Source organism: Bacillus sp. FJAT-27986 (genome assembly GCF_001685035.1).
Classification (GTDB): Bacteria; Bacillota; Bacilli; order Bacillales; family Pradoshiaceae; genus Pradoshia.
Window position 1 is genome coordinate 1 of the sequence record NZ_MAYV01000004.1, and the last position, 56,636, is coordinate 56,636.

A 56,636-nucleotide genomic window follows, 5' to 3' on the forward strand; every position below is an offset into this window, starting at 1 on the left:
TCCTCATGTGAAAAGAGAAACTATTCGGTATTAGCACCGGTTTCCCGGAGTTATCCCAATCTTAGGGGCAGGTTGCCCACGTGTTACTCACCCGTCCGCCGCTAATCGTTGGGAGCAAGCTCCCTCAGATTCGCTCGACTTGCATGTATTAGGCACGCCGCCAGCGTTCGTCCTGAGCCAGGATCAAACTCTCCGAAAGATGTTTGATCTAGCTAAATTTTAAAGCAAATTGACGAGATTTTAAAAATCTCTTGTTTTTAGACTTGCTTGGCGTTTCGTTTTGTTTAGTTTTCAAAGAACAATCTGTGTTGCTTGTTTCAGCGACTTTTATATATTATCAAATTCGCTTTTTGTTGTCAACAACTTTTTTTAAAAGTTTTTTTAGTCGATTTCTTTCGTTTCGACTTCGTTCGTGACAACGTATATAAATATATCAGCATTTAAATTCCAAGTCAACACTTTTTATCAAAATTATTTTCTGTTTTTATAGGTGTATTCAAATACCTTAAATACTCGCTTTTCGGAGCAATTCTAATTAGGAGTTTTAACAAAAGCTTATATCTTTCTTCAATTGCTCTTTGAACAATTGGATGATGGATTTTTATTCTTTCATCCGTACGAATTTCATCCATTTCTCTCTTAATTAAAAACTCTAATTCCATACCTTCTTTTTCCGTCAGTAAAACCCCCAGCACGATATCCCTCCTACCTAATGATCAACAGGGATATGTTACATCATTCCTTTAAATTTTATACAAGCTATTTTTTTAACTGTAATATTTGTCCCACCCAGCAAATACATTACATTAAAAGCTGATTAATTAGATGAGGTGAATAACATGCCCTTTTTTTATGTAACAAATGCACGCAGAGGAAAGCAGCTAATATTATTACTAATTATTACATTCTTCACAGCCCTATTTTTTTATGTGGAATTCCTCGCAGTCTCACCCTCTTTCTCAATCAATGGGAAACCCAAGATTATATACAAAGGAGAAAAAGGAGTAGCTTTGACCTTTAATATCGGCTGGGGCGATGAAAAGGCTGAAGATATTCTAAAAGCTTTAAAACAGGAAAAAATTCATGCTGCCACGTTTTTCTTAGCAGGCTCTTGGGTTGAACGGCATCCCCATATTGTTAAGATGATTAAAGAACAGGGCTACGAGATTGGCCTTCTAGGATATTCCTATATCGATTACACGGAGCTTGAAGAGCCTGGCATCCAAAATGATATATCTAAAGGGCTTGAAGCCTTCCGAAAAGCTGGAATCGAAAAGCCGCTCCTATTACGGACTCCTACTGGGGATGTAGATAGACGAGTATTAAAAATTGCCGAGAAGTCGAACCTTACAATGGTTCATTGGAGTGTCAATTCTATGGATTGGAAAAACCCAGGGACAAAGATTATTGCCCAGAATGTCGCTCAGGCCAAAAAAGGGGATATCATCTTACTTCACGCTTCTGATGCCGCCATACAAACCGCTAAAGCGATCCCCCTCATTAAAGAGGAATTGACTAATAAAAATCTGAAACTACTCTCTGTCTCTGAAATGATATCCAACTCTAAATCAACCAGCCACGAAATTAGCAGGATACCCTATATGGTAAACAGTAGTCATTTAATGATTAAGGAGACTCTTCAATTAAACTAAAAAAGCCGCACTCCTTTACGAGTGTGCGGCTTTTTGCTGCGTGCGTTTCATACGTTCCTTCGCAGCTTCTTTTGATTTCTCATGGTATTTTGGCAAAATCAACAGCTGATAAGTGTTACAGATAAGCAAAGGGATTAACATGAAATACATATAACTTTCATCATTTACCCTAAGCACCGGGAACCATTCTATTACTGTTACTACAACCATAAAAAACAAGGTAGGTATAAAGGCACTTTTATTTGTTTGTTTAACTTTCAGCACACCTACTATTAACGCTACTACTAAAATTAAGATAGGGTACCATATATATGAAAAGGCACCTTCTGTTTTATTTCCAAAAAACACAAACCGTAAATAAGCTAGGTCAACTAATACAAATACAGTAAGCACCAATTGAATGGCATGCCAGACAAAAACAGATCTAAACATTTCCATTCCCAGTCTATGAACGGTTAAATACGCAAAAAAACACATCTGGCTAATAACACTGAATATTAACCCAACTCCAGCCATCCACAAGAAGCCAACTAGTAATTCAACTGGTGTCTTAAGTGAAAACTCATTCCATTTTGCAAATAAACCAACGACCCCCGCTGTAACACCACCTATCAGCAAGGTATTCATAAATAGCTTCACCCAATATCGACTGCTCATTTTTCCCCACCCTCTATGTATGTTCTACTAAATTGTACCAACCGTTGTCATGAAAATCTATTAATTCATTTAAACACGTATATTTTTTTATTCTCGATTCATATTATCAATGTAGATTTATTAGAGGAGGATTCAATAGATGACTACTATATTCAAGTGTGCTCTTGGTCTTATCTTATGCCTGTTCACTTTAACCAGCTGCAGTGAAACGAATACAGAATCAAGCGAAGAAAACTATAGTGAAACTAAAAAAATCATTGTAGATGTCTTAAAATCAGATGAAGGAAAGAAAGCAATAGAGGATATCCTTCAAGATGAATCAGTTAAAACCGAATTAATTATGAATCAGGAGGATATTTCAAATACCATTGAGACAGTATTAACTTCTGACAAAGAAAAAAAGTTCTGGGAGAATGCATTCAAGGATCCGAAGTTTGTAAAATCTCTTGCAAATGGACTGGAATCCTCTCATAAACAGATTCTTAAAGATTTAATGACTGATCCGGAATATATGGCATTATTAACAAATGTCCTAAAGGATTCGGATATGAGAAAAGAATTCACAGAAATTATGCAAGGTAAGGACTATCGCAAAGAGCTTCAATCCGTCTTAACAGAGGTCATTGATAGCCCGCTCTATAAGGCAAAGATAGAAGATATCCTACTAAAAGCGGCTGATGAAAAATCTAAAGAGAATAGTTCAAACAATAAGAAAGAAAATCAAACATAAATAAAACGCCTCCATTCAACGGAGGCGTTTACTTATCATTTATTAACCATTTCAGTTACTTTCTCAGCTATATCTGTAAACATCCTTCCGGTCGGGTGATCTTCTGCGTAGATTGATGGCGCAAACTCCTCATCATTCCAATCAGGCTGTCCAAGAGGAAGTTTGCCTAATAATTCTGTATTAAGCTCTTCCGCTAGCTTTTCTCCGCCACCTTTACCGAAGACGTATTCTCTTTCGCCGGTTGTTTTACTCTCAAAGTAAGACATGTTTTCAACAACACCAATTACCTCATGCTCTGTGCGAATTGCCATAGCACCCGCTCTAGCAGCAACAAACGCAGCTGTAGGGTGCGGAGTGGTAACGATGATTTCTTTACAGGTTGGCAGCATGGAATGAACATCCAAGGCTACATCTCCAGTTCCAGGAGGAAGGTCAAGCAACAAATAATCCAAATCTCCCCACTCTACTTCCTGGAAAAAGTTATTCAGCATCTTTCCAAGCATCGGACCTCTCCATATAATTGGTGCATTATCCTCAACGAACATCCCCATAGAGATCACTTTTACACCGAAACGATCAACTGGGTATATACGTTCCTCTTTAACAGTTGGACGCTTATCAATCCCCATCATATCCGGAACACTAAAACCATAAATATCAGCATCCACCAGGCCAACCTTTTTACCAAGGCGCGCCAAAGCCACTGCCAGATTTACAGAGACTGTAGATTTGCCGACTCCCCCTTTTCCACTCGCAATTGCAATAAAGGTAGTGTCACTATCGAGTAATCCTTTTTCTTCTTTCGGCAAAGACTCACGGAATTTAGCCAAGGCATCCTCTGGCAAGTCAGCAAAACGAATGCCAACTGTATCCGCCCCAGCCTCCTTTAATGTATTTACAACCATTTGTTGGATTTGCAGCTGTTCAGCCGTACCTGTTTTAGCAATGGCAATTTTCACGCTCACATGCCGCTTTTCCTCTTTAATCTTTATCTCTATAATACCGTTTGTTTCTTTAAGGGTTTTATTTAAAAATGGATCTTTTAATTCTTCAAGTAATTCCCGTACCTTTGCTTCTGTAAGCACGAACGACACCTACCTTGTATGTATTTGTAACCGCTATTAGTATAACATATTCAATAGGTATCATTTGCTAAATTGATTCTGTATTTTCAATCTTCTTCATGTTCCTTTAAAAAATATCTAATCACTCCCGTATAGATTGAGAGTGCGATATCATCCTGATACACTTTGTTTTGTAAATTGCGTCTTTCTTCATCATTTGAAAGAAAGCCTACTTCTACCAGAACTCCCGGTTTATTCGCATGCTTGACTAAATATACACTTTCCATTGGTTTGGCATGCCTTTTCGTATTTTTTAAATTACGAATAAACTCCGCTTGGACCAATTTAGCTGCTTGCTTATTTTCAGAAAACTTAGGTGAATAAAATGTTTGGGCTCCCTTCGAATTTACCTGTGGAAAGGCATTGGCATGCACGCTAATATACAAATCCGCCTCAGAATTGTTTATAAATTTAGTTCGTGTAATTAAATCCGTCCGCTTCCTTTCCCGTATACTCCTGGAGTCAGAACCAGCAAGATCTACATCTTTTTCTCTTGTCATTAAAACAAGGGCACCTTGTTCCTGCAGGTAATCCCTTAGTCTTAACGAAATTGGCAATGTTACATTTTTCTCGATTACACCATTAAAGGTCGCCCCGCCATCTATCCCTCCATGTCCCGGGTCAATGACAATAACTTTTCCAGCCAAGGGCAGATTCCACTGCTGAAATGATACACGCTGGTTCATCCTGTATGACATCATTAAAAACAGAAGAACTACCCCAACCACAAAACAGGTCGTGAGAACCTTCTTATGAACATTCATATCTTATCCCCTTTACCCCATAATCCACTATTACTATATCTTATGGGACAAGGAGTTTAGATAGAACAAGCTAGATCTATTTCATCCTCATTTTATAGCGATTAATTCCTTTTGCGTATCCTTCCATCCACCATGCCGTTACATATTCATCCGTCAAACCGCGCAATGTTTCTTGTATAAAGGGAGAGCCATTTTCCTCCGATTGATAAAGGTAGTAAAACAATTGCTGTGAGAGCATATCAATTTCTTTTTTTGCTCTCTCTTTTATCCGCTCTGGCGACTCTCCATACCGATTAAACTTACTATAATATCCACCTAGAAGGAATCCCTCCACTGCAATATCATAGCAATGCTCTTCAGCAGGCTCAATCGAGTATCCCGGAAAGCATTTTAACCCTTTAGCAAGATGGCGATATTGCCTCCCTAAAAGTTCAAGCGAAAAATCCTTCAGTATCTCACGCTCATATTTCAACCGCTTTTCTTTACGAAAAGCAGCAAGATTTACAACTGTATTCATTAAACCACCTCTAAATCAAAATATAATCATCAATAGAACTTAGTTAAGATATACTCTATTGTTTGATGGATGGCATAGACTCATGCCATGGGATAAATGGGAAATGTAAGGAGAAGTTATAAAATATCGTATATAAGGAGGTGTTAATCGGATCGATATGTGATATCAGGGTCTCTTTTCGAGCCACTTTGTTTAGAATATACTCGTCTTCTTATTTAATTCTGCCAAATATCTAATGAATCCAGCCACTTTCTATTTGATCCGGCCAAACGGATTATTAATCCAGCCGAATTAGCTCATAATCCAGCCAATCCATCCCGAATATTAATCATACGTAACCGAGCTAATCTGGATCACTCCAGCCAAACCAAACTTCGCTTACACAACTAAGCCGTCTGTTGGTCAATATGTCCAAACATAACAAAAAAAGACCCCCAGACAAATGTCTGAGAGTCTTTTGAACGCAATTGTAAAATTAACGTTTTGAGAACTGAGGTGCACGACGCGCGCCTTTAAGACCGTATTTTTTACGCTCTTTCATACGTGGGTCACGAGTTAACAATCCTGCACGTTTTAGTCCTGGACGGTATTCTGGATCTACTTCAAGTAATGCACGAGCGATACCGTGACGGATAGCGCCTGCTTGACCTGTGTAGCCTCCACCTTTAACGTTTACTAAAATGTCATAGCTGTTTGTTGTTTCAGTAACAACTAGAGGTTGTCTTACTACTTCACGAAGTGCTGCGAATGGAATGTAGTCATCGATTTGACGATCATTGATAATGATGCGGCCTTCACCTGGAATCAAACGCACACGAGCAACGGAGCTCTTACGTCGACCAGTACCGTAATATTGTACTTGTGCCAATGTTATATCCTCCTTTAATATTAACCGCGAAGCTCAAGAACTTCAGGTTTTTGTGCTTGATGTGGATGCTCAGCTCCAGCATATACGTTTAATTTTTTACCCATTTGACGACCAAGAGATCCTTTTGGAAGCATACCTTTGATAGCTTGCTCCAACATTTTCTCTGGGTAGTTAGTTCTCATTTCAAGAGCAGTTCTTGTTTTCAAACCACCTGGGTGCATGGAGTGACGGTAGTAAATTTTATCAGTTAATTTCTTACCAGTCAGTTCGATTTTAGATGCATTGATAATAATCACATGGTCACCAGTGTCAACATGTGGAGTATAAGTTGGTTTGTGTTTACCTCTAAGAATTGAGGCTACTTGTGATGCTAGACGACCTAAAGTTTGACCTTCGGCATCTACAACGTACCATTTACGTTCTACATCACTAGCTTTCGCCATATACGTCGTACGCATTGATTTACCCTCCTAAAAATAGTTCATTGTTTCATTTTTTTGATAAAATTTGTGGCTCTATCTAAACACGAAATAGTTTCCGGGGCTATTCTCGTGGTTTTAACATACCAAAGGATATGATATACCGTTTTTCGGCCATTGTCAAGAAAATGTTACACCTGGATTAGTTGTCATGGAATTTAGATTTTATTTATAATCTACTTTCCATAAATATAGCCCGTGTCCTGGTGCGGTTCTCCCCGCTTTCGTGCGATCTTGGGCAGCTATGATATCCTTCATATCCTCCGGACGACGTTTACCAATTCCAACGTCCAATAAAGTACCTACCATAATCCGTACCATATTATACAGAAAGCCATCTCCAACAAAACGTATGACCAATTGTTGATCATCTTTAAGAAAATTAATTGACTTGACCGTTCTTACTTTATCCACCACTTCTGTTTTAGCGGAGCAAAAACTGGTAAAATCGTGGGTCCCGGTTAAATACTCTGTCGCTCTCTCCATCATAGCTAAATCGAGTTTATAAGGATAGTGATAGGCATAATTTCGTATAAAGGGATCTTTTACTTCAGCCAACGAAATACTATAACGGTATTCTTTACCAACCGCATTAAACCTGGCATGAAATTCAGGATCTGCCTTCTCGATATCTACGATGGCTATATCTGCAGGCAGCATAGTTCCCAGTGCTTTTTTCCATCTTTCCGCAGGCAGCTCAAGTGGAGAGTCAAAGTGAATGACTTGCCCTTTGGCATGAACACCGGCATCTGTACGGCCTGAAGCAGCCACCTTGACCTCTCTTCCCTTATGCATGGTCATTAGGACCTTTTCCAATTCCAATTGAACCGTACGCTTGTCAGGCTGAATTTGGTAGCCGGCAAAATTTGTCCCATCATAAGCTATTGTACATTTGTAACGTATCATTCCAGTACTCTCCCTATTAGTTTCTAGTGAGGATAAGAGCGATTGATAAGAGGATGAGAGAGATGATTAAGATCATGTCAGAAAATTCCCACTTAAGAGCACGATATTTGGTCCTGCCTTCTCCGCCCCTGTATCCCCTTGCTTCCATCGCTGTAGCCAGCTCCTCAGCACGTTTAAAAGAACCTACAAATAATGGAACAAGGAGCGGGACGACTGCACTCAATCTTTCCTTCAGCGGGCCCGATGAAAAATCGACGCCTCTTGAGGTTTGTGCCTTCATAATTTTATCCGTCTCTTCAATCAACGTTGGAATAAAGCGTAATGAGATAGAAATCATTAATGCAAGCTCATGAACCGGGAATTTAATTTTCCTTAAAGGGTTCAATAGATATTCCATTCCATCCGTTATCTCAATCGGCGTTGTCGTAAGCGTCAGGATAGAAGTAACTAAGATTAATAATGTAAAACGCAAGGATATAAAGATCCCCATCTTAATTCCTTCATCATAAATATCAATACCGGCGAGCGAGAAGACAACCTCTCCTCTTTTTGTGAAAAACAGTTGTATAAGCAATGTTAGAATGATTAAAAAGATTACCGGCTTTAATCCCTGTAATAGGAATAGCGGTTTAATTTTTGTTAATCCTAGCAATACTAAGGTAAAAGTAATTAAAATGGCGTACGATATCCAGTTATTAGCCAGGAATACGATGCATACATAGAAAAAGACTAATAATAATTTTGCCCTTGGGTCCATTCTGTGGACAACTGAATCAGTTGGAACATAGCGCCCCATTATAAATTTATCCATCATTGTTGTCCACCTCCCAGGAGATTTGATATCTCGCTAATCAAATCATCCAATGACAGATGCTTCTTGGAGAGGACTAAACCGCTCTTTTGTTCAAATTCCATCTGGAATCGAATGGTATCAGGCACTGCCAGTCCTAAATCCATTAACGCCTCTGGATCAGAGAATACTTCATTTGGAGAGGCTTTTTTGACAATCGTTCCTCTATGCATGATAATCAGTTCGTCTGCGTATCTTGCTGCATCTTCCATGCTATGTGTAACCAATATGGTTGTAAGAGCCTTTTCCTTATGAAGGGCATGAAACATATCCATAATTTCTTTTCGCCCTCTTGGATCCAACCCGGCTGTAGGTTCATCCAGAACAATAACTTCCGGTTCCATGGCCAGTACTCCTGCTATAGCTACTCTTCGCATTTGACCGCCGGATAAATCGAATGGAGAAGACTCCATAATCGAATCGTCCAGACCCACTAATTTGATCGCTGCATACGCACGTTTTTTGGCATCTTCCTCACTCACACCAAAATTCATGGGTCCAAAGCAGATATCTTTTAATACGGTTTCCTCAAAAAGCTGGTGTTCAGGGAACTGAAAGACAATTCCTACTTTTTGACGGATGGCTTTCAAATTCTTTTCTTTCTTATCTGCGGAGATAACTCTTTCTCCAATGGTGACTTTCCCTTTTGTTGGCTTTAACAAGGCATTTAAATGCTGTAAGAGAGTAGATTTGCCTGAGCCAGTATGACCAATTACACCTATAAAAGAATTAGTTGGAAAACGAACATTAATATCATATAAAGCGCGATGCTCAAATGGCGTCCCCAGTTGATAGGTATGCTCTACTTCTTCAAGTGATATTTGCATAGTTCATTCACCAGCCCTTCTTCGGTGATTTGATCAGAAACCTGGATACCATTTTCTCTTAATGATTTAGAAAGTTTTATAGAAAACGGGATATCAAGTCCTAATTTCACAAGTTCTTCCTCTAACTTAAATATCTCAGCCGGACTGCCTTCCGCAAATATTTTCCCCTGATTCAATACAATCATCCGGTCAGCTCGGGCAGCTTCCTCCAAGTCATGAGTGATCGATATTACTGTCAATTGTTTGTCTTCCTTCAATTCTCTAATAATGCCAAGTACTTCTGATCTACCCAAAGGATCAAGCATGGAGGTGGCTTCATCCAGAATAATAATAGATGGGCGCAAGGCCAGTACACCTGCTATTGCAACACGTTGCTTTTGTCCACCTGATAAATGGTGCGGCTCTTGATCGAGAAACTCATCCATGCGAACTTTCCTTAATGCATCCTGGACACGGTTTATCATATCCTCTCTCTCAATGCCGGCGTTTTCTAAACCAAAAGCCACATCATCCTGCACAGTTGTACCTACAAACTGATTATCAGGATTTTGAAAGACCATTCCAATATGCTGTCGGATATCCCAAACAGTGCCTTCGCTCATGACCATATCATTGACCATGATCGTTCCTTCATTAGCAAAATAGAGCCCTATTAATAGCTTGGCCAATGTTGATTTGCCGGAACCATTATGCCCAACAATAGCGAGCCATTCACCTTCCTGGACTTTAAACGATACATTATCCAGAGCTTTATTCGTCTTCGCTTCATATTGAAAGGATATATTACTAACTTCAGCCAACGGTTTACTCATAGCTTCCTCCCTGTGCTGCTCTATTCTCTGCTTAGCTCAACTATTTTTGGATATAAAAAAACGCTGCACCCCTTCCGGATTATCCCAATGGATTTCCTGAATTAAGAGCAGCATTCACTTATCTTAATGTCAGACAACGTACGTTTTGTCTGTACAAGGGGTGCGAGAGCTAGACAAACATCAATTGGATCGTCACCCAATTCATGCCTATCGTAACGCTCTATCGTTTTTTGGATTATTCAGTAAAATAAGAGTAAAGCACATGCGTAAACGCATGATGCTTTAGTTAGCTTATACCAGAATCATTGGATTAAGGTATTTAATATAGGATATGGGTGTCAGATACTCTGTCCACCCCTACCCTTACATCATTAAACTAACTCGATAATTACCATTGGTGCTGCGTCTCCACGACGTGGACCAATTTTCATGATTCTAGTGTATCCACCTTGACGCTCTTCGTAACGAGGCGCGATATCAGCAAATAATTTTTGAACTGCATCTTGCCCAGTTTCAGCGTTTGCTACTTCGTGACGGATGTATGCAGCAGCTTGACGGCGTGCATGTAAATCTCCGCGTTTACCTAAAGTAATCATTTTTTCGACTACGGAACGTAATTCTTTCGCACGAGTTTCAGTCGTTTCGATACGCTCGTTGATAATTAAATCAGTAGCCAAATCGCGAAGCATTGCTTTACGCTGTGCGCTTGTACGTCCTAACTTTCTGTATGCCATGAAAGTTTCCCTCCTTTGTTGAAATAACTGATTCTATCTATTCATTCATTAATCGTCTTTACGTAGGGAAAGACCTAGTTCTTCTAGCTTAGCTTTCACTTCTTCAAGTGATTTACGGCCAAGATTACGAACTTTCATCATATCTTCTTCAGTCTTATTAGCAAGCTCTTGTACTGTATTAATACCAGCACGCTTTAAACAGTTGTAAGAACGAACAGAAAGATCAAGCTCTTCAATTGTCATTTCCAAAACTTTTTCTTTTTGGTCTTCTTCTTTTTCAACCATAATTTCAGCATTTTGAGCTTCGTCTGTTAAACCAACAAAGATATTCAGATGTTCTGTTACAATCTTCGCACCTAAAGCTATAGCTTCTTTTGGACCAGTGCTTCCATCAGTCCATACATCGATTGTAAGTTTATCATAGTTTGTCAGTTGACCTACACGAGTGTTTTCAACTTGATATGTCATCCGAGATACTGGTGTGTAAATGGAATCAATAGGGATTACACCGATTGGTTGATCATCACGTTTGTTTTGATCAGCTGGCGTGTAGCCTCTTCCTCTTCTAGCTACCAAGCGCATACGCAAGTGAGCTTTTTTAGAAAGGTGAGCTATCAGTAAATCCGGGTTTAGGATTTCCACATCGCTATCATGTGTAATATCTGCAGCCGTTACTGCCCCTTCCCCCTGAACATCAATTTCAAGAGTCTTTTCTTCATCAGAATAAATCTTTAATGCGAGTTTCTTAATATTTAGGATAATAGCAGTTACATCTTCTTCTACACCCTCAATAGTAGAGAACTCATGGAGCACACCATCTATTTGAATAGATGTAACGGCAGCACCAGGCAATGAGGATAGTAGGATACGACGTAAGGAGTTACCCAAAGTTGTTCCATATCCACGCTCAAGTGGTTCAACGATGAACTTACCATATTTTCCGTCTTCGCTGATTTGAACCGTTTCAATTTTTGGTTTTTCTATCTCGATCATTCAACAATACCCTCCTTCGTAACGTCGAAACCCCGGCTAGAAGAAGGTAGTGGTTTGCATCTAACCGAAATTCCCCAATATATACTCCCAATGTGCGCAACATATTTGTGATTTCCTTGAGAAAAGAAAAATCACTATATTACCCCATTATAGACAGGGAAATAAATTCTATTCAAACAATATTATACACGACGGCGTTTAGGCGGGCGGCAACCATTATGAGGTACTGGAGTTACGTCTTTAATTGCAGTAACTTCAAGACCAGCTGCTTGTAATGCACGAATAGCTGCTTCACGACCAGATCCTGGGCCTTTAACAGTAACTTCTAAAGTTTTCATACCATGTTCCATAGAAGTTTTAGCTGCAGTTTCTGCTGCCATTTGCGCTGCAAATGGTGTAGATTTACGGGAACCTCTGAAACCAAGTGCACCAGCACTTGACCAAGAAATAGCATTTCCGTGTGCATCAGTAATTGTAACAATTGTGTTGTTGAAAGTAGAACGAATGTGAGCAATACCTGACTCTACATTCTTTTTCACGCGGCGTTTGCGTGTGTTCGTTTTGCGTGCCATATCGACAAAACCTCCTTACTTATTATTTTTTCTTGTTAGCAACAGTTTTACGTGGGCCTTTACGAGTACGTGCGTTGTTTTTAGTGTTTTGTCCACGAACAGGAAGTCCTCTTCTGTGGCGTAATCCACGGTAGCAACCGATTTCCATTAAACGTTTGATGTTTAAGGAAACTTCACGTCGAAGGTCACCTTCTACTTTGTATCCATCGATAATATCACGGATTTTGTTCAATTCATCTTCAGTAAGATCGCGTACGCGAGTATCTTGAGAAACTCCAGCTTCTGCAAGTACTTTTTCAGCAGTTGGTCTACCAATACCGAAAATATAAGTTAAAGAAATAACAACTCGTTTTTCACGAGGAATATCTACACCTGCAATACGTGCCATTTATGTGCACCTCCTTCAAATATTACCCTTGTTTTTGCTTATGTTTTGGGTTTTCACAAATAACCATTACTTTACCGTTTCTACGGATAACTTTACATTTTTCGCAGATTGGTTTTACTGATGGTCTGACTTTCATTGTTTTCCCTCCTTATAAAATGCGGAGTGCAACCGAGATTATTTAAAACGATACGTAATTCTTCCGCGGGTCAAGTCATAAGGAGATAGCTCTACCGTCACTTTATCACCTGGCAGAATACGAATGAAATGCATTCTGATTTTGCCTGATACATGGGCAAGGACAGTATGGCCATTCTCTAATTCAACTTTAAACATAGCGTTTGGTAAAGTCTCAGTAACTGTACCCTCAACTTCAATAACATCATCTTTTGCCATTACAGTTCTTCTCCCTTCTTCTCTTGGCTTTTCATAAAATAAGTCAAAGCGAAACGGAGCTTTCCGTTCGTTACGCGACCTGTTTCCCCTAAACTGCTCTCCACTTCCTGAGACCAGTCTTCGTACAAATGAAGATGAAGTATGTTTTTACGCTTGGCAGAATCAAACTTACGCTTGTCTCCGTCAGCAATACAAACAAACTTTTCATCTAAAATTTTTACAATTATGGCATATTGATCGGTATCCCTGCCTTGAGTGACCCGAACAAATTGTCCCAACCGGGGAGATCTATCCTTTTGGACCAATCAAGATCACCTACATTTAAACTAATGTTAAGATTTCATAGCCTTCTTCGGTAATCGCAATGGTATGCTCAAAATGAGCACAGTTCTTCCCATCAACTGTAACAACTGTCCAGTTGTCGGCTAATGTTTGAACATAGCGGCTTCCTGCATTCACCATTGGCTCAACACACAGCACCATTCCCGGCTTCAATCTTGGGCCTTTATTCGGCGGACCAAAGTGAGGCAATTGCGGTGCTTCATGTAAGTCTTGACCGATACCGTGTCCGACATACTCTCTTACTATAGAAAAGCCGTTTTCCTCGACATATGTTTGAATAGCATGTGAGATATTAGAGAGACGTTGGCCTGGCTTTATTTCCGAAATCCCCTTATAGAGGGATGTTTCTGTTACTTGAAGCAGTCTCCTGGTTTCATCATCAATGTCTCCAACTGGATAGGTCCATGCTGAATCGCCGTGATAGCCATTAAGTTGTGCACCAATATCAATGCTGATAATGTCGCCGTTTTTTAATGTCTTATCCCCAGGAATGCCATGTACAAGTTCGTTGTTAACGGATGTACAAACACTGCCACGAAAACCATTATACCCTTTAAAGGACGGAATTGCATTATGTTTGCGTATAAACTTTTCCGCAATAGCATCCAGTTCCTTTGTTGAAACACCGGGTTTAATGTATTTTTGCAGTTCCTGATGTGTCAGAGCAACAATACGCCCAGCTTCACGCATGATTTCAATCTCGCGTTGGGTTTTACAAATGATCATCGAGACAAGCTCCCGAGAAGCTCTTCTATATCCGCGAAGACTTTATCAATCGGTTGTTGTCCGTCAAGATTTCGTAAATATCCTTTTCCTTCATAGAAGGTAATCAGTGGCTGCGACTGTTGAATGTTTACTTCGAGACGGGTTTGCACCGTATCGATGTTATCATCAGCTCTTTGGTACAACTCTCCACCACAGCGGTCGCACACGCCTTCTTTGGCAGGAGGATTAAATACTAGGTGGTAGGTAGCTCCGCAATCTTTACAGATGCGGCGGCCTGTCAATCGTTCTAACAAGCTATCTTTATTGACTTGTATATTAATGACATAGTCTAATTGACGATCCATTTCAGCTAAAAGCTGTTCAAGTGCTTCAGCCTGAGCAACTGTGCGTGGAAATCCATCTAGCAAAAAGCCTTTTTGGCAATCATCTTTAGCTAAACGTTCACGTACGATACCGATTGTAACTGCATCCGGTACCAGTTCACCTTTATCCATATATGATTTAGCTTCTAAACCAAGTGGTGTTTCCTCTTTCATAGCTGCCCGAAACATATCTCCAGTAGAGATATGAGGGATGTTGTATTCTTCTACTATTCTTTCTGCCTGAGTACCTTTACCGGCTCCTGGCAGTCCCATTAATACAAGATTCACACTTTTTCCCCCTAAACAATAATAGGCTTGGGGAGCATAATAGTCCCCGAAACCTTTTATTTAATAAAACCTTTGTAATGTCTTTTTACAAGTTGCGATTCTAATTGCTTCATTGTATCCAAGGCTACCCCAACTATAATCAAGAGACTCGTTCCACCTATTTGGGCAGATGATGGAAGATTGCCTAGCTTGATAAATATTACAGGAAGCACTGCGATGAATGAAAGGAATAGAGCCCCAACAAAAGTCAATCGGTATAATACTCTCGTGAAGTATTCCTGAGTGGCTTTGCCTGGACGTATTCCTGGTACATATCCACCTTGCTTCTTCAGATTTTCGGACAATTGCTCCGGATTAACCTGAATAAAAGCATAGAAATAGGAGAATGCAATAATCAAAGCAACGTAAAGGATCATTCCAACGGGTTGTGTGTAATCAAATGTTTTAGTAATCCATGTTGTTACACTATTCTCACCGAAAAATGATGCAATTGTTGGCGGAGTAATAATAAAGGAAACTGCAAAGATAACCGGAATAACACCAGCAGAGTTTACTTTTAAAGGTAAATGTGTGTTGTGTCCACCGACTGGACTTTTACCTGAAACCTGCTTAGCGTATTGAATAGGTACTTTTCTGTTTGCCTGTTGAATAAATATTACACCAACAACTACAGCGATGATTGCAAGTACAATCAATACAGCAATTGCTATATTAAGGAATAATGCATCTCCAGCATCTTCGAACATGGATGCATAAACCTGGTTGAGCGTAGAAGGAATTGCCGATACGATACCCGCGAAGATAAGGATCGAAATTCCGTTTCCTACTCCCTTAGAAGTGATTTGTTCACCGAGCCACAATAGAAATGCGGTACCGGCTGTTAATACAGTAGCTATTAACAGATATGTCGTAATTCCTGGATTATCAATCAAAGCTCCATTAGCCATGTTATTAAAACCATATGACATTCCAAGTGCTTGAATAAATCCAAGAACTATGGTTCCATAGCGGGTAAACTGAGCTAATTTACGCCTTCCAACTTCACCTTGCTTTGCCCATTCTGCAAATTTAGGAACTACATCCATTTGCAATAGCTGGATGATGATCGAAGCCGTAATATATGGCATGATCCCCATTGCAAGGATAGAGAAGTTACTTAAAGCTCCACCACCGAAGAAGTTCAAAACTCCAAATACACTTAACTCATCGTTCATTGCAAGAATGTCTGCATTCACACCGGGAACAGGTATAAAGCACCCGATGCGATAGATAACCAGCATTGCAAGAGTAAAGAGAATTTTATTCCTGATATCTTTCACTCGCATGAAATTACGCAATGTACGGAACATTAAATCACCTCAGTTTTACCGCCTGCGGCTTCAATCGCTTCTTTAGCAGCTGCAGAGAATTTGTGTGCTTTAACTGTTAATTTTTTCTCTACATTACCCTTTGCAAGAATTTTGATTCCTGCTTTTTCGCTTTTCACAACACCTGTTTCGATTAACAATTCAGGTGTTACTTCAGTACCATCTTCAAAGCGATTTAATTTTTCAAGGTTAACTGCTGCGTATTCTTTACGATGAATGTTTGTAAATCCGCGTTTAGGTAAACGTCTGAATAAAGGAGTTTGACCCCCTTCAAATCCTGGTCTTACTCCACCGCCGGAACGGGCGTTTTGACCTTTGTGTCCTTTAGTGGCAGTTTTACCATGACCTGAACCAATACCGCGGCCTACGCGTTTGCGTTCTTTACGAGAACCTTCTGCAGGTTTTAATTCATGAAGTTTCATGCTGGCACCTCCTTATATAAACGTTAGTAAGCTTAGATTTCTTTAACAGTAACAAGGTGAGATACCTTGTTAATCATACCGCGAATAGCGTCATTGTCGTTATGCACTACAGTTTGGTGCATTTTTTTAAGACCAAGAGTATTTACTGTTACGCGTTGATCTTCAGGACGACCGATTAAGCTACGCGTGAGGGTAATTTCTAATTTGTTAGCCATTTGATTTCCCTCCTTATCCTAACAGTTCCTCTACAGATTTACCGCGCAATTTTGCAACTTCTTCCGCACTTTTCATTTGTTTAATGCCATCAATAGTAGCACGTACCATATTGATAGGTGTGTTAGAGCCTAGAGATTTGGAAAGGATATCAGCGATACCTGCTAATTCAAGCACGGCACGAACTGGTCCACCAGCGATAACTCCAGTACCTTCAGAAGCTGGCTTCATTAAGATTTCACCAGATCCGAAACGTCCGATTACTTCATGAGGAATTGTAACTCCAACCATTGGTACAGTAACCAGGTTCTTCTTCGCATCCTCAACAGCTTTACGGATTGCATCTGGCACCTCTTGTGCTTTACCAGTACCGAATCCTACATGCCCATTTTTATCTCCGACAACCACTAGCGCTGTGAAACGGAAACGACGTCCGCCTTTAACAACTTTCGCTACGCGGTTGACTGTAACTACGCGTTCTTCAAGTTCTAATTTATTTGGATCAATGCGACGCATCTAATATGTCCCTCCTTTGTCTATTAGAATTGTAATCCGTTTTCACGTGCAGCATCTGCAAGTGCTTGTATACGTCCGTGATATAAGTATCCTCCACGGTCAAAAACAACTTCGGAAACACCTTTTTCTACAGCACGTTTAGCGATTACTTCGCCAACTTTTTTAGCTGCATCCACGTTACTAGTGGACTCAAGGCTAATTTCTTTATCAAGTGTTGATGCACTAGCTAAAGTAACACCATTAGCATCATCAATAAGCTGTGCATAAATGTGCTTATTGGATCGGAAAACATTTAAACGCGGACGAGACGGTGTACCCGCTAATTTAGCGCGGACACGTGCATGTCTTTTCTTACGAGTAGCGTTTTTGTTAGCCTTCGTGATCATTTACGACACTCCTTTCCTAAGCTTTAGGGCCTTTACTTACCAGTTTTACCTTCTTTACGACGAACTTGTTCGCCAGCATAACGGATACCTTTACCTTTGTAAGGTTCAGGAGGACGTACATCGCGGATGTTAGCAGCTAAAGCTCCAACGCGCTCCTTGTCAGTACCCTTGATTGTGATTTTTGTGTTAGCAGGAACTTCAATTTCAATTCCTTCTTCTGGTTCGATCTCAACTGGGTGAGAGTATCCTACATTCAATACAAGTTTCTTACCTTGTTTTTGAGCACGATAACCAACCCCGATTAACTCAAGATTTCTTTCGAAGCCTTGGGAGACACCTTCAACCATGTTAGCGATGATAGCGCGTGTAGTACCGTGCAATGAACGATGAAGTTTTTCATCAGTTGGACGGGATACATTTACGATATTATCTTCAACTTTGATTTCGATATCAGAGTGAAAAGTACGAGTCAATTCACCTTTTGGTCCTTTAACAGTTACTGTATTTCCGTTCAAAGTAACTGTAACTCCAGCTGGAATTTCTACAGGTTTTTTACCTACGCGGGACATTTCGTGCACCTCCATTCATCAGTGAAATGTTTATTACCATACGTACGCGATTACTTCTCCGCCAATTTTCTTAGCGCGTGCTTCTTTATCAGAGATAACACCTTGAGAAGTAGATACGATTGCGATTCCAAGACCGTTTAATACGCGAGGAACATCTCCTGCTTTTGCGTATACACGAAGACCTGGTTTACTGATACGTTTGATACCAGTAATTACGCGCTCGTTGTTAGCACCATATTTTAAGAAGATACGCAAGATACCTTGTTTATTATCTTCAATAAATTCTACGTCACGGATGAAACCTTCACGTTTCAAGATATCAGCTACATCCTTTTTCATTTTGGAAGCTGGAACTTCCAATTTATCGTGACGAACCATGTTCGCATTACGAATGCGAGTTAGCAAATCTGCAATTGGATCTGTCATTACCACAATGATAACCTCCTTCCCGTTTTCGGGTTTTACCAGCTAGCTTTTTTAACGCCTGGAATTTGTCCTTTATATGCTAGTTCACGGAAACAAATACGGCAAAGTTTAAATTTGCGGTATACAGAATGCGGACGGCCGCAGCGTTCGCAACGTGTGTACTCTTGTACTTTAAACTTTGGTGTACGTTGTTGTTTCACGATCATTGATTTCTTAGCCACTTTTTCGCCTCCCTTATTTAGCGATTACTTTTGGAATGGCATTCCGAATTGAGTTAGAAGCTCACGAGCTTCTTCATCAGTATTAGCTGTCGTTACGATAACAATGTCCATGCCGCGGACTTTGTTTACTTTATCGTAGTCGATTTCAGGGAAAATCAACTGTTCCTTAACACCTAATGTGTAGTTACCACGACCGTCGAATGCTTTTTTGGAGATTCCACGGAAGTCACGTACACGTGGTAGGGAAACTGCAATCAATTTATCAAGGAACTCATACATACGCTCTCCGCGTAGAGTTACTTTACAACCGATTGCCATGCCTTCACGAAGACGGAAACCAGCGATAGATTTCTTAGCTTTAGTTACAACTGGTTTTTGACCAGTGATAGTTGCTAATTCTTCTACAGCAGTGTCCAATGCTTTCGCGTTTGAAACGGCATCGCCGACACCCATGTTCACAACGATTTTTTCAAGTTTAGGAACTTGCATTACTGAATTGTATTCAAACTTGCTCATTAGAGCAGGAGTAATTTCTTTTTGATATTTTTCCTTAAGGCGGTTCACTTGTTGTACCTCCCTTCGTTTATGACTTATTTATCTAAAGATTCACCTGATTTTTTTGCTACACGTACTTTTTTGCCGTCGACTGTTTGATAGCCTACACGAGTAGGGTTACCAGTCTTAGGATCAATAATCATAACGTTAGAAACATGAATCGCTGCTTCTTGTTCGAAAATACCACCTTGTGGGTTCGCTTGAGAAGGCTTAGCGTGTTTCTTTACAATATTTACACCTTCAACAAGAACACGATCTTTCTTAGGGAATGCTTCAAGAACTACGCCTTGTTTCCCTTTATCCTTGCCGGAGATGACTACTACTTTATCACCTTTTTTTACATGCACGAGATTCGCACCTCCTTGAAAAGTCTATATCACTGTTTATTAAAGAACTTCAGGAGCTAGTGAAACGATTTTCATGAAGTTGCTGTCGCGAAGTTCACGAGCAACAGGTCCAAAAATACGTGTTCCACGAGGGCTCTTGTCATCACGAATAATCACGCATGCATTTTCGTCGAATCGAATGTATGAACCATCTGTACGACGAACGCCGCGTTTAGTACGAACAACAACTGCCTTCACAACGTCACCTTTTTTAACAACGCCTCCTGGTGTTGCTTGTTTGACCGTACATACGATTACATCACCAATATTAGCTGTTTTTCTACCGGAACCGCCAAGAACTTTGATTGTAAGTACTTCACGAGCACCAGAGTTGTCAGCTACTTTCAAACGAGATTCCTGTTGAATCATCTGCGTAACCTCCCTTCGGAATTACTAAATCCGAAACATTTATATTAAATGATAACCGCTTTTTCTACAACTTCTACTAAACGGAAGCGTTTAGTTGCGGATAATGGGCGAGTTTCCATAATCTTAACGATATCGCCAACTTTTGCTTCATTCATTTCATCATGAGCTTTATATTTTTTGGAGTATTTCACGCGTTTGCCATACAAAGGATGTGTTTTCTTTGTTTCAACGACAACAGAGATTGTTTTATCCATTTTGTCAGAAACAACACGGCCAGTGTATACTTTGCGCTGGTTGCGTTCACTCATTGTGTGAACCTCCTCTCATTATCAATTGTTTACGTTGAGCTCTCTTTCACGTACAACTGTTTTCATACGTGCAATCGCTTTGCGAACTTCACGAATACGTGCAGGATTTTCTAATTGTCCTGTAGCAAGCTGGAAGCGAAGGTTAAAAAGCTCTTCTTTAAGTGCTTTAAGTTTTTGTTCTATTTCGGCAGTGGTTAAATCACGGATCTCATTAGATTTCATTTGCTTCACCACCAATTTCTTCACGTTTTACAAACTTGCATTTTACTGGAAGTTTGTGAGCTGCAAGACGAAGGGCTTCACGTGCTACCTCTTCAGATACTCCAGCGATTTCGAACATAATTTTACCAGGTTTTACTACTGCTACCCAACCTTCAGGTGCCCCTTTACCGGAACCCATACGTACTTCTAAAGGTTTTGCAGTGTATGGTTTGTGAGGGAAAATTTTAATCCAAACTTTACCGCCACGTTTCATATAACGAGTCATTGCGATACGAGCTGCTTCGATTTGACGGTTTGTGATCCAAGAAGCCTCAAGAGCTTGTAGACCGTATTCACCGAATGCTACTTCTGTACCGCCTTTTGCACGGCCTCTCATCTTTCCGCGGTGTTCACGGCGATGTTTTACGCGTTTAGGCAATAACATATTATTTTCCTCCTTCCACAGACTTCTTCTTGGTAGGAAGGACTTCTCCACGATAGATCCATACTTTTACTCCAAGCTTTCCGTAAGTAGTGTCCGCTTCTGCTGTAGCATAGTCGATGTCAGCGCGAAGAGTATGAAGTGGAACAGTTCCTTCACTGTAGTGTTCAGCACGAGCGATATCAGCTCCACCTAAACGTCCAGATACTTGAGTTTTGATACCTTTTGCACCAGCGCGCATTGCACGTTGGATAGTTTGTTTTTGTGCACGACGGAAAGATACACGGTTTTCTAATTGACGCGCGATATTTTCCGCTACTAATTTAGCGTCCAAATCAGCTCTCTTGATTTCAATGATGTTGATGTGAACACGTTTTTCAGTTAATTGATTAAGTGCTTTACGAAGCGCTTCAACTTCTGTACCACCTTTACCGATAACCATACCAGGTTTTGCAGTGTGGATAGAAATGTTCACGCGGTTTGCAGCACGTTCGATTTCGATTTTAGAAACAGATGCATCGTGAAGACGTTTCATAATGTACTCACGTACTTTAATGTCTTCGTGCAAAAGTTTAGCGTAGTCCTTTTCTGCGAACCATTTGGATTCCCAATCACGGATGATCCCGATACGCATACCGACCGGATTTACCTTTTGACCCACGGATTATCCCTCCTTCTTTTCTGATACAACGATTGTGATGTGGCTTGTGCGTTTGTTAATCGCGCTTGCACGACCCATTGCACGTGGACGGAAACGTTTAAGTGTTGGTCCTTCGTTAGCATAGGCTTCAGAAATGACAAGCGAGTTAACGTCCATATCGTAGTTGTGTTCTGCGTTTGCAACAGCAGATTTTAATACTTTTTCGATAACAGGGGAAGCTGCTTTCGGAGTTAAGTTAAGAATAGCAACTGCTTCGCCTACTTGCTTACCTCGGATTAGATCTAATACTAAACGAGCTTTACGAGGAGCAATACGAACTGTTCTAGCAACAGCTTTTGCTTGCATATTTATGCCCTCCTCTCTGATTAACGTCTTGTTTTCTTATCGTCTCCGGCATGACCTTTGTAAGCGCGAGTTGGTGCGAATTCACCGAACTTGTGGCCTACCATGTCTTCCGTTACATAAACTGGTACGTGTTTGCGTCCATCGTATACAGCAACTGTGTGTCCGATGAATTGTGGGAAGATTGTAGAACGTCTTGACCAAGTTTTGATAACTTGTTTCTTGTCAGCTTCATTCAATGCTTCAACCTTCTTGATGAGATGATCGTCAACAAATGGTCCTTTTTTTAGGCTGCGACCCATGTTTGTGCCTCCCTTCGTGATTGCTCTACGGTTCTACACGCGAACCGTAGTACAACCGCGTTATTTTTTACGACGACGAACAATAAATTTGTCTGATTTGTTTTTCTTTTTACGAGTCTTGAATCCAAGAGCTGGTTTGCCCCATGGAGTCATTGGAGATTTACGTCCGATAGGTGCTCTACCTTCACCACCACCGTGTGGGTGATCTACTGGGTTCATTACAGAACCACGTACAGTAGGGCGTTTACCTAACCAACGAGAACGTCCCGCTTTACCGATGTTGATAAGTTCGTGTTGCTCGTTACCAACTTGACCGATTGTTGCACGGCAAGTAGCAAGAATCATACGAACCTCTCCGGAATTAAGACGTACTAGTACGTAGCGTCCTTCTTTACCTAGAACTTGAGCAGAAGTACCTGCGGAACGAACTAATTGTCCTCCCTTGCCAGGTTTCAACTCGATATTGTGGATAACAGTACCCACTGGGATATTAATTAATGGAAGAGCATTACCTACTTTGATATCCGCTTCTGGTCCAGACATGATTTCCATGCCTACCACCAAGTTTTTCGGAGCAAGAATGTAACGTTTTTCCCCATCAACATAATTGATTAGTGCAATGTTAGCAGAACGGTTTGGATCGTACTCGATAGTAGCAACGCGTCCTGGAATGCCATCTTTATCACGTTTGAAATCAATGATACGGTATTGGCGCTTGTGACCGCCACCTTGATGACGAACAGTTAACTTACCTTGGTTGTTACGGCCACCTTTTCTGTGTAAAGGTGCTAATAATGATTTTTCCGGTTGATCCGTTGTAATTTCAGCGAAATCGGAAACAGTCATTCCGCGACGACCATTACTGGTAGGTTTATACTTTTTAATCGCCATGTTGTGTCCCTCCTTTTCTTTAGAAATTATGCTTCAAAGAATTCGATTTCTTTGCTATCAGCAGTTAGTTTAACAATCGCTTTACGGCGTTTGTTTGTATATCCAGCATGTTTACCCATGCGTTTGAATTTACCTTTGTAGTTCATAACGTTAACTTTTTCAACTTTAACTTCAAAGATTTCTTCAACAGCATCTTTGATTTGAGTTTTATTAGCTCTTACGTCAACTTCAAAAGTGTATTTTTTATCGGCCATGATGTCAGCTGAGCTTTCAGTAATGACGGGGCGCTTAATAATATCACGTGCTTCCATTATCCAAGCACCTCCTCTATTTTTTCAACAGCTGTTTTAGTCATGATTAACTTCTCATGCCCTACAACATCCAATACGTTAATAGCGTTAGCTTCAACGATTGTTACTCCCGGAATGTTACGACCGGAAAGTGCAACGTTTTCGTCTACATCCGCAGTTACGATCAACGCTTTTTTGTTTTCAGTATTCAAGCCTTTTAATACAGCTGTGAATTCTTTAGTTTTTGGTGCTTCAAAAGTTAAAGCATCAAGAACGATTACGTTTTCTTCGTTCACTTTAGCGGAAAGTACAGATTTAATAGCTAAACGACGTACTTTCTTAGGAAGTTTGTAAGAGTAGCTTCTTGGTGTTGGTCCGAATACCACACCACCACCACGCCATTGTGGGGAACGGATAGAACCTTGACGAGCACGTCCAGTTCCTTTTTGACGCCATGGTTTACGGCCACCGCCACTTACTTCAGAACGATTTTTAACTTTATGAGTTCCTTGGCGCAAAGACGCTCTTTGCATAAGGATTGCTTCAGTTACAACACTCTCATTTGGTTCAATACCAAATACTGATTCGTTAAGCTCGATATCGCCTACTTGAGAACCAGCTTGGTTTAAAAGAGCAATTTTCGGCATTGCGATTTTCCTCCTTTCTCGATAGATTAGTTCGCTTTAACCGCGCTTTTGATTTTAAGTAAAGCTTTTTTAGGTCCAGGAACGTTACCTTTGATAAGGATTACGTTACGTTCTGCATCAACCTTAACGATTTCAAGGTTTTGTACAGTGATTTGAGTTCCACCCATACGTCCAGCAAGTTTTTTGCCTTTGAATACGCGGTTTGGAGCAACTGGTCCCATTGAACCAGGACGACGATGGTAACGTGATCCGTGAGACATTGGGCCACGAGATTGGTTGTGACGCTTAATTGGTCCTTGGAAACCTTTACCTTTTGAGATTCCTGTTACATCAACGATTTCGCCTTCAGCGAAAAGATCTACCTTGACTTCTTGACCTACCTCATAGTTATTGAGATCTGCATCGCGAATTTCGCGAGCGAAGCGCTTAGGAGCAGTGTTCGCTTTAGCAGCGTGTCCTTGTTGTGGTTTGTTGTAAAGCATTTCGCGAAGATCTTCGTAACCTAGTTGGATAGCTTCGTAGCCATCATTTTCAACAGATTTCTTTTGAAGAACAACGTTTGGTACTGCTTCAACAACTGTTACCGGGATAAGTTCACCGTTCTCAGCGAATACTTGAGTCATACCGATTTTTCTACCTAAGATTCCTTTGGTCATGAGTCACACCTCCTAGTGTTTTCTTTTTTATTTTTATAGAACGATTATAATTTGATTTCGATATCTACGCCAGACGGCAAATCTAAACGCATTAGTGAATCTACAGTTTGTGGTGTAGGATTTACAATGTCGATTAGACGTTTGTGTGTGCGCATTTCGAATTGCTCACGAGAATCTTTGTATTTATGAACCGCACGTAGGATCGTGTACACGTTTTTCTCAGTCGGAAGTGGAATCGGACCGGAAACAGCTGCACCAGAACGTTTTGCAGTTTCTACAATTTTCTCAGCAGATTGATCAAGAATTCTGTGATCATATGCTTTTAAACGAATGCGAATCTTTTGTTTTGCCATTATTTTCCCTCCTTTATCGCCTATTTTGTAATAGACATTCTCCGTGGAAATCTCCTTACACACGCGCCATGGCAAAGCGGCCGGGTGTGTCAGCAACCTTCCACATCATCGCAATGAAAAGACCAACATTGTCTATTATACATTATACTTTCTGGGTATGCAACAGTTAAAAATAATTTCTTCTATCACACGAATATTAGTATACAATCTCACTTCTACTTTTTCAAGTTATCGTTCTTCTTTCCATAAATATACTAGCTTTCTCTTACATGTAAATAACAAAAGAGAGGGAAGCTTGTTCCTCTCTCACCACTCACCAACTGATTATTGTATGAGACCTCGTGCCAGTAACCACAATCTCTCTTCATTATTAAATTGTTTATAAGCCTTCTTATTTATGTGATCAAAGTCCACGAATTTTATGTACCTTGTATCACCCTTAATGCTCGCATCAGCTGCAGGAAGTATACATTGTTTTTCTTTAAGCCCTTTGGTTACGGCTACCTTTTCATCGAATTCTAATCCTGCCGTAATCTTTTTTTGTTTCAGCTTTCCCTTTTCAAGAAGCACCACATGATTTCCTGCCAAAGTTTTCTTTGGAAGAACTACTACATTGTTAAGTTCCTTCAATGTGATATCAGCAGCCACATGTGATCCGATTAAAATCTGACTCTCTGTACTTTCTTCTGATGATTCACTTAGATTTTCTGGTTGAATCGATATATTATAGAAGCTTTTATCTTTCTTATGATCCTCACTAAACGGAACATCACTTATTTTTATTACCTTGCCAGTAATCAATTTTGAATCCAAATGCTTTGGTTTAATGATGACCTCCTGATCCAGTTTTATTCGCTGGATGTCATCTTCCCCAACCAAAACGTCCACTACTAAAGAGGCTTGATTCATAATAGTCAATAACGGATTATCTGCTGTTCTGCTAAAATCATTCCTATGCACAATAGTTCCATCAATTTTACTTTCTATTGTAATTTGATCTTCAGCACTGTTGGCCATATCTATCTGTGTTTGATTTTCCTCTATTTGCAGCTCGATCATCTTAATTTCATATTCTATGTTTTTTATCTCATACTCCAATATTCGTGTGTTATCTAAATCCGGTTCTTTCTCCTCTTCTTCAACAGTCTGCAAGCTTTCATACTCTTGGACTTCTGACTGGAGCACGGATATATCTTCATTTAATTTATCTATTTTCATAGAGAGACGTTTGTTAGCATTTTCTAATTGTTTTATAACATCGCTGCTATCGTTATCTATAATGTAGGTTAGCAATGGCGTTCCTACTTGGACATCCTCTCCCTCTTCCACCAGGATCTCATCGAGCATCCCTCTAGGTTCTTCATAATAAATCTTATATATCTCAGAAGGCTCAGCCTTCCCTTCCGTTTGAAGCGTTTCCTTTAATGTACCTTTTTTCGTGATATAAGGGTCTGTAATAAGGACTGTACGATCAATTTTATCTATTTTGTAAATAATAATGGTATTTGTAAGTATAAATAAAAATACAGCTAAGGATACAAGAGACCATTTTTTCTCCCTAATGCTAAAATTCATATAATCACCTTCATGATTCTAAATAATGTATCCGTTGCACCATCCAGCAATATATATATTATCCAGGATAATGATACAGTTATAATCACTCTCTTTTTACTATAATCAAGTGACTTGTGGAAAATTCGATATTGAAGATAGCCTGCCAACAGTACAAATATAGTAATATTTGCAGCTAATTCTACCCAAAAGATCTGTGGTGTTAGCATTTGCGTCATGATCCCTAGACTAAATGGTGATGAGTGTTCAGGTACCCTGAGTAACAGCATAAATATTAGTTCTATTGTTTTCGCTATGAGCATCACTATTAAAGGAATAAGCTGAAGCTTCCACACTCCTCGAAATGAGAGGTCCTCAAATACGATCCAAAATAGTACTGTAAAATATAGTGTGAATAATAACGGATATAAGAGACCAGCAGCTAGTTTGCCAATGAAGTATAAAACCTTGGTCATTTCCCATCTGTTTTCTTTTACAGTCTCCATATATACTGACAAGTTTTCGCTGCCCAACCCTAGATATCCATAGACCCCAAATAAAATCGTACTAAATAGAAGTAATCCACCAAACCAAAGTATGTAATGAGTTTTTGTCATTACGCTTCTCATCTCGATGTTTGTTTCTCGAGGGTGAAGCATAGATTTTAACGTTCCTATCATCCTTTGTCCCCCACTAAAAATTTGCATATATCTATTGTATCTGATTTTTTACATCGTAGGAAGTTTATGGGTGTTAAATAATTTCAATTTTTTGTAAATAGCGTGGAGAATTGTGTATATGAGGTTGTATTAATAGATAAGGGTAGATATTTGCTGGGGAATGAATCCTAATATGAACAAATTAACGTATCCAACTTCCCACATTTCGCAGGAAAAAACAAAACAAAAAAACAGGCGGTTGTACACCCGCCTGTTTTAATAAGTAAGAATTATTCAGTAATGCTAGCAACTACGCCTGCGCCTACTGTACGTCCGCCTTCACGAATAGAGAACTTAGTTCCTTCTTCGATCGCAACTGGAGCAATTAGTTCAACAGACATTTCGATGTTGTCTCCAGGCATAACCATTTCAGTTCCTTCTGGAAGGTTTACAACACCAGTTACGTCAGTTGTACGGAAGTAGAATTGTGGACGGTAGTTAGAGAAGAATGGAGTGTGACGTCCGCCTTCTTCTTTAGACAATACGTAAACTTCTGCTTTGAATTTTGTGTGTGGGTTGATAGTACCTGGTTTAGCAAGTACTTGTCCACGTTGGATTTCTTCACGTGCTACACCACGAAGAAGAGCTCCGATGTTGTCACCAGCTTCAGCGTAATCAAGAAGCTTACGGAACATTTCTACACCTGTTACAGTTGTAGATTTTGGTTCTTCAGCAAGACCGATGATTTCGATAACGTCACCAACTTTAACTTGACCACGTTCAACACGGCCAGTAGCAACTGTTCCACGACCAGTGATAGAGAAAACGTCCTCTACTGGCATCATGAATGGTTTGTCAGTGTCACGAGTTGGAGTTGGGATGTATTCGTCAACAGCAGCCATAAGCTCGTTGATTTTTTCTTCCCACTCAGCTTCTCCTTCAAGAGCTTTAAGAGCAGAACCTTTGATTACTGGGATATCATCGCCAGGGAATTCGTATTCAGAAAGAAGGTCACGAATTTCCATTTCAACTAGTTCAAGAAGTTCTTCGTCATCAACCATGTCACATTTGTTCATGAATACAACAAGGTAAGGTACACCTACTTGACGAGAAAGAAGGATGTGCTCACGAGTTTGTGGCATTGGGCCGTCAGCAGCAGATACTACTAAGATACCGCCGTCCATTTGTGCTGCACCAGTGATCATGTTTTTAACATAGTCAGCGTGTCCTGGGCAGTCTACGTGTGCATAGTGACGAGTTTCAGTTTCATACTCAACGTGTGCAGTAGAGATTGTGATACCACGTTCTCTTTCTTCTGGAGCACCATCGATTTGGTCGTAAGCGCGAGCTTCAGCTCCACCTACTTTTGCAAGTACAGAAGTGATTGCAGCTGTTAAAGTTGTTTTACCATGGTCAACGTGACCGATTGTTCCGATATTAACATGTGGTTTAGAACGATCAAATTTAGCTTTTGCCATTTTAGGAATTTCCTCCTTTAATATAAGAAAATTGTTATTTTATACTATGTGCCAAGACAGTTGACAATGTCTTCTATCTTGGCTTACATAAGTAGTTATACTTTAATAAAGAATGAAAATCAATTATTCACCTTTATTTTTTTTGATAATCTCTTCAGCGATGCTCTTAGGAACTTCTTCGTAGTGATCGAAAGTCATAGAGAACACGCCACGTCCTTGAGTGTTGGAACGCAATGTTGTTGCGTAACCGAACATTTCAGATAGAGGTACCATAGCACGTACAACTTGTGCGTTACCGCGTGCTTCCATACCTTCTACACGTCCACGACGAGCTGTGATATTACCCATGATGTCACCCATGTACTCTTCAGGGATAACAACTTCAACGCTCATCATTGGCTCAAGGATAACTGGATTACATTTTTTCGCTGCATTTTTAAGTGCTAAAGATGCTGCTACTTTAAATGCCATCTCAGAGGAGTCAACGTCATGGTAAGAACCATCAAATAGTTTTGCTTTAATATCGATTAATGGGTAGCCAGCAAGTACACCGCGGTCAAGAGCGTCTTCTAGACCAGCTTGTACAGCAGGAACGTATTCACGTGGTACTACACCACCAACGATAGCATTTTCAAATTCGAAGCCTTTACCTTCTTCATTAGGTGAGAACTCGATCCAAACGTGACCGTATTGTCCACGTCCACCGGATTGACGAGCAAACTTACCTTCAACCTGTGCAGGTGTACGGAAAGTCTCACGGTAAGCAACCTGAGGTGCACCAACATTAGCTTCTACTTTAAACTCACGACGCATACGGTCAACAAGAATATCTAAGTGAAGCTCACCCATACCTTCGATGATAGTTTGACCAGTTTCTTGGTCAGTATGAGCGCGGAAAGTTGGATCTTCCTCTTGAAGCTTTTGAAGAGCAGTAGACATTTTGTCTTGGTCTGCTTTAGATTTAGGTTCAATTGAAAGAGAGATAACTGGCTCAGGGAATTCCATGGATTCCAAGATAACCAGGTTCTTTTCTTCACATAGAGTATCTCCAGTTGTAGTATCTTTTAGACCTACAGCAGCGGCGATATCCCCAGCGTGTACTTCTGAGATCTCTTGACGGGAGTTCGCATGCATTTGCAGGATACGTCCTACACGCTCGCGTTTTCCTTTAGTAGAGTTTTGTACGTATGAACCGGAGCTCAAAGTACCAGAGTATACACGGAAGAATGTTAATTTACCAACATAAGGGTCAGTCATAACTTTGAAAGCAAGCGCAGAGAATGGCTCGCTGTCATCAGCATGACGTTCAACTTCCTCATCTGTATCCGGTAGAATACCTTTGATTGCAGGTACATCTAATGGAGATGGAAGGTAGTCGATTACAGCATCTAGCATTAACTGAACACCTTTGTTTTTGAATGCAGAACCACAGATAACTGGGTAGAATTCAACGTTTACAGTACCTTTACGGATAGCTGCTTTCAATTCCTCTTTAGTGATTTCTTCACCGCCAAGGTATTTTTCCATTAATTCTTCGTCAAGTTCTGCTACTGCTTCTATTAACTTCTCACGGTATTCTTCTGCTATTGCCATGTGCTCTTCAGGAATTTCACGAACTTCGATATCAGTACCAAGGTCGTTACCATAGAATACTGCGTTCATTTCCACTAGGTCAATGATTGCTTCGAAGTCATCTTCAGCACCGATTGGTATCTGAATTGGGTGTGCATTCGCTTGAAGGCGTTCATGTAAAGTTTTTACGGAGTATAAGAAATCCGCACCGATTTTGTCCATTTTGTTAACAAAAACAACACGTGGTACTCCGTAAGTTGTAGCTTGGCGCCAAACTGTTTCAGTTTGTGGTTCAACACCGGATTGTGCATCTAGTACTGCTACCGCACCATCAAGTACACGAAGGGAACGTTCAACTTCAACTGTGAAGTCTACGTGTCCTGGTGTGTCGATGATATTTACACGGTGTTCTTTCCAAGCTGCTGTTGTTGCAGCAGATGTGATCGTGATTCCACGCTCTTGTTCTTGCTCCATCCAGTCCATTTGTGATGCACCTTCATGAGTTTCTCCAATTTTGTGGATACGACCTGTGTAGTAAAGAACGCGCTCAGTAGTCGTCGTTTTACCAGCATCGATATGAGCCATGATACCAATATTACGAGTTTTTTCTAAGGAGAACTCTCTAGCCATTGGGTCTTTCTCCTTCCTTGTGGATATAGATTTTTAGTAGTTTTGATTTTACCAACGATAGTGAGCGAAAGCTTTGTTAGCTTCAGCCATTTTATGTGTATCTTCGCGTTTCTTAACAGAAGCGCCAGTGTTATTAGCTGCATCCATGATTTCGTTAGCTAAGCGCTCTTCCATAGTTTTTTCACCACGAAGACGAGCATAGTTTACTAACCAACGAAGTCCTAGAGTAGTACGTCTGTCAGGGCGAACCTCAACTGGTACTTGGTAGTTAGCTCCACCTACACGGCGTGCTCTAACTTCTAGAACTGGCATGATATTTTTTAAAGCTTGATCGAAAACTTCCATTGGATCGTTACCAGTACGCTCTCTTACGATATCGAAAGAAGCATAAAGGATTTTTTGGGAAGTCCCTCTTTTTCCATCGATCATCATTTTGTTGATCAATTTTGTTACAAGCTTGGAATTATATATCGGATCAGGTAATACATCTCTTTTTGAAACAGGTCCTTTACGAGGCATATTTTGTTCCTCCTTTCAAAGAAGTAATTATTTTGGTTTTAAAATTATTTTTTAGCTGCTTTAGGTTTTTTCGTACCGTATTTAGAACGACCTTGCATACGGTTGTTAACGCCTGCAGTATCAAGAGCGCCACGCACGATGTGGTAACGTACCCCTGGAAGGTCTTTTACACGTCCTCCACGGATTAATACAACACTGTGCTCTTGCAAGTTGTGGCCGATACCAGGAATGTAAGCAGTAACCTCGATTCCATTAGTCAAACGTACACGCGCATATTTACGTAACGCGGAGTTTGGTTTCTTTGGAGTCATTGTACCAACACGAGTACATACCCCACGTTTTTGTGGAGATGATACGTTTGTTTGGGATTTCTTGAAGCTATTGTAACCTTTATTCAAAGCTGGAGACTTTGATTTTTCTTCTTTAGATTTACGTGGCTTACGTACCAATTGGTTAATAGTTGGCATGATGTTTCCTCCCTTCAAAATTGGTTCCCCTAGTCCCACACATCCAGGTGGTTCATAAAAGGGTAAAAACAAAGTTTTTGCATCAACTGCAAAAACAGTTTTCTATTTCATGATGACAACAGCTGCTGCTCCAACATCTATTTTGCATGCTTTTCCGAGCAACCTCATCGAGTCTACATAATCGATTGGAACGGAATACTCTTTAGCAGCATCAATTACTTTTGATGTGATTGTTGAATCAGCATCAAGAGCAATAATAACTGTTTCGGCATTTCCTGTTCGGAGAGCTTTCACTGTTTGTTTCGTCCCTATTATCAGGTTCTTTGCCTGAGATACTTTTTCATAAGACATCATTAATATCCTCCAAAGTAACAGGTTAATAGGAGCACCTTTGCTATAGTACCATTTATAAAACATAAATGTCAACAATCGCACGAAAAAAATTAATTTGTTACCCTTATTTACTTTATATATACAGAAGATTAGCCGGATTGATCATCCGGCTACCTCTTCTGATGTAGATTGGTTACTCAGCTGGAACCGTTTCTTCCTTTTGTTCAGTTAGAACCGGAACAGCTTTACGGTAACGATGCATACCTGTACCAGCAGGTATTAACTTACCGATAATAACGTTCTCTTTAAGTCCAAGCAATTCATCACGTTTTCCTTTAATCGCTGCATCTGTAAGGACACGAGTAGTTTCCTGGAAGGATGCGGCGGACAGGAAGGAATCCGTTTCAAGAGATGCTTTTGTAATACCAAGCAATAGCGGGCGTCCCGTAGCAGGATTTTTACCTTGAAGCAACGCCTCATGGTTTGCTTTTGTGAACTGATGAATATCCAGTAATGTTCCTGGCAATACATCGGTTTCTCCGGCATCGATAACACGAATTTTCTTAAGCATTTGACGAACCATAACCTCTACGTGTTTATCGCCAATTTCTACCCCTTGCATGCGGTATACTTTTTGCACTTCTTTTAACAGGTATTCCTGTACAGAACGTACATTTGTAACTTTAAGAAGTTCTTTTGGATCAATAGAACCTTCTGTAAGTTCCTGACCAGGAACAACTGTGTCATTTACATTCACTTTCAAGCGCGCAGAGTACGGAGCTGTATAAGAGCGGCTTTCCACTGCACCTTGAATTGTGATTTCCTGTTGTTTGTCACGGACTTCGTTAATCGCTGTAACCGTACCTTCGATTTCAGCAATAACTGCCTGCCCTTTAGGGTTACGTGCTTCAAACAACTCCTGAATACGCGGAAGACCTTGTGTAATGTCGTCTCCGGCAACCCCACCTGTATGGAAAGTACGCATTGTCAACTGTGTACCAGGTTCACCGATGGATTGAGCCGCGATGATACCGACTGCTTCACCAACTTCAACCTCTTGACCAGTTGCAAGGTTACGTCCGTAACATTTTTTACATACACCATGGCGAGTGTTACATGTAAACGCAGAGCGAATTGTCACTTCTTCAATACCAAGTTCTTCGATTTTTTGAGCAAGATCTTCAGTGAAGATTTCGTTCTCATTAATCAGAACTTCGCCTGTTTCAGGATGTTTAACTTTCTTCCTTGCATAACGTCCTACAAGACGTTCTTCAAGGCTTTCAATTGTTTCTGTACCATCTTTCAAAGCTCTTACTTCTAAGCCGCGATCTGTTCCACAGTCGTCTTCTCTAACGATAACATCCTGTGCAACATCGACCAGACGTCTTGTTAAGTAACCGGAATCGGCTGTTTTCAATGCTGTATCGGCAAGACCTTTACGCGCACCGTGAGTGGAGATGAAGTACTCCAATACTGTTAAGCCTTCACGGAAACTTGATTTGATTGGGAGCTCAATAATACGACCAGCCGGGTTGGCCATCAATCCACGCATACCCGCAAGCTGCGTAAAGTTAGATGCGTTACCACGGGCTCCGGAATCACTCATCATAAAGATTGGATTCAAGTGATGTAAGGATGCCATCAGTTTGCTTTGGATATCATCCTTCGCTTCACTCCAGATTGAGATAACACGGTCATAACGTTCTTCTTCTGTGATCAAACCACGTCTAAATTGTTTCATGACACTGTCTACTTTACCTTGAGCTTTTTCAAGAATTTCTTGTTTTTCAGGTAAAACGACGATATCTGCAACCCCTACAGTAATACCTGCACGAGTCGAATATTTAAATCCTAGATCCTTCATGCGGTCAAGCATTTTGGATGTCTCTGTTATTTTAAAACGTTTAAAGACTTCAGCAATAATGTTACCAAGAATTTTCTTCTTAAATGGTTGGATTCTCTCGCGATTCGCCAAGATCTCCTTCACATTTGCTCCCTTTTCAACAAAATATTTCTCTGGTGTTTTTTCTTCCAGATTGGATCTTGTTGGTTCGTTAATATAAGGGAAAGTTTCAGGAAGAATTTCATTGAATATCAATTTACCAACAGTAGTAAGCAATAATTGCTTATTCTGTTCTTCCGTAAACGTTTCGTTATTTAAAGAACTAGCATGTACAGCTACACGAGTGTGTAAGTGAACATATCCGTTTTGATAGGCAAGTACTGCTTCATTAGTGTCGTTGAAGATCATACCTTCTCCAACCGCACCCGGTCTTTCCATTGTCAGATAATAGTTACCAAGAACCATATCCTGGGATGGAGTTACAACCGGTTTACCATCCTTAGGGTTAAGGATGTTTTGCGCAGCTAGCATCAATAGACGGGCTTCCGCTTGTGCTTCTGCAGATAAAGGTACGTGAACAGCCATTTGGTCACCGTCAAAGTCAGCGTTATACGCTGTACATACTAACGGGTGAAGTCGAATAGCTCTACCTTCAACTAATGTTGGTTCGAACGCCTGGATTCCTAGACGGTGAAGTGTCGGGGCACGGTTTAATAGAACCGGATGCTCCTTAATTACTTCTTCAAGCACATCCCAAATATCAGGAGAATGTCTTTCGATCTTTCTCTTAGCTGATTTGATGTTATGAGCCAATCCTTTTTCAACAAGTTCTTTCATTACGAAAGGCTTGAATAGTTCGATTGCCATTTCCTTCGGCAAACCACATTGGTACATTTTCAAGTTTGGTCCTACAACGATAACGGAACGACCAGAATAGTCAACACGTTTACCGAGTAAGTTTTGACGGAAACGACCTTGTTTACCTTTAAGCATATGAGACAAAGACTTAAGCGGACGGTTACCAGGTCCTGTTACAGGACGGCCACGTCTACCGTTATCAATCAATGCGTCAACTGCTTCCTGAAGCATACGCTTTTCATTTTGAACAATGATGCTTGGAGCACCTAAATCAAGCAGACGTTTCAAACGATTGTTACGGTTGATTACTCTGCGATACAGGTCATTCAAGTCAGATGTTGCAAAACGGCCGCCATCCAATTGAACCATTGGACGAAGCTCAGGAGGAATAACCGGAAGTACATCCAGAATCATCCAAGAAGGTTCGTTACCTGAATGACGGAATGCTTCCAATACTTCAAGACGTTTAATCGCACGTGTACGGCGTTGTCCCTGAGCTGTTTTAAGCTCTTCTTTCAAGGATTCTACCTCTTTGTTAAGATCGATATCCTGAAGAAGCTTTTTAATGGATTCTGCACCCATCCCAGCTTGGAACTTGTTGCCGTATTTATCACGGTATGCACGGTATTCTTTTTCAGATAGAAGCTGCTTTCTCTCTAAAGCAGTATCTCCTGCTTCTGTAACAACGTAAGAAGCAAAATAAATTACTTCTTCCAAGGCACGCGGAGACATGTCAAGCAAAAGACCCATACGGCTTGGAATTCCTTTAAAGTACCAAATATGAGAAACCGGAGCAGCCAATTCAATATGGCCCATACGCTCACGTCTCACTTTAGCTCTAGTTACTTCAACACCACAACGGTCACAAACTACACCTTTGTAGCGTACTCTTTTATATTTACCGCAGTGGCATTCCCAGTCCTTTGTAGGACCGAAAATGCGCTCACAGAACAACCCATCTTTTTCAGGTTTAAGTGTACGGTAGTTTATAGTTTCTGGCTTTTTCACTTCTCCGAAAGACCAAGAGCGAATCTTATCCGGTGAAGCAAGGCCTATTTTCATATATTCAAAATTGTTTACATCCAACAAGGGGCCTACCTCCCTTTCCGTATCCCAATATCACTAAGGTTACTCGATTGTACCAACTGTTTCTGATTCGGGACTTTTCACATCAGGATCTATGGTTAATGTATCTGCTTGGTGAATATCGTCATCATCTTCCAGATCACGCATTTCAATTTCTTTATCATCACCAGAAAGAATCTTAACATCCATACCTAAACTTTGAAGTTCCTTGATTAAAACCTTGAAAGATTCCGGAACGCCCGGTTCAGGTACATTGTCACCTTTTACAATTGCTTCATAAGTTTTCACACGACCAACAACATCATCAGATTTAACTGTAAGGATTTCTTGAAGTGTGTATGCAGCACCATATGCTTCAAGTGCCCATACCTCCATCTCACCAAAACGCTGACCACCGAATTGAGCTTTACCACCCAATGGTTGTTGCGTAACAAGTGAGTAAGGTCCTGTTGAACGGGCATGAAGTTTATCATCAACCATGTGTGCCAGTTTGATCATATACATGACACCAACGGAAACACGGTTATCAAATGGTTCTCCAGTTCTGCCGTCATAAAGAATTGTTTTCGCATCGCGAGACATACCAGCCTCTTCGATTGTATCCCAAACATCTTCTTCACGCGCACCGTCAAATACAGGAGTTGCCACATGGATTCCAAGCTGTCTTGCAGCCATACCTAAGTGCAATTCCAATACCTGACCGATATTCATACGTGATGGTACCCCTAATGGGTTCAACATGATATCGACAGGTGTTCCATCCGGAAGGAAAGGCATATCTTCTTCAGGTAAAATTCGGGAGATAACCCCTTTGTTACCGTGACGACCGGCCATTTTATCTCCTTCATGGATCTTACGTTTCTGAACGATGTATACACGTACCAACTGGTTCACACCTGGTGGCAGTTCATCACCGTCTTCACGTGTAAAGACTTTAACATCATGGACAATTCCTCCACCGCCATGCGGTACACGGAGAGATGTGTCACGAACTTCACGAGCCTTCTCACCAAAGATTGCATGTAACAATCTTTCTTCTGCAGTCAGCTCCGTAACCCCTTTAGGAGTTACCTTACCAACTAGAAGGTCACCGTCTTTAACTTCGGCACCGATGCGAATGATTCCACGGTCATCCAAGTTGCGCAGGGCATCTTCCCCAACGTTTGGAATGTCACGTGTAATTTCTTCCGGTCCAAGTTTAGTATCACGAGCTTCAGATTCATATTCTTCGATATGAATAGAAGTATATACATCGTCTTTAACAAGACGTTCACTCATAATGATGGCATCCTCATAGTTATAACCATCCCATGTCATGAAGGCAACAAGTACGTTTTGGCCTAATGCCAATTCGCCAAGCTCCATGGACGGACCATCTGCAAGAATTTCTCCTTTAACAACACGGTCACCCGATTTAACGATCGGACGTTGGTTATAACATGTTCCTTGGTTAGAACGGATGAATTTAAGGGTACGGTATTTATCAAGATTACCTTTTACCTCTTCACCATCTACTTCACTAACACGTCTTACCCAGATTTCTCTGGCTTCCACGTGTTCTACGATTCCATCGTGCTTACAAATTACAGCAGCACCGGAATCTTTACCGGATACATATTCCATACCTGTACCAACAATTGGAGCCTGCGGACGAATAAGCGGAACCGCTTGACGTTGCATGTTCGCTCCCATAAGGGCACGGTTGGAGTCATCGTTTTCAAGGAACGGGATACAAGCTGTTGCAGCTGATACAACCTGTTTAGGTGATACGTCCATATAGTCAACGCGATCACGTTTAACAACTGTATTTTCACCACGGAAACGAGCTACAACTTCCTCGTTCATAAATCCACCATCTTCAGTTAGCGGGGCATTTGCCTGTGCCACTACATAAAGATCCTCTTCATCAGCAGTCAAGTAATCCATTCGATCAGTTACTTTGCCTGTCGCAGGGTCTACCCTTCTATATGGCGTTTCAATGAAACCGTATGGGTTTACTTTTGCGAATGTAGATAGTGAGTTAATCAAACCAATGTTTGGTCCCTCAGGTGTTTCAATTGGGCACATACGTCCATAGTGGGAATAGTGAACGTCACGAACTTCCATTCCGGCACGTTCCCTTGTTAAACCACCAGGTCCAAGTGCAGACAATCTCCGTTTATGTGTCAATTCAGCAAGTGGATTTGTTTGATCCATAAACTGAGACAACTGGGAGCTTCCAAAGAATTCTTTAATAGAAGCTATAACCGGGCGAATGTTAATAAGCTGCTGCGGTGTAATTGTGTTTGTATCCTGGATGGACATTCTCTCACGAACCACACGCTCCATACGGGATAAACCAATTCTGAATTGGTTTTGCAATAGCTCACCAACTGAACGCAGACGTCGGTTACCTAAATGATCGATATCATCTGTGTCGCCAACACCATGCAGTAAGTTAAAGAAGTAACTGATAGTAGATACAATATCAGCAGGTGTAATGTTTTTAACTTTCTTTTCTACATAAGCATTGCCGATAACATTAATTACTTTTTCACCTTCAGCATCGCTCGGTGCATAGATTTTTACATTTTGAACCAGTACATCTTCTTCCACGACTCCCCCAACAGGGTTGTACGTTTTGAAGCCAATCCCATTTTCTAAGTAAGGGATGATTTTATCGAGAGTACGGCGATCCAACAAAGTATCTTTTTCAACTAAGATTTCTCCTGTTTCAGGGTCCACCAAAGTTTCAGCTACTTTTTGGTTGAAAAGACGATTTTTTATATGAAGTTTCTTGTTAATTTTATAGCGTCCTACATTTGCCAAATCATATCTCTTCGGATCAAAGAAACGTGATACAAGCAAACTTTTCGCATTTTCGACCGTAGGTGGTTCACCTGGGCGAAGACGCTCATAGATTTCAAGCAAAGCTTTTTCTGTACTTTCAGTATTATCTTTTTCCAATGTGTTACGGATGTACTCGTTATCACCGATTAGATCGATGATTTCTTGATCAGAGCCGAATCCAAGAGCACGCAAAAGAACCGTTACCGGCAACTTCCTTGTACGATCGATTCTTACGTAAACTACATCTTTCGCGTCAGTTTCATATTCCAACCATGCTCCGCGGTTTGGAATTACGGTAGCTGTGAATCCACGCTTTCCGTTTTTATCAACCTTCCCGCTGTAGTATACACTCGGGGATCGTACTAATTGGGATACGATAACACGTTCGGCACCGTTTATAACAAACGTTCCCGTTTCCGTCATGAGAGGGAAATCACCCATAAAGACATCTTGGTCTTTAACTTCTCCCGTCTCTTTGTTTACAAGTCTTACTTTAACCCGTAATGGGGCGGAGTAGGTTACATCCCGCTCCTTAGATTCTTCCACAGGATATTTCGGGTCTCCGAGGCTATAATCGATAAACTCAAGAGACAGATTTCCTGTAAAATCCTCGATAGGGGAAATGTCCTGGAACATTTCTCTTAAGCCCTCATCAAGAAACCATTGATAGGAAGAGGTTTGAATTTCAATTAAATTCGGTAATTCGAGCACTTCGCTAATGCGCGCATAGCTCCGGCGTTGGCGATGTCGTCCATACTGAACAAGTTGACCTGTCAACTGATTCACCCCTCAAATAAAGCGTTTATGATAGAATTTATATTCCAACAGCCCTATACAAGCTGATAGAACAAAAAAGAAAAAGGGTTTCAATCTGAAAACCTCAATTTCAAAAACGCATAGTATTGGTTTATTTTTTCCATATTTTCCAGAACATATACACATTTATTTATTTCTTTACCAAAATGTGCAGGGTGTCCCAAATTATATATATGCATTTTTTAATATTAACATAGGCATATTGTCAAGTCAAACTTTTTTAGACTTCAAAATATAGTACCCTTTTTTCTTTATAATGACCTCCACGTTTCCAAAAACATCTTCCATTTTAGCCATTGCGGATGGAGCTCCCTGTTTCTTTTGAATGACAATCCACAACTCGCCGCCATCCTGTAAAACACTCTTACTTCTTTCAAGTATTTCATGAACTACTTTTTTTCCGGCTCTGATGGGCGGATTCGAAACAACCGCTGCAAACTCAGTTTCCGTAACATTTTGATAAACAGAACTCTCATAAATCTTAACATTTTTGATCTCATTGATTCGAGCATTTTCCCCTGACAAATGGAGAGCTCTTTCATTCACATCTACCATATGAATTGTTCTGTCAGAAAAAGAATCAGCCAAAGATAAACCTATCGGGCCATATCCACAGCCGACATCAATGATTGGCTGTTTGCCGGAAGCCTCAGGTTCCACGAAGGCCTCGATTAACAATCTTGAACCAAAATCAACCTCACGTTTAGAAAAAACACCAGCATCTGTTTTAAAACGAAATGTCTTCCCTCTTAAAGTATAGCTCCATTCATCAGGATTACTATCAACCTGAGGATTGCGGGAATAATAATGATCTGACAACCCAGATCCCTCCTGACCAATTGCATTTCGGATCGTTTTAACGAAAACCTAAATTCCAACTTTTATTTCTAAAGTCAGAAAAAGCCCGCTGTATTTGCAGCGAGCCTTTTCATATGATGTGTGTAAAATTACTTAACTTCTACACCAGCGCCAACTTCTTCAAGTTTAGCTTTGATTTCTTCAGCTTCGTCTTTAGAAACGCCTTCTTTGATAGCTTTAGGAGTGTTATCAACAACTTCTTTAGCTTCTTTAAGACCAAGGCCAGTGATTTCACGTACTACTTTGATAACTTTGATTTTTTGATCTCCAGCGCTAGCTAGAACAACATCAAATTCAGTTTTTTCAGCTGCAGCTTCTCCGCCAGCAGCACCAACCATAGCTACAGGAGCAGCTGCAGTTACGCCAAATTCTTCTTCAATTGCTTTTACAAGATCGTTAAGTTCCAAAACAGTCATATTTTTAACTGCTTCAATGATTTGTTCTTTAGTCATTATAAGTTCCTCCTTAGTTTTTAATAAATCGTTGTATACGTATTTCTAATCAAGAAGCAATTAAGCTCCTTGTTCTTCTTTTTGTTCTGCCACTGCTTTTGTAGCAAGTGCCAAGTTGCGGATAGGTGCTTGAAGCACGCTGAGCAACATAGAAAGCAAACCTTCGCGAGATGGAAGTTCTGCAAGAGCTTTAACTTCTTCAACAGTTGCAACGTTTCCTTCGATTACACCTGCTTTAATTTCTAGAGCTTCGTGTTTTTTAGCGAAGTCGTTCAAGATTTTAGCCGGAGCTACAACGTCCTCAGTACTGAATGCAATCGCATTTGGTCCAGTAAGAGCTTCGTTAAGGTCAGAAAGTTCAACTTGATCAGCAGCACGGCGAGTCATGGAGTTTTTGTAAACTTTGAACTCGATGCCAGCTTCGCGTAATTGTTTACGAAGTTCTGTAACTTCAGCAACGTTTAAACCACGGTAGTCAACAACAACTGTGGATACACTGTCTTTCAGTTTACCAGCGATTTCATCAACAATTTGTTTCTTTGCATTAACATTATTCGCATTGCTCATATTAACACCTCCTGTAGAATGTTACCATTCACACCCGTAAAAAAACCTCCATATCATGACAGACATGGAGGTACGATGATAGTCCGAACAAAATAGTTCTATTATGATCGAATACCTCGGCAGGAAATTAAGCTTTAACCGCACCTGCTGTCTATGGCATAAATGTTAAATTATTTATAACAACATTTGTAATTATATTAAATAACTACCCTGTTGTCAAATTTTATTTTTTAGCTTAGAAAGAAGATGGATCTACCTTGATTCCAGGTCCCATAGTTGTAGTAACAGCTACATTCTTCATATAAGTTCCTTTAGCTGCTGCTGGCTTCGCTTTTTGAAGAGTTTCAAAAATTGTAGTGAAGTTTTCAACTAGCTTGCTATCTTCGAAGGAAACTTTTCCGATAGGAACATGAATGTTACCTGCTTTATCAACACGGTATTCTACTTTACCAGCTTTAATTTCATTGATTGCTTTTTCAACATCAAATGTAACAGTTCCTGTTTTAGGGTTTGGCATTAAACCTTTAGGTCCTAATACACGACCTAATTTACCAACTTCACCCATCATATCAGGTGTTGCTACGATAACATCAAAGTCAAACCAACCTTGTTGGATTTTGTTGATGTAGTCAGTATCTCCAACATAATCAGCACCTGCAGCTTCAGCTTCTTTAAGCTTTTCACCTTTAGCAAATACTAATACACGTTGTGTTTTACCAGTACCGTTTGGAAGTACAACCGCTCCACGGATTTGTTGATCAGCTTTCTTAGGATCAACTCCAAGACGGAATGCTACTTCTACAGTTGCATCAAATTTAGTGAAGCTTGTTTTCTTCGCTAATTCAATTGCTTCTGTTACGGAATAAGCTTTTGTACGATCGATAAGCTGAATAGCTTCAGCGTATTTTTTAGTTTTCTTAGCCATTATTATATCCTCCTAATATTGTGGTTTTAACGGAATTGACCTCCCACGAAAAAGGTTGCGATGTACCGTACATTCGCAACCTCCATACAACAATTAGTCTTCGATGACAATTCCCATACTGCGTGCAGTACCTTCTACCATACGCATAGCTGATTCAACACTTGCTGCATTTAAGTCAGGCATTTTGGATTCAGCGATTTCACGTACTTTGTCACGCTTAACTGTTGCCACTTTATTACGGTTTGGTTCACCAGAACCAGACTCAATTCCTGCTGCTTTCTTAAGAAGAACAGCCGCTGGAGGAGTTTTTGTAATAAAAGTGAAAGAACGGTCTTCAAATACTGTGATTTCAACAGGAATGATTAGACCTGCTTGTTCTGCTGTACGAGCATTAAACTCTTTACAGAAACCCATGATGTTAACACCTGCTTGACCCAATGCTGGACCAACCGGTGGAGCTGGATTAGCTTTAGCTGCAGGAATCTGCAATTTCACGATTTTAATTACTTTTTTAGCCACGAGACACACCTCCTTATCGTCCGTGATGTGGTAATTGGGCTTTGCCCTCCCACTCAAATATACAATCATTCTTTATTTCACTCATAAAGAATTTACCATTAGTTCAGGTCTCTGTCTTGAGACATACTGACCCTAGAAATATTATCACTTTTTAATATGAAAGGCAAGTTTTTCAGGATTATAATTTTTCCACCTGGTCAAAATCCAATTCAACCGGGGTATCGCGGCCAAACATATTAACAAGAACTTTCAGTTTACCCTTAGCCTTGTCCAACTCTTCTATTGTACCAGCAAATTCAGCGAAAGGACCTTCCTTAACTTTAACTGAATCGCCAATAAACAAATCGATTTCAATTCTTTTTTCGTCCATACCCATTCTTTTCAGAATCACTGCTGCTTCTTCAGGCATTAACGCAACCGGCTTAGAACCTGATCCAGTCGAACCTACAAACCCAGTTACACCTGGTGTATTGCGGACAACATACCAAGAATCGTCTGTCATAACAATTTCCACGAGTACATATCCTGGGAATACCTTTTTCTTAACTACTTTCTTCTTACCATTTTTGAAATCAGTTTCTTCTTCTTCCGGAACAATGACACGGAAGATCTTATCTTGCATACCCATTGACTCTACACGTTTTTCCAAGTTCGCTTTAACTTTATTTTCATATCCGGAATACGTATGAACAACATACCAATTTTTCTCCATATTCTATTAGGACTAAACGTCCTTCCCTCCTTGCAAACAGTGATATTCAAATATATCTTGTCAGCTGTTATTTTTTAATTTTTGCGCAAATTTTAAATCCAGCAGATTCCTGCTAAGTATCGAATCTATTTTTTAGACAAATTAAAAAACCCGTTTCCGGGCTTTCAAGTCTTTTCTTATGCTAGTTTTCATTATACCATGTTTTGTGCTGTTTATTCACTATTTAAGAATGACACGAATAAGTTCGGATAACCCTAGATCAATAACCGCAAAAAACACTGCCATAATGATGACTGTTGATAAAACAGTTATCGTATAGGTTGTAAGCTCTTTTTTCTTAGGCCAGCTTACCTTTTTCATTTCTCGAGAAACGCCTCGGAAGAATTCTAGAATGCGTCGCATTAATTTGAAACCTCCAGCCAATACAGTTTTACAATCCAAATCATTAGATTGTTTGTTTATGAGGTGTGTGCGTATTACAAGTTTTACAAAATTTATTTAGCTCCAGTCGCACCTTTTCTTGGTTAGACTGGTTATGATTCGTTGAATAGTTCCTTGAACCGCATTTTGTACATGCGATGATAACTTTTTTATTCATAAAAATGCACCTTTATTTTAATTAACAAGTCCAATACAAATTTATCATGTAGGAAATTGTCTGTCAATAAGCGGGTTAAAGATATAACCCTATGAATATACTAAACTAGCGAACTTCTAGATACCGTTCCAATTTACGCTTTACTCTTTGCAATGCATTATCAATTGATTTAACATGTCTATCCAATTCCTCTGATATCTCTTGATAGGATTGTCCATCTAAATACAGAGACAGGACTTTTCGTTCCAGATCACTTAGCAGCTCGCTCATTTTAAGCTCAATATAATCAAATTCTTCTTGATTAATAATTAATTCCTCTGGATCCATAACTTTAACACCTGTTATAACATCCATCAATGTGCGATCTGACTCTTCATCATAGATAGGCTTATCCAAAGAGACATAGGAATTGAGCGGTATATGTTTCTGCCTTGTCGCAGTTTTAATAGCAGTAATAATTTGCCTGGTAATACAGAGCTCAGCAAACGCTTTAAAGGATGTAAGCTTGTCCTCCTTATAATCTCGGATGGCCTTGAATAAACCAATCATACCTTCCTGAACAATATCTTCTTTATCTGCACCTATTAAAAAATAGGTTCTCGCTTTAGCCCTTACAAAGTTTCTGTATTTGTGGATCAAAAAATCCAGGGCCCCGCTGTCCCCTTGATGAACCCGGTCGACTAACAGTTCATCTTCCATATGACCATAATCATCATCCAGCATTACCCCGATAGAAATTGCCACACCGATCCCTCCGTAAGATACCAAAGATAGCAATATTATACAGTAAGCGCTTTTATAGCGTCAATGCCCTCACAGATTTCCTCTCCTCCATTTTTCGAACATTTCCGACACTTCTCGACTCAACGGGATCCTTGATACAGGCTGTTCATCCTTTGTTTGCACGACCTTTTTTTCAATCTCTTTTTCTACATATTCCATCTCCTGCAACAGTTCACGGGCAGATTTCCGATAAGCCCCCTGCGCAAAGATGGTTCGCTGCTCCGTGTAATCTGATGTCGCAACATACACACGAGTATTTATTTTTATTAATTTAGAAGCCAGCCTTTCGATACATTCATCAGCTGTTTCATTTTCCTTTGTAAAAATAACATCAACTTTTGAATTTCTATACTTTTTCTCCATTCCCTGTACGAAGTAAGCATCAAATACAATTATAACCCGGTGTCCGGAAAAACCTTGAAATTCAGCCATCATTTCAATTAAACGGTCTCTAGCGGCAGCAAGGTCCTGATCGCGCAGCTTGCGCAAATCAGGCCATGCACCTATGATATTATAGCCATCTACCACCAGTATGGTTTCCATCTTTATCCCTCTAACGGATATCGCTTTCGATATACTTCATACATTAGCAAGCTGGCTGCCACACTTGCATTGAGAGAGGTAACATGCCCCACCATTGGCAAGTGATATAAGAAATCGCATTTTTCCTTGATTACCCGGCTGATTCCTTTCCCTTCACTACCAATTACAATCCCAAGAGGCATCGTTCCATCCATCAACCGATAATCCTGGCTTCCCTTCGCATCTGTACCAGCAATCCATACACCGCGTTCCTTTAAATCTTCTATCGTGCGTGATAAATTCGTTACGCGTGCAACCGGGATATGCTCAATTGCCCCGGTCGATGATTTAGCAACTGTAGCTGTTAACCCAACCGCTCTCCGCTTGGGAATAATGATACCATGAACACCGGATGCATCAGCTGTCCTTAAGATAGAACCCAAATTGTGCGGATCCTCCAATTCATCAAGCAACAGAATGAATGGGTCTTCCTGTCTGGATTCCGCCAGCTTAAACATGTCGTCAATTTCTGCATATTGATAGGCCGCCACCTGAGCAATAACTCCCTGGTGATTCCCCTCAATCATTTGATCCAGTTTTTTCTTTGGTGCTGTTTGTATCATAATTTTATTTTCTTTTGCAACCGCGATTACCTGCTGAATCTGCCCTTTCGTAGCTCCTTCTGCAATCCAAATCTTATGAATATCGCGTTTCGATCGCAATGCCTCTAAGACGGTATTACGTCCCATAATTAAATCATCGCTCATCTCTGCACTTCACTCCTCTCTTTAAATTGAATCGCCAACTCTATAATTTCATCAAGACGTTCCTGTTTCTTGCTCCCATATAGATAACCAATTAATGCTTCAAAAGCTGTGCTGTATCTATATGTTTGCACATCTGTATTTTTTGGGATTGTGCCTGACTTAGCATTCCTCCCTCTGCGGATAACAGCTTCTTCCTCTTCAGTTAGAAGATGCTCATTTAATAAATAATGTACGACTGCACTCTGTGATTTAGCAGATACATACTTCGTTGCTTCTTTATGAAGCCTGTTTGGTTTTACTTGTCCAATAGATAGCAGATGATGGCGAATATATACTTCATATACCGCATCTCCAATATAGGCCAGAGCCAGACTTCCCAAAGCCGTTACATCTAATTCCTTTAAGTCCTCAAGCATTCTTTTTATCCCCGTTTCCAGCGTGTACCTTGGGCAGTATCTTCCAAAATAATATTCATTGCTTTTAGCTCATCTCTAATCTCGTCAGAGCGAGTAAAATTACGTTCTTTTCTTGCCCGATTACGTTCTTCAATTAATTTTTCTACCATAGCATCAAGCGATTGTTCAACCTCAAGCTTAATACCGAGTACATCAAATAAAATACGAAACTCATTTAAAAATGCTTCAATAACTGCATCGGAGGTCACTTTTTCTAACAGATAATAATTTCCTTGCCTTGATAGTTCAAACAATACCGAAATAGCATTTGCGGTATTGAAATCATCATCCATTGCTTCTTCAAACATTGCATGTAATTCTCCGATTTTCTCGAACCATTCCGCATCGTTATGAGTAATATTGGTGCTTGCCGTTTGGCGGTGTTTTAAGTTTTCGTAAGTAGTTCGCAAGCGGTCCAATGAAATCTTCGTTGACTCTAATAACTCTTCACTGTAATTAATTGGATTTCTGTAATGAACGGACAGGATAAAGAATCTTAATACTGCCGGATCATGATGCTTAATAATATCATGTACCATTACAAAATTACCGAGAGATTTAGACATTTTTTCATTATCAATATTAATATAGCCATTATGCATCCAATAATTTGCGAATGGCTTTTCGGTTAAAGCTTCTGTCTGTGCAATTTCATTTTCATGGTGAGGGAATGCTAAGTCCTGTCCTCCAGCATGAATATCAATCGTATCACCTAAGTATTCTTTAGCCATCGCAGAACATTCTATATGCCAACCCGGTCTTCCTTTGCCCCATGGGCTATCCCAAGAAATTTCACCATCTTTAGCCGCTTTCCACAAAGTGAAATCAAGTGCATCCTGTTTCCGCTCATCTACTTCTATTCTCGCGCCTACCCGCAGCTCATCAATGGACTGGTGCGAAAGCTTTCCATAATCTTTAAAATCTCTTGTACGGTAGTACACATCCCCACTGGATTCATAAGCCATTCCTTTATCTATTAGGGCCTGAATAAATTCAATGATTAAGTCCATATTTTCCATTACCCTTGGATGCACATCAGCTTTTTTGCATCCAAGTGCTCCAACATCCTCAAAATAAGCTTTAATGAACCGGTCAGCTGTAGCCGGTACATCTTCTCCCAGTTCACGAGCTGCTTTGATTAACTTGTCATCAACATCTGTAAAATTAGAAACAAACTTTACATCATAGCCTTTATATTGTAAGTAATTGCGGACCGTATCAAATACAATCGCCGGTCTCGCATTCCCTATATGAATATAGTTGTATACAGTCGGACCGCACACATACATCTTAACCTTTCCCTCTTCAATCGGCTGAAAGGTTTCCTTTTTTCTTGTCAGTGTATTATAAATTTGAACGCTCACGTTTATTTAACTCCTTTCGCAAATCCATTATCTCTTTCTTTAATATATCAATTTCCTGTTCCATTCGATTGCAATGATCTTCTACAGGGTCAGGAAGGTCCCGATGATTTAAATCTTGTTTTAATCGTACGCCATCTTTGATAACTACCTTACCGGGAATGCCGACTACCGTTGAGTTGGCAGGGACATTTTTTAAAACCACTGAACCCGCTCCAACCTTCGAGTTTTCCCCTATGACGATGGAGCCGAGCACTTTAGCCCCCGTTGCAATCAATACATTATCCTCAACTGTTGGATGACGTTTGCCTGACTCTTTACCTGTACCTCCAAGTGTAACCCCCTGGTATACAGTCACATTATCACCAATCTCGCAAGTTTCTCCAATAACGACACCCATGCCATGATCAATAAAAAAGCGCCTGCCGATTGTCGCTCCCGGATGTATCTCTATACCGGTTAAAAATCGGCTAAACTGGGAGATGACCTTGGCAATAAATTTGAAATTTCTCTTATAAAAAAAATGTGCAATTCGATGATTCCAGATAGCATGTAAACCTGAATACGTCAGGATGATTTCAATTGTCGATCTTGCTGCAGGATCCTGTTCAAATATAACGTCTATATCTTCTTTTAACCGTTTCCACATGATGTTACCCCTCCTTAAACGCATAAAAGCAAAAACAAGCAGTACTTTTCTCTTCTCTAGAGATGTACTTTACGAAAGATGGAAACACGGTAACTTATCCTTCCTAAAGATCGTATAATAAACATCCTGTTTCTCCCATCATCGGCCATTTTTCTGCATAAAAAAAGCGCCCTGTCCAAAAGACAGAGACGCTTATAGGCGCGGTTCCACTCTGTTTGAGCTTAAGTATCGAGCTCCAACTTTCCCCTTTTTAACGACAGTGGGTATGCCGCCTTCCTCTACTGACCTAAATTACCAGGCGTTCAAAGAAGGGCTCAGGGGTGCATTCAGATTAAGAGAGGTTATAACCATTTCCAGCCAATGATGGTTATTCTCTAATAAACATCTTCTTTAATCCTACTTATCCCCATTCATCACTTTAAGTATGAATGTTTAATTATACTATATTATATTACGGTTAAAATGTTAACGTAAAAGTTCTTCTAATTGAGAAATCACTCGATTGCGGCCGAAAAGCTCGATTGCTTTTGGCAGATCAGGACCGTGAGCTTGTCCGGTTACCGCTACACGGATAGGCATAAATAATTTTTTGCCTTTATGGCCTGTTTCTTTTTGCACTCGTTTAATTGCTGCCTTAATCTCACTGTCAACAAATTCAGGCATACTCTTTACTTCATCAAGGAAGGCCTTCAATACCTCAGGAACCTGTTCTTCTCCCAGTATTTCCTTCGCTTCATCATTATAAACAATCTCTTTCTTAAAGAAGATGCTTGATAGGTCCACGATTTCTGCTCCGTAGCTCATTTGATCCTGATATAAAGCTATAAGCTTTTGTACCCAATGATGTTCTTCCTCAGACATTTCAGTTGGTACAAGACCTGCTTGCTGTAAATGAGGCAACGCCAATTCAAGCACTCGTTCCGTATCAACCTTTTTCATGTATTGATTATTCATCCACGTAAGCTTTTGTTTATCAAACAAAGCTGGTGATTTAGATAATCGGTCAGCATCAAAGATTGAGATAAATTCTTCCTTCGAGAAGATTTCTTCCTCACCGCTTGGAGACCATCCTAAAAGCGCAATAAAATTAAACAGAGCCTCAGGCAAATAGCCAAGTTCTTCATATTGCTCGATAAACTGAATAATGGATTCATCACGCTTACTTAATTTTTTACGGCTCTCATTGACAATCAATGTCATATGGCCAAAAACAGGAGGATCCCATTCAAAGGCTTCATAAACCATCAATTGCTTAGGCGTATTGGTGATATGGTCATCTCCGCGAAGTACATGAGATATTTCCATTAAATGATCATCAATTGCTACTGCAAAGTTATACGTAGGAATTCCATCTTTTTTAATAATGACAAAGTCTCCAATGCCATCAGATTCAAACGATACATCACCTTTAACCATATCATTGAATGTGTATACTTTACCTTTTGGAACAACAAAGCGAATGCTTGGCTTTCTGCCTTCCGCTTCGAGCCTTGCATGGTCTTCTTCTGTCAGATGGCGACATTTACCCGAATAAGCCGGAGTTTCATTACGTTCCATCTGTTCCGCACGTTCTTGTTCTAGTTCTTCTTCTGTGCAATAGCATTTATAAGCCATATCTCTTTTAATAAGATCACGATAATATTCCTCATAAATATGAGTACGTTCTGATTGGCGATAAGGTCCATATGCACCAGGTACATCGACACTTTCGTCCCAATCCATGCCCAGCCATTTCAAATACTTTAATTGGCTTTCTTCTCCACCGGCAATATTTCTTTTTTGGTCTGTATCTTCAATCCTTATAACAAAGCTGCCACCCTGGCTGCGTGCAAATAAATAGTTAAATAAAGCTGTTCTGGCATTACCGATATGAAGATGTCCAGTTGGACTTGGAGCGTACCGAACACGTATACTGCTAGTCATTAATATTTCCTCCCAAATGATAAAGTACCTAAGTAGGATTCATTTTACCACTATTTTAATCTGGTTTAAAACCACCAGTTCTATTCTTTTATTAAAAGAACCGTAGCTTGAGCCGCTATGCCCTCACCTCTGCCTGGAAATCCAAGCTTTTCAGTTGTAGTAGCTTTTACGTTTACTTGTTCCATGTCACCTTCAAGTAGACCGGCTATCACTTCACGCATTTGATCGATATAAGGGCGCATTTTCGGCCGCTCTGCAATGATTGTGCAATCAATATTGCCTAGCTTATATCCCTTTTGCTTTACAAGTTTCCATACATGAGTTAAAAGCTTTTTAGAATCGGCATCTTTAAAAGCCGGGTCAGTATCCGGAAAATGCTTGCCGATATCTCCCTCTGCGACAGCACCCAGACATGCATCTGCTACAGTATGGAGCAGAACATCCGCATCAGAATGCCCAAGCAATCCTTTATCATTAGGAATAGTAATACCCCCAATAATCAATGGTCGCCCTTCTACTAATTGATGTACATCAAAACCTTGTCCTATTCTAAACATGACGGTCTCCTTTTAAGTTTTTCTTCAGAATCGCTTCAGCAAAATATAGATCCTCTGGTGTGGTAATTTTAATATTATCGTAATTTCCTTCTGTTATGGCTACTCTCTTCCCAATCTGCTCAACCAAACTCGCATCATCTGTTCCAAGGTAATTTGCGCTAACCGCTGCCTCATGTGCCTCTTTTAACAGAGACACACGAAAAGCTTGCGGGGTTTGAATTGCCCACAAGCTTGATCGATCGATTGTTTTCTCTACCATGGTATCTCTGACTTGTTTAATCGTATCCTTAACAGGTACAGCTAACACACTTGCACCGAACTCTTTTGCATCAGCAATTAAGTTTCTTAACATAGAATGATTAATAAACGGTCTTGCTCCATCATGCACGAGGATGATTTCTGCCTCGTCACTTAAGGCTTTCAACCCATTACTGACACTATATTGCCGCTCGCTGCCGCCATTTATCAATACAATAGGAGTCGGTAGTGACAATGTTTTGATCAGCCTATTAAATTCTTCTTTTTCAGCAGGATTGATTGGCAAAATAATTTGTTTACAATGCTTATCCGTGCCAAACACAGACAAGGTATGTGCGATAATCGGGCTATTTTTCAGTTCAATCCAAAGCTTATTTTTACTTGCCTTCATTCTTTTCCCTTGCCCAGCTGCAGGGATAATCACTTCATAATCCATCTTCTACTCCTATATCATCGATAGCTATTTCTCTTATAATGCTTTTTCCAATAATTTTGGTTTCGCAAATATCATACGTCCAGCCGAAGTCTGTAAAACGGATGTAACAATGACCTCAATCTTCTTACCGATATAATTTCGGCCTTCTTCAACCACAATCATCGTTCCGTCATCCAGATACGCTACACCCTGATTTTGCTCTTTCCCATCCTTGATAACTTGGACGAGCATTTCTTCACCAGGAATAACCACCGGTTTAACTGCATTTGCTAAATCATTAATATTTAATACCTGGACATTTTGGAACTCACAGACTTTATTCAAATTGAAGTCATTTGTTACAACAATACCGTCCAATACCTTGGCTAATTTGACCAACTTACTATCTACTTCCTGTACGTCTTCAAAGTCACCTTCATACATCTCGACTTCAATTGGAAGCTCTTTTTGGATTTTATTCAGAATATCGAGCCCTCTTCTTCCCCTTGTTCTTTTCAATGCATCAGAAGAATCAGCAATATGCTGCAATTCACCAAGCACAAATTGCGGAATAACGATAGGTCCCTCCAAAAAGCCAGTTTTACAAATATCTGCAATACGTCCGTCGATAATTACACTTGTATCGAGAACTTTCCTTTTTATATTGGATGGAGCAGCTTCTGTATCGCCATCTTGCTCTGTACCTTTTTTCCTTGTTTTAACCGAGTTAGTCACAAGGTTGGTTAGCTCATCCCGTTTTTTAAAGCCCACCTGGAAGCCTAAATAACCAAATATTAAAGTCAAGAGAATTGGAGCGACTGTGTTGATGATCGGTAACTGAATTGAATTCAGCGGAAGACCAATAAGGAAGGCCAATAGAAGGCCAAGTAAAAGCCCCATACTTCCAAATATAATATCCGTGATGGGAGCAATAATTAATTGTTCTTCCACCCATTTAATGAAATGTACTACATGATCAACCATCCAGAAAGTAATGATATAAAAAATAATTGCACCTGCGAAACCAGTAAAAATAGGATTAGTAATAAATGAATTATCAGTAATTAATGAAAATAAATCTGGCAATACGATGATTCCTATAGCTCCTCCTACGATTAAGAAACACAGTTGTATAATTCTTTTTAACATTCCTTCACCTCCCATTAATAATTATAAACGAGGACTTTCCTGCTTTAATAGTTTTTACCCATTAATTAACTTGCTGTAAAGAAGATGTAATTACACTGTAACAAAAAGCATATATCAGCCTTTTTATGCATTATCTATTATTATAACCTGATTATACGTCAGACAGATGTCAGAACTTCCATATTTTATCTTATCTTATAAGCTGTGCTGCCCAATTTCTGTTTTTATATGTCTCAGCCCATGGTGGATTTTTTTAGCTCTTACTTCTCCTATACCCTCTACGTCATCCAAATCCGCTACGCTTGCATTCAACAAATTAGATAGCTTGCCAAACCTCTTTACGAGATTATGGATGATACTAAAGGGCAGCCTTGGTATCTTATGAAGGGCCCGATACCCACAGGGTGAGACGATCTGTTCCATCGGTACAAACCCTGTATATCCAAGAGTTTTCATAATAGCTGTGTCCTCAACAGATTCTGAATAGGATAAATCAACAAATGCCTGAAAAACCTGTTCTGGCTTAAGGCCCTCCGAATCAATTGTGTAATCCTTTAAGACAAGCATTACCTCCTGTTCCACCACATGCAGCATTTCATGTAATTGCAAACGCAGCAGCCTTCCTTCAACACCTAATTCATTCATATAAATCAAAAGCTCGGTTTTAATTCTCATAACCATTATAAGCCTCTGCATTACATATAGAATATCCGCATATGTTACCATCTCTTCAAATTCCAGCTTACTTAAATTATGAATACTTTCCTGCAAAACAGAACGATATCGTTCAAGTGTTTGCATCGCTTGATTAGCCTTTGTTAATATCACAGACAATTCCCTCAGCACGTATCGAAAGTTTCCTTGATAAAGAGTAATGATATTTCTTCGTTGAGAAATGGCTATTACCAATGCCTTCGTCTCTTTAGCAATTCTCTCGGCTGTTCGATGTCTCATTCCGGTTTCCATTGAAGGTATCGTTTTATCTGGTACAAGATGGGCATTCGCAAGCATAATGGTCTCTACTTTCTCATTAAGGATAATGGCTCCATCCATTTTAGCTAATTCATATAGATAACTGGGTGAAAAAGGGCAGCCGATTTTAAATCCTCCATCTACAAGGGCTTTAACTTTATCGTTATATCCAACCACAATTAATCCACCCGTATTGGCACGCAAAACATTATCGAGGCCCTCTCTAAAGGGTGTGCCTGGGGATACCAATTGAATGATTTGCGCCTTGGCTTTTTCTGCTGCCTTTTTATCCATTACCTTAACCCCCTAATGCATATTTTAAAGCTTCGCTTACCGAATTGACTCCAATCACTTTGATTTCTGACGGAGGTTTCCAGCCACCCAAATTATTGGCAGGCACGATAATACGCTCAAATCCAAGCTTCGCTGCTTCCTTTACTCTTTGCTCTATCCGCGATACCCTTCTAACTTCACCGGTTAATCCAACTTCACCAACAATACAATCCGTTGCTCTAGTAGGTACGTCTTTAAAGCCTGAAGCTATACTGACAATTACAGCCAAATCTACAGCAGGCTCACCCAACTTTACTCCACCGGTGACCTTTAAATATGCATCTTGGTTTTGAAGTAAGAGACCAACTCTTTTCTCCAGAACAGCCATTAACAAAGAGACACGATTATGGTCAATTCCTGTTGCCATCCTTCTTGGATTAGGGAAGATAGATGGAGAAATGAGGGCTTGTATTTCTACAAGTATGGGCCGTGTTCCTTCCATCGAAGCTACGACAGTTGAACCCGCTGCGCCCTGAGAACGTTCTTCGAGGAATATCTCCGAAGGATTCAAAACTTCCTCTAATCCTTCTTCCTTCATTTCAAAAATACCCATTTCATTTGTAGAACCAAATCTGTTCTTGACTGCCCTTAAAATACGATAAGTATGATGACGTTCCCCTTCAAAATAGAGCACGGTATCCACCATATGTTCCAATAGTCTCGGTCCGGCAATATTACCCTCTTTTGTAACATGGCCAACAATAAATATTGCAATTCCCTTTGTCTTAGCCAGTCTCATTAATTCAGCTGTACATTCACGAACCTGTGATACACTGCCTGGAGCAGATGTTACATCAGGATGGAATACTGTTTGAATAGAGTCGATTATGACAAAATTAGGGTTCATTTCATTGATAGCTTGTTCAATCATCCCCATATCTGTTTCAGAATAAACATAGAGATGGTCTGAAGATACCCCCAGTCTAACAGCCCTCAGTTTTGTTTGCTTCACTGATTCTTCGCCAGATATGTACAAAACATCGTAATTATTATTCGCTAGCTGGGATGAAACCTGCAGTAATAAAGTAGATTTTCCAATTCCTGGATCTCCACCTATCAATAATAAGGACCCAGGTACAATTCCTCCTCCAAGAACACGATTGAGTTCATTTGAATCTGTCAATACGCGAGGTTCCTGCTCCGTACCTATGGAAGTAATCGATGTAGGTTTCGCCATTGCCTGATCCGAATGGGTAAAAGCTGTACGTCTCTGATTTTTATTAGCTGTTATTTCAATTTCCTCTGTCATGGTATTCCATTCATTACAGCCAGGGCATTTCCCCATCCATTTTGCTGATTCATATCCACAACTTTGGCAGATAAATTTCGTTTTCTTTTTTGCCATATTTCTTTAATCCTCTCCGGGGAATAAATTAACTAATTATGTGCTTCTCTTTTTATTTTACGGATTATATCGCTATTCTTATTCTTATTATTTGTCATTATAAAGTATTTATAGCTATCTGTAAGGAAAGGGCACAACCCTATGGCAGTGCCCTCAAACCAATATTTCTTACTTAGCAGCTATTACTTCATCCCCTGTTTTGGCAGTAAACTCACCATCAACCACATCGATAGTAATTTTTTTACCTTTTTCAATCTTTCCTTTCAACAGTTGTTCTGATAAGAAGTCTTCAACATGTTTTTGGATAGATCTTCTCAAAGGACGTGCTCCATAATCAGGATCATAGCCTTCTTCTACAATTTTTC

At 40.1% G+C, this 56,636-nt stretch carries 74 protein-coding genes, 1 rRNA gene and 2 other annotated features (1 of these 77 running past the window's edge); of the genes, 2 read left to right on the plus strand and 73 right to left on the minus strand.

Annotation, left to right across the window (positions count from 1 at the left end; translation table 11 throughout):
* Both A8L44_RS05560 and A8L44_RS05565 read right to left on the minus strand, forming a co-directional pair.
* Positions 1–199, minus strand: a 16S ribosomal RNA gene (locus A8L44_RS05560); the annotation flags it as partial.
* Between the two features lie 253 nt (positions 200–452).
* Positions 453–695, minus strand: coding sequence for a hypothetical protein (locus A8L44_RS05565; protein WP_066102874.1), 243 nt, complete (start codon positions 693–695; stop codon positions 453–455).
* A 144-nt stretch (positions 696–839) separates the two neighbouring features.
* On the opposite strand from A8L44_RS05565, the gene A8L44_RS05570 reads away from it, so the two are divergent.
* Positions 840–1,652, plus strand: a complete 813-nt coding sequence (locus A8L44_RS05570; protein ID WP_066102877.1) for a polysaccharide deacetylase family protein — start codon at positions 840–842, stop codon at positions 1,650–1,652.
* A gap of 15 nt (positions 1,653–1,667) precedes the next feature.
* Here A8L44_RS05570 and A8L44_RS05575 read toward each other — a convergent pair whose 3' ends face one another.
* Entirely contained in the window at positions 1,668–2,309 is a 642-nt protein-coding gene (locus A8L44_RS05575; protein WP_066102880.1) for a KinB-signaling pathway activation protein, read from the minus strand.
* A gap of 139 nt (positions 2,310–2,448) precedes the next feature.
* On the opposite strand from A8L44_RS05575, the gene gerD reads away from it, so the two are divergent.
* Positions 2,449–3,039, plus strand: a complete 591-nt coding sequence (gene gerD, locus A8L44_RS05580; protein ID WP_066102883.1) for a spore germination lipoprotein GerD — start codon at positions 2,449–2,451, stop codon at positions 3,037–3,039.
* Positions 3,040–3,074: 35 nt separating this feature from the next.
* Here gerD and A8L44_RS05585 read toward each other — a convergent pair whose 3' ends face one another.
* From A8L44_RS05585 to clpC, 70 genes are all read right to left on the minus strand, one after another.
* Positions 3,075–4,124: an Mrp/NBP35 family ATP-binding protein gene (locus A8L44_RS05585; protein ID WP_066102886.1), complete on the minus strand. Its 1,050-nt coding sequence runs from the start codon at positions 4,122–4,124 to the stop codon at positions 3,075–3,077.
* 86 nt (positions 4,125–4,210) lie between these two features.
* Positions 4,211–4,927, minus strand: a complete 717-nt coding sequence (cwlD, locus tag A8L44_RS05590; protein ID WP_066102889.1) for an N-acetylmuramoyl-L-alanine amidase CwlD — start codon at positions 4,925–4,927, stop codon at positions 4,211–4,213.
* Positions 4,928–5,003: 76 nt separating this feature from the next.
* Positions 5,004–5,444 carry a DUF2521 family protein gene (locus tag A8L44_RS05595; RefSeq protein ID WP_066102892.1) on the minus strand — a complete coding sequence of 147 codons (441 nt, stop codon included), beginning with the start codon at positions 5,442–5,444 and terminating at the stop codon, positions 5,004–5,006.
* Between the two features lie 475 nt (positions 5,445–5,919).
* A complete protein-coding gene (rpsI, locus tag A8L44_RS05600; protein ID WP_066102893.1) occupies positions 5,920–6,312 on the minus strand; it encodes a 30S ribosomal protein S9 in 393 nt (130 codons plus the stop codon).
* Between the two features lie 20 nt (positions 6,313–6,332).
* Positions 6,333–6,770 carry a 50S ribosomal protein L13 gene (rplM, locus tag A8L44_RS05605; RefSeq protein ID WP_066102895.1) on the minus strand — a complete coding sequence of 146 codons (438 nt, stop codon included), beginning with the start codon at positions 6,768–6,770 and terminating at the stop codon, positions 6,333–6,335.
* A gap of 186 nt (positions 6,771–6,956) precedes the next feature.
* A complete protein-coding gene (truA, locus tag A8L44_RS05610; protein ID WP_066102898.1) occupies positions 6,957–7,697 on the minus strand; it encodes a tRNA pseudouridine(38-40) synthase TruA in 741 nt (246 codons plus the stop codon).
* A 16-nt stretch (positions 7,698–7,713) separates the two neighbouring features.
* Positions 7,714–8,511, minus strand: a complete 798-nt coding sequence (locus A8L44_RS05615; RefSeq protein ID WP_066102901.1) for an energy-coupling factor transporter transmembrane component T family protein — start codon at positions 8,509–8,511, stop codon at positions 7,714–7,716.
* Positions 8,508–9,374, minus strand: a complete 867-nt coding sequence (locus tag A8L44_RS05620; protein WP_066102904.1) for an energy-coupling factor ABC transporter ATP-binding protein — start codon at positions 9,372–9,374, stop codon at positions 8,508–8,510. Before A8L44_RS05620 ends, A8L44_RS05615 begins: the two co-directional genes overlap by 4 nt.
* Positions 9,350–10,186 carry an energy-coupling factor ABC transporter ATP-binding protein gene (locus tag A8L44_RS05625; protein ID WP_066102907.1) on the minus strand — a complete coding sequence of 279 codons (837 nt, stop codon included), beginning with the start codon at positions 10,184–10,186 and terminating at the stop codon, positions 9,350–9,352. The genes A8L44_RS05620 and A8L44_RS05625 overlap by 25 nt, the downstream gene beginning before the upstream one ends.
* Positions 10,187–10,557: 371 nt before the next feature.
* Positions 10,558–10,920 carry a 50S ribosomal protein L17 gene (gene rplQ, locus A8L44_RS05630; RefSeq protein ID WP_066102910.1) on the minus strand — a complete coding sequence of 121 codons (363 nt, stop codon included), beginning with the start codon at positions 10,918–10,920 and terminating at the stop codon, positions 10,558–10,560.
* 48 nt (positions 10,921–10,968) lie between these two features.
* A complete protein-coding gene (locus tag A8L44_RS05635; protein ID WP_066102914.1) occupies positions 10,969–11,913 on the minus strand; it encodes a DNA-directed RNA polymerase subunit alpha in 945 nt (314 codons plus the stop codon).
* A 182-nt stretch (positions 11,914–12,095) separates the two neighbouring features.
* A complete protein-coding gene (gene rpsK, locus A8L44_RS05640) occupies positions 12,096–12,485 on the minus strand; it encodes a 30S ribosomal protein S11 (protein ID WP_049672521.1) in 390 nt (129 codons plus the stop codon).
* Positions 12,486–12,507: 22 nt separating this feature from the next.
* Positions 12,508–12,873, minus strand: a complete 366-nt coding sequence (rpsM, locus tag A8L44_RS05645) for a 30S ribosomal protein S13 (protein ID WP_066102920.1) — start codon at positions 12,871–12,873, stop codon at positions 12,508–12,510.
* A gap of 22 nt (positions 12,874–12,895) precedes the next feature.
* Complete coding sequence (gene rpmJ / locus A8L44_RS05650) at positions 12,896–13,009, minus strand: 50S ribosomal protein L36 (RefSeq protein WP_017473641.1); 114 nt, start codon at positions 13,007–13,009, stop codon at positions 12,896–12,898.
* A gap of 38 nt (positions 13,010–13,047) precedes the next feature.
* On the minus strand, positions 13,048–13,266 hold the full coding sequence (gene infA / locus A8L44_RS05655; RefSeq protein WP_040372572.1) for a translation initiation factor IF-1: 219 nt from the start codon (positions 13,264–13,266) through the stop codon (positions 13,048–13,050).
* Complete coding sequence (locus A8L44_RS05660; protein ID WP_066102921.1) at positions 13,266–13,571, minus strand: KOW domain-containing RNA-binding protein; 306 nt, start codon at positions 13,569–13,571, stop codon at positions 13,266–13,268. Before A8L44_RS05660 ends, infA begins: the two co-directional genes overlap by 1 nt.
* Positions 13,572–13,587: 16 nt before the next feature.
* Positions 13,588–14,334 (minus strand): type I methionyl aminopeptidase, encoded by a 747-nt coding sequence (gene map, locus A8L44_RS05665; protein WP_066102924.1) that lies wholly within the window; start codon positions 14,332–14,334, stop codon positions 13,588–13,590.
* Positions 14,331–14,984, minus strand: a complete 654-nt coding sequence (locus A8L44_RS05670) for an adenylate kinase (protein ID WP_066102927.1) — start codon at positions 14,982–14,984, stop codon at positions 14,331–14,333. Before A8L44_RS05670 ends, map begins: the two co-directional genes overlap by 4 nt.
* A 56-nt stretch (positions 14,985–15,040) precedes the next feature.
* A complete protein-coding gene (secY, locus tag A8L44_RS05675; RefSeq protein WP_066102930.1) occupies positions 15,041–16,333 on the minus strand; it encodes a preprotein translocase subunit SecY in 1,293 nt (430 codons plus the stop codon).
* On the minus strand, positions 16,333–16,773 hold the full coding sequence (rplO, locus tag A8L44_RS05680) for a 50S ribosomal protein L15 (RefSeq protein ID WP_066102932.1): 441 nt from the start codon (positions 16,771–16,773) through the stop codon (positions 16,333–16,335). Before rplO ends, secY begins: the two co-directional genes overlap by 1 nt.
* A gap of 32 nt (positions 16,774–16,805) precedes the next feature.
* Entirely contained in the window at positions 16,806–16,988 is a 183-nt protein-coding gene (rpmD, locus tag A8L44_RS05685) for a 50S ribosomal protein L30 (protein WP_066102935.1), read from the minus strand.
* 13 nt (positions 16,989–17,001) lie between these two features.
* Positions 17,002–17,502 (minus strand): 30S ribosomal protein S5, encoded by a 501-nt coding sequence (gene rpsE / locus A8L44_RS05690; RefSeq protein ID WP_066102939.1) that lies wholly within the window; start codon positions 17,500–17,502, stop codon positions 17,002–17,004.
* 23 nt (positions 17,503–17,525) lie between these two features.
* Positions 17,526–17,888 carry a 50S ribosomal protein L18 gene (rplR, locus tag A8L44_RS05695; RefSeq protein ID WP_066102942.1) on the minus strand — a complete coding sequence of 121 codons (363 nt, stop codon included), beginning with the start codon at positions 17,886–17,888 and terminating at the stop codon, positions 17,526–17,528.
* Positions 17,889–17,920: 32 nt separating this feature from the next.
* Complete coding sequence (rplF, locus tag A8L44_RS05700) at positions 17,921–18,457, minus strand: 50S ribosomal protein L6 (protein WP_066102944.1); 537 nt, start codon at positions 18,455–18,457, stop codon at positions 17,921–17,923.
* A gap of 33 nt (positions 18,458–18,490) precedes the next feature.
* Positions 18,491–18,889 carry a 30S ribosomal protein S8 gene (gene rpsH, locus A8L44_RS05705; protein WP_066102945.1) on the minus strand — a complete coding sequence of 133 codons (399 nt, stop codon included), beginning with the start codon at positions 18,887–18,889 and terminating at the stop codon, positions 18,491–18,493.
* 29 nt (positions 18,890–18,918) lie between these two features.
* Positions 18,919–19,104: a 30S ribosomal protein S14 gene (rpsN, locus tag A8L44_RS05710; protein WP_053591330.1), complete on the minus strand. Its 186-nt coding sequence runs from the start codon at positions 19,102–19,104 to the stop codon at positions 18,919–18,921.
* Positions 19,105–19,128: 24 nt separating this feature from the next.
* Positions 19,129–19,668, minus strand: a complete 540-nt coding sequence (gene rplE / locus A8L44_RS05715; protein ID WP_066102948.1) for a 50S ribosomal protein L5 — start codon at positions 19,666–19,668, stop codon at positions 19,129–19,131.
* A gap of 26 nt (positions 19,669–19,694) precedes the next feature.
* Entirely contained in the window at positions 19,695–20,006 is a 312-nt protein-coding gene (gene rplX / locus A8L44_RS05720) for a 50S ribosomal protein L24 (RefSeq protein WP_066102951.1), read from the minus strand.
* 39 nt (positions 20,007–20,045) lie between these two features.
* On the minus strand, positions 20,046–20,414 hold the full coding sequence (rplN, locus tag A8L44_RS05725; RefSeq protein ID WP_066102954.1) for a 50S ribosomal protein L14: 369 nt from the start codon (positions 20,412–20,414) through the stop codon (positions 20,046–20,048).
* A 44-nt stretch (positions 20,415–20,458) separates the two neighbouring features.
* A complete protein-coding gene (gene rpsQ, locus A8L44_RS05730; RefSeq protein WP_066102957.1) occupies positions 20,459–20,722 on the minus strand; it encodes a 30S ribosomal protein S17 in 264 nt (87 codons plus the stop codon).
* 21 nt (positions 20,723–20,743) lie between these two features.
* On the minus strand, positions 20,744–20,944 hold the full coding sequence (gene rpmC, locus A8L44_RS05735; protein ID WP_066102959.1) for a 50S ribosomal protein L29: 201 nt from the start codon (positions 20,942–20,944) through the stop codon (positions 20,744–20,746).
* Positions 20,934–21,368: a 50S ribosomal protein L16 gene (rplP, locus tag A8L44_RS05740; RefSeq protein ID WP_066102961.1), complete on the minus strand. Its 435-nt coding sequence runs from the start codon at positions 21,366–21,368 to the stop codon at positions 20,934–20,936. Before rplP ends, rpmC begins: the two co-directional genes overlap by 11 nt.
* Before the next feature lies 1 nt (position 21,369).
* Positions 21,370–22,026 carry a 30S ribosomal protein S3 gene (rpsC, locus tag A8L44_RS05745; protein ID WP_066102964.1) on the minus strand — a complete coding sequence of 219 codons (657 nt, stop codon included), beginning with the start codon at positions 22,024–22,026 and terminating at the stop codon, positions 21,370–21,372.
* 3 nt (positions 22,027–22,029) lie between these two features.
* Positions 22,030–22,371, minus strand: a complete 342-nt coding sequence (gene rplV / locus A8L44_RS05750) for a 50S ribosomal protein L22 (RefSeq protein WP_066102967.1) — start codon at positions 22,369–22,371, stop codon at positions 22,030–22,032.
* A gap of 20 nt (positions 22,372–22,391) precedes the next feature.
* Positions 22,392–22,670, minus strand: a complete 279-nt coding sequence (rpsS, locus tag A8L44_RS05755; protein ID WP_066102971.1) for a 30S ribosomal protein S19 — start codon at positions 22,668–22,670, stop codon at positions 22,392–22,394.
* Positions 22,671–22,730: 60 nt separating this feature from the next.
* The gene (rplB, locus tag A8L44_RS05760) at positions 22,731–23,561 is read right to left on the minus strand and encodes a 50S ribosomal protein L2 (protein ID WP_066102974.1); all 831 of its coding nucleotides are present in this window, start codon (positions 23,559–23,561) and stop codon (positions 22,731–22,733) included.
* 26 nt (positions 23,562–23,587) lie between these two features.
* Entirely contained in the window at positions 23,588–23,872 is a 285-nt protein-coding gene (rplW, locus tag A8L44_RS05765; protein WP_066102977.1) for a 50S ribosomal protein L23, read from the minus strand.
* Positions 23,872–24,498, minus strand: coding sequence for a 50S ribosomal protein L4 (rplD, locus tag A8L44_RS05770; protein WP_066102980.1), 627 nt, complete (start codon positions 24,496–24,498; stop codon positions 23,872–23,874). The genes rplW and rplD overlap by 1 nt, the downstream gene beginning before the upstream one ends.
* Positions 24,499–24,524: 26 nt before the next feature.
* On the minus strand, positions 24,525–25,154 hold the full coding sequence (rplC, locus tag A8L44_RS05775; protein WP_066102983.1) for a 50S ribosomal protein L3: 630 nt from the start codon (positions 25,152–25,154) through the stop codon (positions 24,525–24,527).
* Positions 25,155–25,198: 44 nt separating this feature from the next.
* On the minus strand, positions 25,199–25,507 hold the full coding sequence (gene rpsJ / locus A8L44_RS05780; RefSeq protein ID WP_066102989.1) for a 30S ribosomal protein S10: 309 nt from the start codon (positions 25,505–25,507) through the stop codon (positions 25,199–25,201).
* A gap of 324 nt (positions 25,508–25,831) precedes the next feature.
* Positions 25,832–27,082, minus strand: a complete 1,251-nt coding sequence (locus tag A8L44_RS05785) for an efflux RND transporter periplasmic adaptor subunit (RefSeq protein WP_066102993.1) — start codon at positions 27,080–27,082, stop codon at positions 25,832–25,834.
* Entirely contained in the window at positions 27,079–27,741 is a 663-nt protein-coding gene (locus A8L44_RS05790; protein ID WP_066102996.1) for a hypothetical protein, read from the minus strand. The genes A8L44_RS05785 and A8L44_RS05790 overlap by 4 nt, the downstream gene beginning before the upstream one ends.
* A 269-nt stretch (positions 27,742–28,010) precedes the next feature.
* Complete coding sequence (gene tuf, locus A8L44_RS05795; protein ID WP_066102999.1) at positions 28,011–29,198, minus strand: elongation factor Tu; 1,188 nt, start codon at positions 29,196–29,198, stop codon at positions 28,011–28,013.
* 123 nt (positions 29,199–29,321) lie between these two features.
* On the minus strand, positions 29,322–31,400 hold the full coding sequence (gene fusA, locus A8L44_RS05800) for an elongation factor G (RefSeq protein WP_066103001.1): 2,079 nt from the start codon (positions 31,398–31,400) through the stop codon (positions 29,322–29,324).
* A gap of 48 nt (positions 31,401–31,448) precedes the next feature.
* Positions 31,449–31,919 (minus strand): 30S ribosomal protein S7, encoded by a 471-nt coding sequence (gene rpsG, locus A8L44_RS05805; protein WP_066103004.1) that lies wholly within the window; start codon positions 31,917–31,919, stop codon positions 31,449–31,451.
* 44 nt (positions 31,920–31,963) lie between these two features.
* Positions 31,964–32,386 (minus strand): 30S ribosomal protein S12, encoded by a 423-nt coding sequence (gene rpsL, locus A8L44_RS05810; RefSeq protein ID WP_049672552.1) that lies wholly within the window; start codon positions 32,384–32,386, stop codon positions 31,964–31,966.
* Between the two features lie 102 nt (positions 32,387–32,488).
* A complete protein-coding gene (locus A8L44_RS05815) occupies positions 32,489–32,737 on the minus strand; it encodes a 50S ribosomal protein L7ae-like protein (protein WP_066103006.1) in 249 nt (82 codons plus the stop codon).
* Between the two features lie 175 nt (positions 32,738–32,912).
* Complete coding sequence (rpoC, locus tag A8L44_RS05820; protein ID WP_066103009.1) at positions 32,913–36,509, minus strand: DNA-directed RNA polymerase subunit beta'; 3,597 nt, start codon at positions 36,507–36,509, stop codon at positions 32,913–32,915.
* Positions 36,510–36,548: 39 nt separating this feature from the next.
* Entirely contained in the window at positions 36,549–40,112 is a 3,564-nt protein-coding gene (gene rpoB, locus A8L44_RS05825) for a DNA-directed RNA polymerase subunit beta (protein ID WP_066103012.1), read from the minus strand.
* Between the two features lie 249 nt (positions 40,113–40,361).
* A complete protein-coding gene (locus A8L44_RS05830) occupies positions 40,362–40,970 on the minus strand; it encodes a class I SAM-dependent methyltransferase (protein WP_066103016.1) in 609 nt (202 codons plus the stop codon).
* A gap of 128 nt (positions 40,971–41,098) precedes the next feature.
* Positions 41,099–41,461 carry a 50S ribosomal protein L7/L12 gene (rplL, locus tag A8L44_RS05835; protein WP_066103019.1) on the minus strand — a complete coding sequence of 121 codons (363 nt, stop codon included), beginning with the start codon at positions 41,459–41,461 and terminating at the stop codon, positions 41,099–41,101.
* Positions 41,462–41,521: 60 nt separating this feature from the next.
* Complete coding sequence (rplJ, locus tag A8L44_RS05840; RefSeq protein WP_066103022.1) at positions 41,522–42,028, minus strand: 50S ribosomal protein L10; 507 nt, start codon at positions 42,026–42,028, stop codon at positions 41,522–41,524.
* 30 nt (positions 42,029–42,058) lie between these two features.
* Positions 42,059–42,203 (minus strand) — a sequence feature (ribosomal protein L10 leader region).
* 60 nt (positions 42,204–42,263) lie between these two features.
* Positions 42,264–42,953 (minus strand): 50S ribosomal protein L1, encoded by a 690-nt coding sequence (gene rplA, locus A8L44_RS05845; protein ID WP_066103025.1) that lies wholly within the window; start codon positions 42,951–42,953, stop codon positions 42,264–42,266.
* Between the two features lie 93 nt (positions 42,954–43,046).
* Complete coding sequence (rplK, locus tag A8L44_RS05850; protein ID WP_066103028.1) at positions 43,047–43,472, minus strand: 50S ribosomal protein L11; 426 nt, start codon at positions 43,470–43,472, stop codon at positions 43,047–43,049.
* A gap of 178 nt (positions 43,473–43,650) precedes the next feature.
* The gene (nusG, locus tag A8L44_RS05855) at positions 43,651–44,184 is read right to left on the minus strand and encodes a transcription termination/antitermination protein NusG (RefSeq protein ID WP_066103031.1); all 534 of its coding nucleotides are present in this window, start codon (positions 44,182–44,184) and stop codon (positions 43,651–43,653) included.
* A gap of 219 nt (positions 44,185–44,403) precedes the next feature.
* Complete coding sequence (gene secE / locus A8L44_RS05860; RefSeq protein ID WP_066103034.1) at positions 44,404–44,586, minus strand: preprotein translocase subunit SecE; 183 nt, start codon at positions 44,584–44,586, stop codon at positions 44,404–44,406.
* Between the two features lie 43 nt (positions 44,587–44,629).
* Positions 44,630–44,782, minus strand: a complete 153-nt coding sequence (gene rpmG, locus A8L44_RS18440; protein ID WP_077248002.1) for a 50S ribosomal protein L33 — start codon at positions 44,780–44,782, stop codon at positions 44,630–44,632.
* Positions 44,783–44,887: 105 nt separating this feature from the next.
* Positions 44,888–45,505: an RNA polymerase sporulation sigma factor SigH gene (gene sigH / locus A8L44_RS05865; protein ID WP_066103081.1), complete on the minus strand. Its 618-nt coding sequence runs from the start codon at positions 45,503–45,505 to the stop codon at positions 44,888–44,890.
* Between the two features lie 90 nt (positions 45,506–45,595).
* Positions 45,596–46,108: an NYN domain-containing protein gene (locus A8L44_RS05870; RefSeq protein ID WP_066103038.1), complete on the minus strand. Its 513-nt coding sequence runs from the start codon at positions 46,106–46,108 to the stop codon at positions 45,596–45,598.
* A gap of 2 nt (positions 46,109–46,110) precedes the next feature.
* Positions 46,111–46,854, minus strand: a complete 744-nt coding sequence (gene rlmB, locus A8L44_RS05875; RefSeq protein ID WP_066103041.1) for a 23S rRNA (guanosine(2251)-2'-O)-methyltransferase RlmB — start codon at positions 46,852–46,854, stop codon at positions 46,111–46,113.
* Positions 46,851–47,270, minus strand: a complete 420-nt coding sequence (locus A8L44_RS05880; protein WP_066103044.1) for a Mini-ribonuclease 3 — start codon at positions 47,268–47,270, stop codon at positions 46,851–46,853. Before A8L44_RS05880 ends, rlmB begins: the two co-directional genes overlap by 4 nt.
* A 5-nt stretch (positions 47,271–47,275) precedes the next feature.
* The gene (gene cysS, locus A8L44_RS05885) at positions 47,276–48,673 is read right to left on the minus strand and encodes a cysteine--tRNA ligase (protein ID WP_066103047.1); all 1,398 of its coding nucleotides are present in this window, start codon (positions 48,671–48,673) and stop codon (positions 47,276–47,278) included.
* The gene (gene cysE / locus A8L44_RS05890) at positions 48,654–49,319 is read right to left on the minus strand and encodes a serine O-acetyltransferase (protein ID WP_066103049.1); all 666 of its coding nucleotides are present in this window, start codon (positions 49,317–49,319) and stop codon (positions 48,654–48,656) included. The genes cysS and cysE overlap by 20 nt, the downstream gene beginning before the upstream one ends.
* A gap of 181 nt (positions 49,320–49,500) precedes the next feature.
* Positions 49,501–49,742 (minus strand) — a binding site (T-box leader).
* A gap of 42 nt (positions 49,743–49,784) precedes the next feature.
* Positions 49,785–51,242 (minus strand): glutamate--tRNA ligase, encoded by a 1,458-nt coding sequence (gene gltX / locus A8L44_RS05895; RefSeq protein ID WP_066103052.1) that lies wholly within the window; start codon positions 51,240–51,242, stop codon positions 49,785–49,787.
* Positions 51,243–51,322: 80 nt separating this feature from the next.
* Positions 51,323–51,799, minus strand: a complete 477-nt coding sequence (gene ispF / locus A8L44_RS05900; protein ID WP_066103055.1) for a 2-C-methyl-D-erythritol 2,4-cyclodiphosphate synthase — start codon at positions 51,797–51,799, stop codon at positions 51,323–51,325.
* Positions 51,792–52,493: a 2-C-methyl-D-erythritol 4-phosphate cytidylyltransferase gene (gene ispD / locus A8L44_RS05905; protein ID WP_066103057.1), complete on the minus strand. Its 702-nt coding sequence runs from the start codon at positions 52,491–52,493 to the stop codon at positions 51,792–51,794. Before ispD ends, ispF begins: the two co-directional genes overlap by 8 nt.
* 33 nt (positions 52,494–52,526) lie before the next feature.
* Entirely contained in the window at positions 52,527–53,621 is a 1,095-nt protein-coding gene (locus A8L44_RS05910; RefSeq protein WP_066103060.1) for a PIN/TRAM domain-containing protein, read from the minus strand.
* Between the two features lie 195 nt (positions 53,622–53,816).
* On the minus strand, positions 53,817–54,887 hold the full coding sequence (gene disA / locus A8L44_RS05915; RefSeq protein WP_066103063.1) for a DNA integrity scanning diadenylate cyclase DisA: 1,071 nt from the start codon (positions 54,885–54,887) through the stop codon (positions 53,817–53,819).
* 4 nt (positions 54,888–54,891) lie between these two features.
* Positions 54,892–56,271, minus strand: a complete 1,380-nt coding sequence (radA, locus tag A8L44_RS05920; protein ID WP_066103066.1) for a DNA repair protein RadA — start codon at positions 56,269–56,271, stop codon at positions 54,892–54,894.
* Between the two features lie 168 nt (positions 56,272–56,439).
* On the minus strand, positions 56,440–56,636 hold the end of the coding sequence (gene clpC / locus A8L44_RS05925; protein ID WP_066103069.1) for an ATP-dependent protease ATP-binding subunit ClpC. 2,245 nt of this gene lie beyond the right edge of the window; 197 of the gene's 2,442 nt are visible here — the last part of the coding sequence; the start codon falls outside the window, past its right edge; the stop codon is at positions 56,440–56,442.

Coding starts and splice junctions, on each gene's coding strand:
- A8L44_RS05570 (WP_066102877.1), top strand. CDS start 840: ATGCCCTTTTTTTATGTAACAAATGCACGCAGAGGAAAGCAGCTAATA.
- A8L44_RS05575 (WP_066102880.1), bottom strand. CDS start 2,309: ATGAGCAGTCGATATTGGGTGAAGCTATTTATGAATACCTTGCTGATA.
- gerD (WP_066102883.1), top strand. CDS start 2,449: ATGACTACTATATTCAAGTGTGCTCTTGGTCTTATCTTATGCCTGTTC.
- cwlD (WP_066102889.1), bottom strand. CDS start 4,927: ATGAATGTTCATAAGAAGGTTCTCACGACCTGTTTTGTGGTTGGGGTA.
- A8L44_RS05595 (WP_066102892.1), bottom strand. CDS start 5,444: ATGAATACAGTTGTAAATCTTGCTGCTTTTCGTAAAGAAAAGCGGTTG.
- rplM (WP_066102895.1), bottom strand. CDS start 6,770: ATGCGTACGACGTATATGGCGAAAGCTAGTGATGTAGAACGTAAATGG.
- truA (WP_066102898.1), bottom strand. CDS start 7,697: ATGATACGTTACAAATGTACAATAGCTTATGATGGGACAAATTTTGCC.
- A8L44_RS05615 (WP_066102901.1), bottom strand. CDS start 8,511: ATGATGGATAAATTTATAATGGGGCGCTATGTTCCAACTGATTCAGTT.
- A8L44_RS05620 (WP_066102904.1), bottom strand. CDS start 9,374: ATGCAAATATCACTTGAAGAAGTAGAGCATACCTATCAACTGGGGACG.
- A8L44_RS05625 (WP_066102907.1), bottom strand. CDS start 10,186: ATGAGTAAACCGTTGGCTGAAGTTAGTAATATATCCTTTCAATATGAA.
- rplQ (WP_066102910.1), bottom strand. CDS start 10,920: ATGGCATACAGAAAGTTAGGACGTACAAGCGCACAGCGTAAAGCAATG.
- A8L44_RS05635 (WP_066102914.1), bottom strand. CDS start 11,913: ATGATCGAGATAGAAAAACCAAAAATTGAAACGGTTCAAATCAGCGAA.
- rpsK (WP_049672521.1), bottom strand. CDS start 12,485: ATGGCACGCAAAACGAACACACGCAAACGCCGCGTGAAAAAGAATGTA.
- rpsM (WP_066102920.1), bottom strand. CDS start 12,873: ATGGCACGTATTGCAGGTGTAGATATTCCTCGTGAAAAACGAGTTGTT.
- rpmJ (WP_017473641.1), bottom strand. CDS start 13,009: ATGAAAGTCAGACCATCAGTAAAACCAATCTGCGAAAAATGTAAAGTT.
- infA (WP_040372572.1), bottom strand. CDS start 13,266: ATGGCAAAAGATGATGTTATTGAAGTTGAGGGTACAGTTACTGAGACT.
- map (WP_066102924.1), bottom strand. CDS start 14,334: ATGATCATTTGTAAAACCCAACGCGAGATTGAAATCATGCGTGAAGCT.
- secY (WP_066102930.1), bottom strand. CDS start 16,333: ATGTTCCGTACATTGCGTAATTTCATGCGAGTGAAAGATATCAGGAAT.
- rplO (WP_066102932.1), bottom strand. CDS start 16,773: ATGAAACTTCATGAATTAAAACCTGCAGAAGGTTCTCGTAAAGAACGC.
- rpmD (WP_066102935.1), bottom strand. CDS start 16,988: ATGGCTAACAAATTAGAAATTACCCTCACGCGTAGCTTAATCGGTCGT.
- rpsE (WP_066102939.1), bottom strand. CDS start 17,502: ATGCGTCGCATTGATCCAAATAAATTAGAACTTGAAGAACGCGTAGTT.
- rplR (WP_066102942.1), bottom strand. CDS start 17,888: ATGATCACGAAGGCTAACAAAAACGCTACTCGTAAGAAAAGACATGCA.
- rplF (WP_066102944.1), bottom strand. CDS start 18,457: ATGTCCCGCGTAGGTAAAAAACCTGTAGAAATTCCAGCTGGAGTTACA.
- rplN (WP_066102954.1), bottom strand. CDS start 20,414: ATGATTCAACAGGAATCTCGTTTGAAAGTAGCTGACAACTCTGGTGCT.
- rpsQ (WP_066102957.1), bottom strand. CDS start 20,722: ATGAGTGAACGCAACCAGCGCAAAGTATACACTGGCCGTGTTGTTTCT.
- rpmC (WP_066102959.1), bottom strand. CDS start 20,944: ATGAAATCTAATGAGATCCGTGATTTAACCACTGCCGAAATAGAACAA.
- rplP (WP_066102961.1), bottom strand. CDS start 21,368: ATGTTATTGCCTAAACGCGTAAAACATCGCCGTGAACACCGCGGAAAG.
- rplV (WP_066102967.1), bottom strand. CDS start 22,371: ATGCAAGCAAAAGCTGTTGCTAGAACAGTTCGTATTGCTCCTCGTAAA.
- rpsS (WP_066102971.1), bottom strand. CDS start 22,670: ATGGGTCGCAGCCTAAAAAAAGGACCATTTGTTGACGATCATCTCATC.
- rplB (WP_066102974.1), bottom strand. CDS start 23,561: ATGGCGATTAAAAAGTATAAACCTACCAGTAATGGTCGTCGCGGAATG.
- rplW (WP_066102977.1), bottom strand. CDS start 23,872: ATGGAAGCACGTGATATTATTAAGCGCCCCGTCATTACTGAAAGCTCA.
- rplD (WP_066102980.1), bottom strand. CDS start 24,498: ATGCCGAAAATTGCTCTTTTAAACCAAGCTGGTTCTCAAGTAGGCGAT.
- rplC (WP_066102983.1), bottom strand. CDS start 25,154: ATGACCAAAGGAATCTTAGGTAGAAAAATCGGTATGACTCAAGTATTC.
- rpsJ (WP_066102989.1), bottom strand. CDS start 25,507: ATGGCAAAACAAAAGATTCGCATTCGTTTAAAAGCATATGATCACAGA.
- A8L44_RS05785 (WP_066102993.1), bottom strand. CDS start 27,082: ATGAATTTTAGCATTAGGGAGAAAAAATGGTCTCTTGTATCCTTAGCT.
- A8L44_RS05790 (WP_066102996.1), bottom strand. CDS start 27,741: ATGATAGGAACGTTAAAATCTATGCTTCACCCTCGAGAAACAAACATC.
- tuf (WP_066102999.1), bottom strand. CDS start 29,198: ATGGCAAAAGCTAAATTTGATCGTTCTAAACCACATGTTAATATCGGA.
- fusA (WP_066103001.1), bottom strand. CDS start 31,400: ATGGCTAGAGAGTTCTCCTTAGAAAAAACTCGTAATATTGGTATCATG.
- rpsG (WP_066103004.1), bottom strand. CDS start 31,919: ATGCCTCGTAAAGGACCTGTTTCAAAAAGAGATGTATTACCTGATCCG.
- rpsL (WP_049672552.1), bottom strand. CDS start 32,386: ATGCCAACTATTAACCAATTGGTACGTAAGCCACGTAAATCTAAAGAA.
- A8L44_RS05815 (WP_066103006.1), bottom strand. CDS start 32,737: ATGTCTTATGAAAAAGTATCTCAGGCAAAGAACCTGATAATAGGGACG.
- rplL (WP_066103019.1), bottom strand. CDS start 41,461: ATGACTAAAGAACAAATCATTGAAGCAGTTAAAAATATGACTGTTTTG.
- rplJ (WP_066103022.1), bottom strand. CDS start 42,028: ATGAGCAATGCGAATAATGTTAATGCAAAGAAACAAATTGTTGATGAA.
- rplA (WP_066103025.1), bottom strand. CDS start 42,953: ATGGCTAAGAAAACTAAAAAATACGCTGAAGCTATTCAGCTTATCGAT.
- nusG (WP_066103031.1), bottom strand. CDS start 44,184: ATGGAGAAAAATTGGTATGTTGTTCATACGTATTCCGGATATGAAAAT.
- secE (WP_066103034.1), bottom strand. CDS start 44,586: ATGCGACGCATTCTAGAATTCTTCCGAGGCGTTTCTCGAGAAATGAAA.
- rpmG (WP_077248002.1), bottom strand. CDS start 44,782: ATGAATAAAAAAGTTATCATCGCATGTACAAAATGCGGTTCAAGGAAC.
- sigH (WP_066103081.1), bottom strand. CDS start 45,505: ATGCTGGATGATGATTATGGTCATATGGAAGATGAACTGTTAGTCGAC.
- A8L44_RS05870 (WP_066103038.1), bottom strand. CDS start 46,108: ATGGAAACCATACTGGTGGTAGATGGCTATAATATCATAGGTGCATGG.
- rlmB (WP_066103041.1), bottom strand. CDS start 46,854: ATGAGCGATGATTTAATTATGGGACGTAATACCGTCTTAGAGGCATTG.
- A8L44_RS05880 (WP_066103044.1), bottom strand. CDS start 47,270: ATGCTTGAGGACTTAAAGGAATTAGATGTAACGGCTTTGGGAAGTCTG.
- cysE (WP_066103049.1), bottom strand. CDS start 49,319: ATGTGGAAACGGTTAAAAGAAGATATAGACGTTATATTTGAACAGGAT.
- gltX (WP_066103052.1), bottom strand. CDS start 51,242: ATGACTAGCAGTATACGTGTTCGGTACGCTCCAAGTCCAACTGGACAT.
- ispF (WP_066103055.1), bottom strand. CDS start 51,799: ATGTTTAGAATAGGACAAGGTTTTGATGTACATCAATTAGTAGAAGGG.
- ispD (WP_066103057.1), bottom strand. CDS start 52,493: ATGGATTATGAAGTGATTATCCCTGCAGCTGGGCAAGGGAAAAGAATG.
- A8L44_RS05910 (WP_066103060.1), bottom strand. CDS start 53,621: ATGTTAAAAAGAATTATACAACTGTGTTTCTTAATCGTAGGAGGAGCT.
- disA (WP_066103063.1), bottom strand. CDS start 54,887: ATGGATAAAAAGGCAGCAGAAAAAGCCAAGGCGCAAATCATTCAATTG.
- radA (WP_066103066.1), bottom strand. CDS start 56,271: ATGGCAAAAAAGAAAACGAAATTTATCTGCCAAAGTTGTGGATATGAA.